This window comes from Leptospira paudalimensis (assembly GCF_026151345.1).
Lineage (GTDB): Bacteria > Spirochaetota > Leptospiria > Leptospirales > Leptospiraceae > Leptospira_A > Leptospira_A paudalimensis.
Genome location: NZ_JAMQPR010000001.1, coordinates 708,244 through 765,914, shown reverse-complemented (window position 1 = coordinate 765,914; position 57,671 = coordinate 708,244). Strand labels below are relative to the sequence as shown.

The following is a 57,671-nucleotide window of genomic DNA, read 5'->3' as shown; positions in this document are numbered from 1 at the left end:
GAAGAAATCCTTACCTACTTTCGCAATAACCTGCATGGAAATGAAAAAGGTGTCTACATTGAAAATACCTTTGGTGAACTTTCAGAACATGGGTACATTAAAATTGATGGTTTCCCTTGCCATGTATTACACGTGGAAGTGACAGAAGGGGAAATCTCCTTTATCACCGATGATGGACGGAGTTATCTCTTTGGTGAGTTTGAAATTTATGAAACTAAGGACGGTGGAATTTTGGGACTCAGGTCCAATGAAGAAAGGATCAAATACCGTTTCACTTGGAATGCCGCCAAAGAATTGTCTGATTTGTTAATAGAGGAAGATGGTTTGACCTATTTGGATTGGAAAGGGGTTAAAATGCAAATTCCAATGTATGAGGGAGAGGTAACGGTTCCCCTCCCCACTGACTACAGTTAATTGGAAGGAGCTTCTTCGTCCGCTTTTAATTCACGCCAAAGTTCATTTGCTTCTAAAAAATCTTTTTTTAAGGAAAGAGCTTTGTGTAAGTACTGTAAGGATCTTTCTGGACGGTTCCAAAGTTTATACAAAGTTGCAAGGTTAAAATAGGAAATGTGAGGTGCATCGTTTCGTTCACATCGTACTGATTTTTTTAACCAATACACGGCTTCTTTGTCATTACCCATACGTAGGAGTAAAACACCGATTTCATTGCATGGATTTCCATATTCATGGTCCAAACTCACGGCTTTGTAATAAGAAGCCAATGCATCACTCCAGGATCCAAGAGCGTTTTGGACAAGTCCCAAGTAAAAATAGGCTTCCTCTGATTCTTCCAATTCTAAACTGGAACGAAGGTGGAATTCGGCACGGTCTAAATCACCGATTTTAAAATGGTCTTTTGCTAAATCTAAAGAAAGTTGGAAAGAACTTGAAGACAAAGAGATCCTCACCTGTTTTCTTTCATTCTCGGAAACCTTAAAAATCTCCTTGAAAACTTATTTTTTATTTTTGCAAACTTTGCAATAAATCATCAGCAATTTGAGACGCAGTCAATCGGTAATGCTTTAAAATTTGGTTTCTTTCCCCGTGGTGGATTGGTTCCAAAGGAAGGGCAAATGTTTTCAAGAACTTACCAATAAGATGATTTGGAATTTCGTTCAAAAGATAACCAGATGCGCCCGCGTGGAGGTAACTTTCGTCCAAAATTACAAATTGTTTGGTCGATTCGATGCATTTGTGGACCAAGTCCGAGTCATAAGGGCGTAACCAAAAAAGATCGACAACTGTAGTTGTGATCCCTTTTGATTTAAGGATCTCTGCTACTTGTTTGGCAATGGGTAACATAAATCCAAGAGATAATATAAGCAAATCTTTACCTTCAGATACAAGCCTTGCTTTCCCTTTGTTGACTTGGTTTGGTGACTCAAACTTTAACTCACGTAAGTCGCCATTGTCTTTAGGGAAACGAATCGCAATTGGATGTTCCGTATAATCTTTCATAAAATGAAGGCTATCTATGATGTCCTGTGCTGAACTTGGAACCATGATGTCCATATTAGGAAGCCCAGCTAAGTAACCTAAGTCAGACAAACCTTGGTGGGTTTCGCCGTCAGGTCCTACGATACCAGCACGATCGATGACAAAACGGACAGGTAAGTTCATAAGTGATACATCTTCCACCAATTGGTCCATCGCTCTCGTTAAAAACGTAGAATAAATGCACATAAAAGGAATCGCACCACCGTTTGTCATCGCTCCCGCGAAGGCGACTGAGTGTTGTTCGGCGATACCTACGTCAAAAGTATGGTTGGGATAGGTTTCCTGATAATCACGTAACCCGGAACCTTCGATCATTGCAGGTGTAATCACTGCAATCCGTTTGTCCTTGTTTGTTAAATCAATGAGAGTTTTTCCTACGATTTTGGAGAGTCCAATTTTATTGGCATCTGCAGATGCCATTTTACCAGACTCTTTGTTAAATGGTGTCACACCATGGTATTTGATCGGATCGGCTTCAGCAGGTTTGTATCCTTTTCCTTTTTGTGTGAGAACATGGAGAAGGATTGGCCCTTGGATTTTGGATAGGTTTTGTAACATTTGAACCACTCGGTTCACATCATGACCATCGATGGGACCAAAGTAAGTGAACCCAAGGTCTTCAAAAAGTCCACCTGGACGCATCATAAAATGTTTAAACGATGTTTCCATATTATGGGCTAATGCTTGTAAGGCTGGACCAATCAAAGGGATCCATTTTAAAAAACCATAAAATGCAGTTTTGCCCTTATTATAAACCTGAGACGATATGATACGATTGAGATAATTGGAAATAGAACCAACATTTTTGGAAATGGACATATAATTGTCATTTAGGATGACAAGCATATTCGGTTTGATATGACCACCATGGTTCATGGCTTCGAGTGCCATACCTGTTGCAATTGATGCATCACCGATGACTGCGGCAACTTTGTAATTCTCACCCATGAGATCACGTGCACATGCTTCTCCTAAGGCTTGGGAAATGGATGTACCTGCATGTCCAGTGTTGTATAAATCGTATTCGGATTCTTCACGTTTCGGAAATCCAGAGAGACCTAACCATTTGCGGACAGTAGGCAGTTCTTTTTTTCGTCCAGTCAGGATTTTATGAGGGTAAGTTTGGTGGCCAACATCCCAGATGATTTTGTCTTTGGGGGTTTGGAAGACGTAGTGGAGAGCGACTGTGAGTTCCACTACCCCGAGGTTACTAGCAAAATGCCCTCCCACGTCCGAGAGGGTGTCGATGATGTATTCCCTGACGTCATGGCAGACGGCAGGGAGGTCTGTTTCCTTTAGGTTTCTAAGGTCTTCTGGGAAATTGATTTTGTCGAGATATGGGTACGATGGCATTGAAACTTCATGTTGCCGCCTTTTGGAGAGGCCGCTTCATTTTCTCCATATCTTCTGGGTTTGTGATTCCAAGCAATTCGTAAATCCGAACAGGTTGGGTTTTTCCTTTTACACGCACCAAATCAAGTTCTCTTGTCACAACTCGGTCTTTCACTTTTTCATAGGTGTATTCCGAGATGATGATATTTGTGGTGTACATTTTATTGGAACCTTCCAAACGGGATCCTAAGTTGATTGTATCACCCATACAAGTGTATTCCATCCTATGAGATGATCCCATGTTTCCCACAACAGCAGGGCCAGAATTGAGACCACAACCAATGTCGATCACAGGGACATTTCGTTCTGCCCATTTTTGTTGCAGCACCTTTAAATGGTCGAGCTGTGCAAGGGCTGCCACACAAGCATAATAAGCATGGTCTTCCAATGGAACGGGAGCACCCCAGAATGCCATGATCGCATCCCCCATGTATTTATCGATGGTTCCCTTGTATTCAATGATGATGTCCGTCATGGCAGAAAGATACTCATTGAGTAACTTCACCAAATCTTCTGGTCCCAATTGTTCAGAGATGGTTGTGAACCCACGTACGTCTGAGAAAAAAATAGTGATTTCTCGTTTGGATCCACCAAGAGCTAAATTGTCAGGGTGTTTAAGGAGTTCATCCACAACGTCTTTGGATACGAATTTGGAGAAGGTTTGACGAATGTATTTTACGTTTTCTTCTTCCGTTAAAATTCTAAATCCAATGATGGCAACAAAGACAACTATCTGTTCAATAGTAACAGATGGCAATACTGTGATGAGATTGAAAGTTTGGAAAATATAAAGAGCAGCGATTACATACAATAACAACTGCGTTAACATAATGGCAAAACCAATGTGTGTTTTAACACGTGGTTGCAAAAATCCAATCATCACACCAAGGCCAACATAAATCAAAAAGATTACCCAGTTTGGCATTGTGGACAAAAAATCCTGGTTTAAGATTGTGTTCACTGCATGAGCGTGGTGTTCAATTCCCGACATATCACCAAACGGAGATAAGTGGGAGTCCTTAGAAGCTCCACGACCAGTCGCATAGTACATTGCTACGAGAAAAATTTTATTGTTAATCTGGTTTGCTTCGAGTAATTCTGGATTCCAATCATTTGTGACTTCAAAGATTTCATTTTGTTTGAATGAATACCTTCCTCCCACATAATTGATTTCCATTTGCCCTTCCCAATCAATGGGAATCACCACTTCTCTTTTTTCGTTTGGAATGTGCATCACATCACGTTCTTCAAACTTACGAGCTTTCACATTGAATTCGCGAATGATTTTGTTTGGGATATTTTTCAATTTTACATAATGTCCCATGTTCACTTCTACATCATTTTGAACATTGATACCATAGTATTGGCAAACAATGAGTAAGTCAATGGATGGGAAGTATTCTGTTTCTCTATCTCGTCCTGAATTATAAACTTTCACCACAAGAGGCATTTTGCGGTTCAATCCTGACTCATCTTTTTTGACATTCGCAAAACCGAGACCAGCCGATAATTCACCGATTGGTTCGATTGGAGGTTGCGGAAATTTTACCCAGGATATTCCACCATCATTTTCATCGATGACATTCTTTAATTGAAACTTACGTAAGATATCAATCCGTTTTTCAAGATTGAGGACAGCTTCCTTGGATTCCGCACTGACTTCCATAGGGTAGTCAAATAAAACATTGCGATTCTTTTGCAATGCAGTGACCATCTCTTCTGTTTGGCCGGGTTTGTAATCCACGAAGAAAATATCGAACATGAGAATGTTGTTTGAGTCTTTAAATGTTTCTATGATATCAGCATAATAACTCCAAGGAAGTGGCCAAGTACCTTGTAACTTTTCAAGTGATTCAGTTGTGATACCAATGATGTTGATATCCTTTCTTGCTTTTGCTGGAGGGTTATACTGAATGTATTCGATACGGCCAGTATCTCCCTCACTTTCTGTTTTTGTATTGGATCCACGTAAAAACTGGAAACGAAATGAAATAGAATTTTCTTCTAACTCTTTGAGAGGTTGGAATGTATTTACCATCGTATACATAAAGATCGCAATTACATAGGATAACCAAATGGCACCTGACTTTTGTTTGTCTTTGGAAACCTTTTCAATGATTTTGTAAACAAAATAGGAAGAAGTGAGGAGTAAAAGCATCCCACCAATCAGGAAGGAATATTCATATACCCATCCTGTCATGACAACAGATACGATCACACCGAGTGACCCAAGGGTGGCAACAGCAATGCTGAGGTAATCCAAAATCGAAAGCGATTTTGATTCTTTGTCGGACATAGAGCCTCTTTATTCGTTTAGGAATTTCCGACCATTTTCTCGGATTTTTTAAAGAGACTCAAATGTTTTTGAGTGATTTGGGAAAAAAATTTAGGGAATGGCAACCCGGATCTTGGCTATGTAGTCTGCCAAAGCTTGTTTTGCTTTGGGAAATTCATGTCCATTTTCTTCAATGATCCTTTGGATGGCAGATCCGATGATGATTCCATCCGCATAGCCAGAAATTTGCCCTGCTTGGTCTGGCGTGGAAATACCAAACCCTGCACAAATTGGCAATTGGATGGTTTCTTTCAGAAACCGAATCCTTTCTTTCAAATCAACAGAGAACTCGCGGCGTTCGCCAGTCACACCGAAGGATGTAACATAGTAAATAAAACCTGTAGAGGTTTTTTTCAATGCTTCAATTCGTTTTTTAGTCGAAGCTGGTGTGACCAAATGGATGAGATCCATATCTCTTTTTCTTAGTTCTTGGAATAAAACTTCACTTTCTTTGGTATCAAACGGTAAATCAGGGATCACAAGGCCGACTACCCCAGAATCTTTTGCTTGGTTTAGAAAATCTTCAATCCCGCAGTGAAAGATTGGATTGAAGTAAGTTAGGTAAACAAGTGGTACATCTTTTTTGTGTAAGTGAATTTCTTTCGTCACTCGAAAGATTTCAGAAAAAGAAAATTTATTTTTCAAAGATCTTGCGACTGCTCTTTGGATCACAGGACCATCTGCGACTGGATCAGAAAACGGAATCCCTAATTCTAAGATATCAGCACCATTGTCTAAAATCGTTTTTCCAAATTCGATGGAATCATTATAATTTGGGTCTCCAAGCGTAAAGTAAGGAATAAACGCAGATTTAATTTTTCCACTTTCAAAAAGATCTTTTATTTTACTCATTTACTCTTTTCACCTAACAAACGTAGTACTTCCGTAACATCTTTATCACCACGACCAGATAAACAAATGATCAGATCTTTCTTTTTCCCTAAATCTTTGGCAACATCCCTTGCTACATGGAACGCATGTGCTGTTTCGAGAGCGGGAATGATTCCTTCAATCCTTGTCACCTCTAAAAAGCAATCTAGCGCTTGTTCGTCTGTAACCATTCGATAATCTACTCGTTTCGATTGAGACAAAAAAGCATGTTCTGGACCAACACCAGGATAGTCTAAACCGGCGGAAACAGAATGTGCAGGTACAATTTGACCAGCTTCATCTTGGATGATGAGAGTTTTTGTTCCATGCAAAAACCCAGTTTTACCATAAGTTAAAGTGGCAGAATGTTCACCAGGTTTTGGACCAAGGCCACCTGCTTCTGCACCATAAATGGCAACATGTTTGTCCTTTAAAAATGCTGTGAACATCCCAATCGCATTTGATCCACCTCCCACACAGGCAACGATTGCATGAGGGAGTTTATGGTTTTGTTTTTTAAACTGAGACCTTGCTTCTTTCCCAATCACAGCTTGTAAATCACGTACGATTGTTGGGAATGGATGAGGTCCGATGGCAGATCCAACAATATAATGAGTTGTTGAAACATTTAGAGCCCAATCACGCATGGCTTCACTTGTTGCTTCTTTGAGAGTGGCTTCCCCAGCAGTCACTGGTAATATTTTAGCACCTAACATCTCAATTTTTTTGGCATTCAGGTTTTGTCTTTCGACATCAACTGCTCCCATATACACAACAGTTTCCATACCAAACATAGCACCAACTGTAGCTGTAGCAAGGCCATGTTGGCCTGCACCAGTTTCTGCTATGATTCGTTTTTTGCCCATGAATTTTGCAATTAACGCTTGTCCGATGGCATTATTAATTTTATGAGCACCAGTATGATTAAGATCTTCTCTTTTTAACCAGATACGTGCACCTCCCCAATGTTTGGTGAGACGTTCTGCAAAAGTTAAAGGACTAGGTCTTCCGACATAATTACTTAAGTAAAACTCCAATTCTTTTTTGAATTTTTTACTTTTCTTTAACTTGTGATAGGTGGATTCAAGCTCTTCAAGAGCTTCTGTTAGAATTTCTGGTGCGTATCGACCGCCAAATTCTCCAAAATATCCAGGTTGGTTTTTGCCCATATATCCTAAGATAGATGCCTAGGTGAATATGAAAACTGCTTCTTTTGGGGGAGGAGGGGGATTTTTTGGTAGAGATCCCCGCCCGTATCGAACTGGGTGGGGTTATCCACCCGCCACCCAATGGCCTCTGTTTATCACAAAAGCCGCTTTTGATCGATAAAATTCCTAATTCCTTAAAAAATTCTTGGGAAATGTTCATGTTCCCGCAAGAGAGACATCCTTTTCGATGGCTTCTTCAAGGTTTGCGATTTTTTTCTGTAGGTTCTTGACGAGATCTTCGTTTGTTGTGAAGGGAATGGTCTCTTCCGCCATGGACTTACGATCAAGAATGGTGATCTCATTTTTTTCCAAAAACCCTTTTCCTAATGTGATTCGAATAGGGAATCCGATGAGTTCAGAATCTTTAAATTTGAATCCAGGTCCAAGGTCACGGTCATCCCACAACACTTCAATCCCGGCGACAACAAGTGCCTTGTAGATGGACTCAATTTTTGCGATATCATCCGGATTTTTGGCTATACTCACCAAACAAACTGTAAACGGTGCGATGGAGACTGGCCAAAAAATTCCTTTGTCATCATTACATTGTTCGATGACAGTTGCCATACAACGGTTCACACCAATTCCATAACAACCCATGGTTGTGGTGGTGGCTTTCCCTTTGTCATTGAGAACCGTGATGTCAAACGCTTTGGAATACTTTTGGCCTAATTTGAAGATGTGACCCACTTCGATCCCCTTCTCTGCGGTTAATCCAGTTCCACAAGAGGGACAAGGGTCACCCACTTTGGCTTGAGAAACATCGATCTTTGTCACTTCCTCTTCTTTGAAAAAAGAAGAGAGCTGAACACCCGCTATGTGGTGATCAATTTCATTTGCACCAGCAATATAGGCAAAATTCCAATCGATTAAGGCATCAATGTAAATTTTAAGTGAATCGGATTTTGGAAACCCTGGTCCGATAAAACCTGGAACAAGGCCTAGCTTTTCCATTTCGGCTGGTCCCATTGGTCTTAGTTCATTACAACCCAAGTGGTTTTTTAATTTATTTTCGTTTAGCTCACGATCTCCTTCCAAGAAGACGAGGACATTCTGTCCATCGGCAACGAGTGCCACTGCTTTCAAAAGATTCTCTTCTTTTGTGTTTAAAAACTCTGCAACTTCTGTGATGGATTTTTTTGCTGGAGTAGAAAGTTTCCCTTTACCATCAAATGCTTGTTTGGTTGTATTTTTTTTAGCAATCACAGGAGTTTTTTCAATGTTTCCTGAATAGTGGCAAGAAGGACAAATTGTGAGTGTCTCTTCACCAATCGGTGACACGACCATAAATTCTTCCGAAGCGGAACCACCCATATTCCCTGAGTCTGCCTGCACAGGAATGGTCGAAAGTCCCATGCCTGCAAAAATCCTACGATAGGTTTTACGCATCCTTTGGTAAGTTTTGTCCAACGATTCATCATCTAAATGAAACGAGTACGCATCCTTCATGGTAAACTCACGAGAACGAATCACACCAAACCTTGGGCGGATTTCATCCCGGAATTTTGTATGGATTTGGTAGACATTGATCGGAAGGTCTTTGTAAGAACGAACCATTGGTTTTACAAGCACACAAAACGATTCTTCGTGTGTGGGCCCAAGGCAACTTTCGTTGTCATGGCGGTCTTTCAAACGAAACATCTCTTTTCCCATTTTGTCCCAACGACCTGATTCTTTCCAAATTTCACTCGGAGTTAAGATGGGAAGTTGGAATTCCAAAGCTCCTGCCCCGTCCATTTCTTTTCTCACGATGCCTTCGATTTTACGAAGTACACGTAAACCAAGTGGTAAATAGGAATACAGGCCTGCTGCAGACTTACGAATGAGGCCTGCTCGCATCATCAATTTATGAGAAGCGACCACTGCATCTTGCGGGTCTTCTTTGGCAGTTGGAATTAAATAGGAACTAGCTTTCATTTCTTTTTCTCTTTTTGATTAACAATCTAACAATACAAAGTTTAGTTTAAAAAATACGCATCACATCATTGAAGGAAACATAAAGGCCAAGCCCGATGAGAAAGAAAAATCCCAATCGGAAGATTGCTTCAATTGCCTTTCTTGGAAGTGGTCTACCTGTGATCGCTTCATAAGCATAGAGTACAATGTGTCCGCCATCCGCCATGGGTATGGGAAGTAAGTTCATCACCATAAGCGCTAATGAAATTTTAGCAACAAAATCAAGATACGTGACCCATCCATATTCCAAACTGATCCCAGCAATCTGCACAATTCCAATTGGACCCGATAGATTTTCTTTTGGCGATAACAGACCCGAAAACAACATGCCAATTCCTTTTAAGGTAGTGGAGACGTTTTCGTATACTTTATTCCCAGCACCGACAAGCGATGAATAAATGGTTGATTCTTTCTGTAATTTTTCGGCCTCAAATTTCATGGAAGCGCGAAATCCAAGAAGGCCAATTGGTTTCAAATTGACATCAGCAAAGTATTTCATATTGCCGATCCAAATTTCTTTTTTACCACCATTGGCTTTTAAATAAGAGGTAAAGGCATCCGCTGTTTCAAAAGATTGGTTTTCAATTTTTAAATTCGAAAGTCGATTTTCGATTTCTGCATCATAACTATCCAAACGGAAATAAGGGATCCCTAATTCAGGGAATTTTGGATGTTGGATATTCCAAAACTCAAACACATTCGCACCTAACACAGGAATTTGAATGGTTACTTTTTCTGTTGCCCAAGGTGTCAGAAGTGGATAGGTTTTTCGTTCCACTTCGACAGGGATGGTTTTTCCCTGGTGTTTTCCAAGTTCCGTCTGTAATTCAGGAACGGTATGAACATCTACTCCCGCCACGGTTAAAATCATATCTCCATCTTTCAAAAAAGAGAGAGCTCGACGTCTGAGTGATTTTTCCCGTTCTGCAATTTCGTGTTGTTTGAGGAGTTCTTCTGGAATTTCTTCCTTTCGCTCTTCTATCTTTTCTTGGAAGTAAACGGAAGATTTATCTTCTTTATCTAAAACATTTGCCATAAAGTGGCTGATCTGTTCCCCATAAGTAAAGGTAGCCACCACTCTTCTTTCTCCATACGGCATCACACCAATCGTAGGATGCCCACCAGCAGAGTATAAATTGGGAACAATTTCGACTGTCTTTGTTTCGTTATCCCGTTTGTACGTCACTTGGATGGGATCACCCGAAGTTAAACTTACATTGGTAAAAATATCTTCAAAACTTTCTGTGGGTTTTCCATTGATGGATAGAATCTTATCTCCAGTACGAAGACCTGCATTGTAAGCAGGACTTGATACTTTGTTTGCATCTTCTATGAAAATGCGGTTGGAAGAAGGGCTATCTCCTGAAAGTTCCAATACAAATAACAACAAAAAACCTAACACTAAATTGGCGAATGGACCTCCAAGCACAGGAACCATACGACGAAGTGGTGGAGTGGCAAGTAAATCCCCTTGTTTTGGCTTTTTAGTTTTGCTATAATCATCTCCACGAAATAAAACATAACCGCCGATGGGAATGGCGGTGATTTGGTAGATGGTTTTCCCAATCCGTTTTTTCCAAATCCCTTTTCCATAACCTAACGAAAAGATACGTGCTTCCACACCTACCAATTTCCCACACAAGAGGTGCCCCAATTCATGGATAAAAATCGATACAGCTAACATGAATACAGCGCCGAGTATTAATACGATCATGTAGTCACTCCCCCTTTTAAAAATTCAGATTGGATCAAATTACGTGTTTCCTTGTCTTTTTCCAGATACCCTTCCAGGGTCTCTGGAAATTCATTTTTGACTTGGTTTAAGGCAGACTCAATGAGCCTTGGAATGGCGGTAAAAGAAATTTTTTCTTCTAAAAATAGTGCCACAGCTTCTTCGTTCGCTGCATTAAAGATACAAGGTGCCACTCCCCCTGCTTTCCCCGCTTGATAGGCGAGTGTGAGTCCTGGGTAACGTTTTGTATCAGGTGGAAAAAATTCCAAGGTTTTCCAAGTGGAGGGTTTGCGTTCAATGAGCATTTGAGGAGTTGGACTTGGGTAAAATAAAGAATGAGCAATGGGATACACCATATCTGGGTGGCTTGTGTATTGCAAACAAGCACCATCTATGGTTTCAATGATCCCGTGTGTGAGAGACTGCGGGTGGATCACCACCTCAATCTCGTCATACGAAAACCCAAAGAGAAAATGTGCTTCGATGACTTCGAGACCTTTGTTGATTAGGCCCGCTGAGTCCACAGTGATTTTCGGGCCCATGGACCAAGTTGGATGGTTTAGCGCCTGTTTTACGGAAACATGTTCTAACTCATCAATAGGAAAATTCCGAAAACTCCCGCCTGAAGCAGTGAGAGTAATCGCTCTGATATTGGAACGAGTTTCCCTTTCAATGAGTTGGAAGAGTGCATTGTGTTCGGAATCCACTGGCACCATGAGTGTTTTGTGTTTTGCCACCAAACGATTGATCAGTGGCCCAAAGGTAACAAGTGTTTCTTTATTGGCAATGGCAATTTTTTTGCCAGCCTCAATGGCTGCAATGGTAGGTAGGACTCCCCTTGCCCCAACCACAGCTGTTACCACCACATCCACGGAAGGCAATTTGACTAAGTCCGATAAGTGTTGGTCCCCATACAAAATCTTGGTGGATCCAAAAACATCCCCAAACTGACCCACTAACTTGGGATCGGTGATACACACCACTTCAGGAGAAAATTCAGCAATAAGGACCTTCGCCGTTTCCCAATTGGAATGAACCGAAAAACTACGTAGCGAAAACTGGTCTCGGAATTGCCTTAGCACCTTCACCGTGGAAGAACCAACGGAACCTGAAATTCCTAATACCGAGACACCTACCATATATGATTTAGACAGATCCTTAGTCGAATGATCAGACAGGGAATCCGAGGAAACCTTTGAAAAGAAAATAATAATAGATCGCAGGCACCGTAAAAAGAAGTGCATCCGCCAAGTCCAACACACCACCATGACCAGGGATGAGACTTCCGGAATCTTTGATTTTGGCATCACGTTTCATCGCAGACTCAGCCAAATCTCCCATCACAGAAATCACGGAAATCACAAATGACAGGATGATGGTTTCCACAATCCCAACTGGCAATTTCACACCACTAAAATGTTCCCAAGCCACATTGAGAACTTGTGCTCCGATGACAGCCGTTAGGTTACCTGTTACGTAACCTTCCCAAGTTTTTTTCGGAGAAATTTTTAAACCTGCTGGGTGTTTTCCAAACCAACGACCACCAAAATAGGCTCCTGCATCACTCATAAAGGTGATCACCGAAACAAGGAAAATATAGTAAGTTCCAAATGGCAGGGCAAGGAGGAGTAAAAAATGACCGATCGGTATCGCGATATAGATGGGACCGAGCATGGTTCCACCGACAGAAAATAATGCCCCATCTAACGGGCGTTTTAGAATTTGCAAAATCCAAACCGTGATGGAAAGTGCCACGAGTAAAAAAGGAATGGGATGGAATCCTTCTCGGAAAAGTTTCGAAAGTTCCAAAACAAATCCAGGAGGTGTCACTTCAAATTGTAATCCCAAAAATTGGATGTAATACACAGTAAAAATCAATAGGGAAAATAGTAATCCCGTTCCAAAAAATGGTTTTGATTCTTCCGTTTTGCAAAAGGCATACAACTCTTTGAGTCCCAGGTAAATCAATACGACACCGAAGAGATAAAATTCTATGAAATACCATGAGCTATGAAAGATCATAAACACGTAGATAAATGACAAAACAATTGCGGACAGAATACGGAGTGTCGTTTCACTCATAACAAACCACCAAATTTTCGTTTTCGGGAATCAAAAAACTGAAGAGCTTCCTCAAGTGAGGTCCTTCCAAAGTCCGGCCAAAGTGTACTCGTAAAATACATTTCCGCATATGCACTTTGCCATAATAGAAAGTTAGAAATCCTTTGTTCTCCTGCAGTTCTGATCAATAAATCTACAGGTGGTAAAGGTGATGTATACAAATATTTTTCAAATTCTTTGGGGGAAATGGCTTTGTCCAAAGGTTCTTTTTTGGCCTTGCGTGCCGCCATTACACGTGAAAAATTACTTAAAATTTCTTCATGACCACCGTAGTTCAAACAAAAGTTAGCTGTTAGTTTTTTATTTTTTTTAGTCACTGCCATGGCGTGGTCGATTTTGGATAAAACTGTTTTAGACAGTTTGTTCCTTGCCCCACTGTGGTGGATGCGAATTCCTTTTGCATGAATGGTATCGAGGCGAGTCTCTATAAACTCAACTAACAGACCAAAGATGGCCTGGATTTCAGTGATAGGACGTTTCCAATTTTCTGTGGAGAAAGCGTAAAGGGAGATGTTTGGGATTTTGTATTCCAAAGCCACGTCCAAAAGGCGATCAATTGCATTTGCCCCTTCTCTGTGGCCTTCGGTTCTTTTTTTCCCTTGGTTTTCCGCCCACCTGCCATTTCCGTCCATGATGACAGCAATGTGGGAAGGGATTGTATTCAACTTCATAGGAAATTAAAGAGTAGTGATCTCTTTTTCTTTTTCCTTTTCTAAATCTCCCAATTTTGCAATATAAGAATCCGTAATTTTTTGGATTTTATCTTGGTGGCCTTTGACTTCATCTTGGGACATTTCAGATTGGTGTTTTTTTAATTCATCATTGGCATCACGGCGGATGTTACGAATCGCAACTTTTTTTTCTTCCGCTTTTTGTTTCACCACTTTCGCAAGTTCTTTTCGTCTTTCCCCTGTTAGTTCAGGGATATTGATACGAATGCTAGAACCGTCGTTATTTGGTGTGAGACCAAGACTTGCAGCAAAAATTGCTTTTTCAATGTCTTTTAACATTCCTTTTTCAAAAGGAGTGATGAGAATCACACGTGGTTCAGGGCAGGCAATTTTCCCAAGTTGGTTGAGAGGTGTAAGTGTTCCATAGTAGTCCACTCGCACATCTTCCACCATCATCGGATTTGCTTTTCCCGTTCGAATGGTTCCAAAGTCTTTTTTTAGAGCTTCAACAGTTTTGTCCATTTTGGACTGCATGGATTTTATAATTTCATCTACCATCTAGAATCACTTCCTCTGAATTAGAAATCAATGTACCAATTGGTTCCCCATCGATTAATTTTCTTAAATTACCAGCTTTAAAAATATCAAACACTATGATTGGCATATTATTATCCATACATAGACTGAGTGCTGTTGAATCCATTACCTTTAACCGGTGTTTGATGGATTCCATAAAAGAAACTTGTAAATACCTTTGTGCGTTTGGATCTTTTTTTGGATCCGCAGTGTACACACCGTCCACTTTGGTTGCCTTAAGAATCACTTCGCAACCCACTTCCACAGCCCGTAACGATGCAGTTGTGTCTGTAGTAAAGTAAGGATTCCCTGTTCCCCCAGCAAAAATAATCACACGATTTTTTTCTAAATGGCGAACGGCACGTCTTCGAATATATGGTTCTGCAACGGATTTCATTTCGATGGCGGAAAGAACTCGGGTAAACATCCCTTGTTTTTCGCATGCATCTTGTAAGGCGAGACCATTCATGATGGTACCAAGCATACCCATATAATCGGCAGTGGCACGGTCCATTCCAGACTTTGCTAAGGTTTCGCCGCGGATCATATTCCCACCGCCAACAACCACAGCCACTTCTAGACCTAAGTCATGAACTTCTTTGATTTGTCCGGCTAGTGAGAATGTTTTGTTGGTATCAATACCAAGTTCACCCTCACCGGCGAGAGCCTCGCCGGAGATTTTAATTAGGATGCGTTTGAAACGCGGACTAGTTCCCACCTACTTGGAACCTCGAGAACCTACCAACAGTAATGTTCTCTCCAAATTTTGCAATGGCTTCTTGGAGAAGGTCATTGATGGTTTTGGAGTTGTCACGAATTGATTTTTGGTGGATGAGACAAATCTCTTCGTAGAACTTTTTCATTTTACCAGGAAGGATTTTTTCGATTTGATCCGCTTTTTTCCCTTCTTTTTCTAGAAGAGCTTTTTGTACGTTCATTTCGTTCTCAATTTCAGATTTTGGAATGGATTCTTCGTTTACATACAAAGGATTCATCGCAGTGATTTGAAGAGCGATCTCTTTTCCAAGAGCTTCAAACGCTTCGTTGTTTGCTACGAAATCAGTTTCACAGTTGAGTTCTACAAGAACTCCTGTTTTTCCTGTTCCGTGAACATATGCGATGATTTTTCCTTCACCAGTTTCGCGACCTGCACGTTTTGCAGCTTTCGCTAAACCTTTTTCTCTGAGATATGTGACTGCTTTTTCAATGTCGCCACCCTTTTCTTCGAGTGCTTTTTTGCAGTCCATCATCCCCGCGCCCGTACGTTCGCGGAGGTCTTTGATTTGTTCGGAGCTAACTGCCATTACTCTTTACCTTCTGTAGCTTCAACTTTTACTTCTGCTTTTTTTGCTGCATCAGCATCCACAGGGATGTCTTTTGCGACTGGAGGAAGTTCATCGTCCATGATGAATTTTCCGGACTCATCGTACTCACCTTGGTATTCAAGTGCAAGTTGTTCTGCGTCCATATCTTCAGCAAAATTTGTTTGGATGACTTCGCCACCAGTTCCTTCCAGAACTGCATTTGCCATAGTATCAAGGAATAAGGAAATCGCGCGGATCGCATCATCGTTACCTGGAATTGGGTAATCGATTGGCTCTGGATCACAGTTAGTATCAATCACAGCAAATACTTTTAAACCAAGTTTTTTTGCTTCTTTGACTGCGATTTCTTCTTTTTTCGGATCAATTACAAACAGGATTTCAGGCACAACTGCCATATCCTTAATCCCACCAAGTGTTTGGCGGAGTTTTTCTAATTCGCGTTTGAGAGAAAGTGCTTCTTTTTTTGTACGAGCTTCTTGTTCGAAAGAGTTGTTCTCTTCCATTTGCTCAAGTCGTTTCAAACGAGCAATTGACTTCTTAACTGTGTTCCAGTTTGTGAGAAGTCCACCTAACCAACGGTTAGATACATAGTACATACTGCACGCTTGTGCTGCTCTTTCGATGGCACCGCGAGCTTGTTTTTTTGTTCCCACAAAGAGAACTTTTTTTCCTTGGCCAGTTAACTTTTTCAAAGCATCATAAGCTTCTTTTGTTTTTTGAACTGTCTTTTGGAGGTCGATGATGTGAATCCCGTTACGAGCCGTATAAACATAAGGACTCATTTTTGGGTTCCAACGACGTGTTTGGTGACCGAAGTGTACGCCTGCTTCTAGCAGACTTTTCATGGAAATTACTGACATACTTACCCCTTTTTTAGTGCGAGATATCCAGACGCTACAAGACCAATGATACTTGCAGGGGTTAGCTGGAACTCGACTTTAATTATATAAAGCTCAAACGATACTGGTGAATCGAACAAAAACCGTGAGAGAGTGTTTGTGCCAAAGAGTCGGTCAAGGACCACTCCAGCCACAGCTCCCGCCATCAGTCCCAAAAAAAGCACCAAAAGCAGGTTCCCCATCTGGGTTTTGTTCATCCAAAAGCACCTTTATCAAGCTTTCCTGTCAGAATTTGGAATTTGGGCAGATTGTCAAGGGGAAAGGAATTCCAGGGCCTCGAAAAGAGGTTCCCATTAGATTTCCAATGGGTTCGTCAGTAATTTCCAAAAAACTTAGGCTAAAACATTTTTTCGGGCGCACATTTCCGGCTCTCCCTCGGCGAGGGCGCTCAATCGATCCGGGGCGCTTTTGGGATCCACTGCCCTTTTTTGTTTCCAACCTGGTAGATTAGAAAGTCTGATTCATTCCAATTCCAAACCAAAATAAATTTCGTGGAATCATTTGACTTTGGATCCTGTTTAAGGCCCAAACTTGAACCAAATCTGTTGTATCCGTTTGGTTGATCACACTTCTGACAAGTTCATTGCGAATTCCAAATAATTGGGAAGGATCGGCAGTCATTCCATCCCGTTCCGAAAGATTGGTGGGCATTCGATTCGTTTCAGAATTCACAAAGTAAATTTTATCATTATCGTATAATTGAATCTCTGGTCTATGCGCATGATTGAAGGAAAGGAAAATTTGGTTCCAGAAAAACTTGATCGATGAAGTTATATCGTTTAAACCTGATTTTTGTGAATCGGGATTGTTCACCCAAACATAACCGAAACTAGTTGTCCATTCAAAGGAAACTTCCTTTTCTTTCATAAAATGATGACCCAAGGAAAACGAGGAATAATGGCTTGAATAACCCGCTTGCGTATTTGCAGAAGTTTGTTTAAAAGATTGTATCGTTGGATTCAATGATTGTTTTAACCATGGCATCTCCCACCAAATAAAATATTCATTCCAAGTATTTTTAGATGAGCGATCTTTTTTAAAATACCACCAAGACCCTACTGTGAATGTTCCAAATCTTCTAGTTTCCATTTCATAGGCAAAGGTAGTAAAGAGTCCATCGGTTCTACCAAGTCCGTTTCGTTCGGAATAAGTTTTGATTTGTGTTGGAGTGATTGCACAAGGATTTGCAAAAGGATCATTTGCCAAAGAAGGATCGCAGTTTTCCGAATAAACTGCGTTAGAAGGATCATAATAATTGGTGTTGTCATTTGGATTTGTTAAAAATTTACCAGTCCACCGATTTAAATCGATTTGATTTCCACCAGGATAGGTTTGTATCCTTTGGTCCGAATCTCGATCTCCTCTACCTTTTAATGCAATGTTTGCTTCTAATTCAAAAAAAAATCCGCTCTGATGTGAGATTCGAGCAACAGGAACATACGTATAGGCTTCTGAAATACTTTTATATGGTAGATTGTCTCGACGAGAAATATAATCTCCTGAAAAACTTTGCCCTCTCCAAACAAAGTCATTAGTAATCTCATGAGTGACTTCTATAGTAACCGAGTCCTCTTTTTTCTCCACATCATCCAATTCTTCCCTTAACATTTCATTTTTGTTTTGAGAATCCCTTCCCTTTCCTTCAGCATAGATCGTATTCGAAAAAAGAACGAGAAGGCAGATTAATTGACAAACTCGAACAATTCTATCTGTAAGTAAAAAATGATTCATAAGAATATGAGATCGATATCGAAACAGACTAAAACTTCACTTTTTAGACATATACGAAGTTTTCTTCGTTCATTTTATTTCTAAAAATTCATTACTTTTTTCCCTTCTAAATTGTATTTCCAGAGGACCCACCTGGTCCAAATAACCCACGACAGACGGGGAAGTTCAATTGGAAAATTGTAGGTTTGTTTCGATCAAACTGTTCACAAGGGAAAAATAGCACCTCACCGATGCAAACATCCAAAGATTTTTTTTCCACATAATCCGATAAAGAAGCGCAACTCTGTAATGTTTTTTGAGACTTATCGGTCGTTTTAGAACTAGTACAACTAACTGCACGTCTTGTTGTCAAATAGCCAGCAGACAAAAGATAAAAATCTGATGCATCCGGACAAATTGACTTTTTGAAGAGGAGTGCCACACTGAACTTTCGAAAGGCTTCGTCTCTTGGAATTTTCGATGTATCTAGTTCATTTTTTGTATCAAAGAATAAATCCCCAACACAATTTCCAAATAAAAGCATCACAACAGAAAGGACCAGCGTTTGTTTCATCATTTGTTTCTTCTTATTTACAAAAGTAAAATTACCTTTATCGAAAAACACGAACACACAAATACATTTTCAAAATGGATAGAATTTTGTTTTATACTTTTTTCTTACTGAAGACAATTCTGTGACACTTGTTATATGAAACTCTTACAAAAAGAATCATCGTATCAAAATACAAATAGGCAATTGTACCAATCTCACCAAATCACTAAAAATCAAACACACAATTGGCCTTGGTACATTCAAGTTTCAACATTTACCTGGACATGAACAACGTCATTGAAATCTATAACTTTATCGTGAAACAATCATTTCAATTCCAAAATATGATTTAAAATTCGATACACCATCAAATTGATATTCCATAAATAATAAAAACCAAATTTATTGCGAACATTTTTATAATTCAATAGTCTAATATGATTATAATCATTTTACATCGAATTGTTTTGTTATTTTTTTTATAGAAAAACCCTTGCCTTCAATTTTTATCCTGATCCTATAGATTCCATGAGACTGATCCTCGTATCCAACAGGTTACCAGTCCAGTGGGATGGGACTCCCAATGTAGGCGGACTGGCCACTGGACTTTCTAGTTTTCTTTCTCACTGGAAATCACAAGGCAATGAAATTCTTTGGGTAGGCTGGCCTGGCAAATCTATACCCGAAAAAGAACAAAATCATTATGCAAATCAAATGCATAATGAACACGGAACCATACCTGTTTTTCTGAAACAAAAGTTAGCTGATTCTTTTTATAATGGTTTTTGTAATAAAACCATTTGGCCATTATTTCATTATTTCACAGCACACTGTGAATTTTCTGATTCAACCTTTAACTCCTATGAAGAAGCAAATGAAGAGTTTGCAAAGAAGATTCGCGAAATTTACCAACCTGGGGATTGGGTTTGGGTTCACGACTACCATTTGTTTTTATTACCCGGGATACTAAGAAACGAATTTCCGAATATCCTAATGTCATTTTTCTTACATATCCCCTTCCCTACATTTGAAATCTTTCGTTTGTTACCAGAAAGGTTTCGAACTAAGATATTAAAGGGATTACTTGGTGCCGATCTCATCGGATTCCATACACAAAGTTATACCCAATACTTTCTTAGAACACTCCTGCGGTGTTTAGGAATTGAAAACGAACGAGGGATCATTTATTTCCAAAACCACCTTACAAAAACTGGTGCATTCCCCATGGGAATCAATGTGGAACAATTCTCTAAGTATGCGAATTCAAAAGAATGTGATACGATTGCAAATCAAATCAATATTAACCACAAAAACTTAAAACAAATCCTTTCTGTAGATCGACTTGATTACACAAAAGGTGTTTTACAACGGTTAAATGCATTTGAATTATTTTTAAAACAAAATCCAGATTGGATCAAACGATGTAAACTCGTATTGGTTTTAGTTCCTTCCCGTACCGATGTATCCTCTTACCAATCCATGAAACGAGCAATTGATGAAAAGGTGGGTGCTATTAATGGAAGTTTTGGAACTTTAGACTGGACACCGATTTTATACCAGTACAAAGGATTCCCATTTGAAGAATTGGTCCCTTTGTATAAGAATACACATGTGATGCTTGTCACTCCCTTCCGAGATGGGATGAATTTAGTGGCGAAAGAATTTTTGGTCTCTCAAAAAAACGGGATGTTAGTTTTAAGTGAAATGGCTGGTGCTTCGGCAGAATTACCAGAAGCCATTCTCGTCAATCCAAATGATGTAAGTGGTATGGCAAATGCGATTAAAGAAGCCATTGAAATTGAAGAATCAGAAATTTTAAAAAGAAACGAAGTGATGATATCTCGCTTAAAGGAAAATTCGGTCATGGATTGGGCGAATAAAATTTATATCGAGACTGAAGAGACGGCCAAACGAAATCTCAATTTCCAAACCAAATCTATATCTCCAAAATCAGATGTTCTATTACCAAAGTCGAATCGTCCCATATTCATTTTCTTTGATTATGATGGTACTTTGGTCCCATTCCAATCCTTACCCCATTTAGCAATACCGTCAAAAGAACTTATAGAATCCTTATTACAACTTTCGAAATTTTCAAACGTCTCGATCGCCATTATTAGCGGCAGGGATCGAAAATTCCTAGAATCAATTTTCACTGATTTGCCCTTACATCTGATCGCCGAACATGGAGCATGGCATAAACCTCCGGATTTAACCGAGTGGAATTCTTTATTTCATTCCAATGTGGATTGGAAAAAAGAAATAAAATCACATTTAGATGAATTTACCAAACGTGTTCCAGGATCTTTTACCGAAGAAAAAGAATATTCTTTGGTATGGCATTTTAGAAATGCAGATCCAGACATCGGACTCAATGCCGCAAGAGAGATGTTAGATGAACTCTCGCAAATCTCATCTAACAGTGGCTTTTTTGTACAAAGAGGCAATAAAATCATCGAAGTGAGAGAATACGGAACTGGGAAGGGAAAAGCTGCGAGAAAAATTCTTCCTGACATAGAACAAGAAACTTTTGTTTTTGGTGATGATACGACGGATGAAGATATGTTTCGCGAAATACCAGAAAATGCAATTACAGTCAAAATCGGTAAATCAGAAACAATAGCTAAATACAGGTTTCATAACACAGAAGATGTCCATTCTTGGATAGGAAGTTTAATCAATCACTTAGAAGCTGTAGGATCAAATGCAACATAAATATAATACAGGTATCATTGGGAACGGTAGTTTTATCTCACATATCAATTCGTCTGCTGAAATTGTTTGGATGTGTTGGCCTTACTTTGATAGCTCACCCATTTTTGGGAATTTGATGGATGAAAAATGTGGGAATTTTCAAATTCTGCCAAACACTAAAGTAACCAAGAACTCTCAAGTTTATTTAGAAAATACAAATATACTAAAAACAGAAATCCATACTGAATCGGGATCATTTGCAGTGATCGATTTTGCACCAAGATACTATCAAAATGGAACCCTCCGATGCCCGCGAAATTTATATCGAAAAATAGTTCCGCTGACGGGTGATGTTAAGATAAAAATTCTATTAAACCCTACATACGATTTCGGAAATCAAACATTAGAACCAAAAATAGTCGCTGAACAAATTGTTTACGAAACAAAAGAATTCCAGGTTTATATTCAATCCAATGTTTCCTTAAATCAAATATTGAAAGAAAAAGAATTTATTCTCAATCAACCTATTTACGTATCTCTTTTAGAATCAGGAGAAATCAAAAGTTCCCTTTCCGAATTTGTCGAAGCAGAATTCACAAAAACCAAACATTATTGGCAAAACTGGGTGAAACATTGTACCATTCCCAACTTCGCCCAAAAACAGCAAATTCGTTCAGCTCTCTGTTTAAAACTTCACCAGTTCCAAGAAACAGGTGCCATCATTGCCGCATCAACTACGAGTTTACCAGAATCGCCGAATTCAGGAAGAAATTGGGATTATCGATTTTGTTGGTTACGAGACGGTTTTTACACTTTATTAGCGTTAACTAATCTTGGCCAATTCGAAGAATTAGAAAAGTATTCACAATATATCAGCAACCTAACACCAACAGAAGATGGCCGATTCCAGCCATTGTATAGTATATTTGGCGAATATTTATTAGAAGAGAAAATTTTAGATTTACACGGGTATTTAGGAAACAAACCAGTTCGGATTGGTAATTCAGCATATACACATAAACAAAATGATGCTTATGGACAAATCCTCTTATCACTACTGCCTTTGTATTTAGATGAAAGGATTCCTGAAAAAAATAGATTTCATAATTTAAACTTGATTCAAAATATTTTAGATCAAATTGAAATCACAATGCAAGAACCAGATGCAGGTCTATGGGAATTTCGAAATTTCTCACAAAAACATTGTTATACATTTTTGTTTCACTGGATTGGTGCCAAAGCAGCAAAAGAAATCGCCCTCAAACTAGAAAAACAAAACTTATTGGAAAAAGCTGAACGATTGATGAAAGACGCTGAATTCAATATCGAATTGTGTTTTAATGAAGAACTTGGATGTTATACTCAGGCACAAGGGAAAAAGGACTTAGATGCCAGTTTATTACAACTCATCACTTTAGGTTATTTGGATCCACATTCGGAGAAAGCGAAATCACATATCAAAGCAATAGAATCACAATTAAAAACCAAAGAAGGATTTATCTACCGTTATCTCCATAAAGATGATTTCGGAAAACCAGAAACTACTTTTTTAGTTTGCACGTTTTGGTACATCGAAGCATTGGCTTGTATGGATCGACTGGAAGAAGCAATTCAGCTATTTGAATTTGTATGTGAACATTCCAATCATGTTGGTTTGTTTAGCGAAGACATTGAATCAAATTCGGGAAACCAATGGGGAAATTTTCCACAAACCTATAGCCATGTGGGTCTTGTAAATGCAGCACATAAAATTGCTTCAAAACGGACTAAAAGTTTATTTTGGTAATTTTTTCGGAAAATGAAAAACATATTTTTCTGATCAGACTCGATCATACCTAAATTCAAATTCATATTTTTCAGTTGAATTTTTTTTATTTCATTTAATACTAATGTTCCCGGCTTCCCAATGAAAGAAAACGAAGACATCACTTTAGAGGAGGCAAAAGAAAAAATAGCCTACTTAGAAAATCTTCTAAAAGAAAAAGACCAAACCACATATAAAACTTTTTTTGACCAAGATGAAGATGCCGTTGTTGTTTTTGATTTGGAAAGCCAATTATTCATCGATTGTAATGCAAAGTTAACAGATATATTAGGTTTTACTAAAAAAGATTTGTTAAGTTTATCCGTGATAGAAATTAGTCCCAAGTTCCAACCAAATGGACAACCTTCTCCAATATTAGCAGAATTTTATATAGAAGAAGGATTCAAAAAAGGAAATGTAAAATTTGATTGGGTACATTTAAATCGCGATGGTGAAGAAGTTTACTGCGAAGTCAAACTCTACAATTACATTTCAGAAGATGGGAAACGGATTGCACGAGGAGTCATTCAAAAAAAAGACCAACTCATTGAACTACAAAAAAAGTTAGGAGAAAAAGAAAAACTACTCACCAAAGTTACCAAAACTCTTCCCGCCATCATTTACATCCAAAACTTAGCAACGGATGAATTTTTATACCTAAACAATAGCATAGAAAGTTTTTTAGGATTTGAAGTTGAACCTATCCTCAACTATGAATACCTAATCCAAAATATTCTACACCCTGACGATCTTCACCTCATAGACGCGCATTCAAAAAGAATGTTAGAAGAAAAAAATACCGATATATACGTGTTAGACTTTCGAGTTTTCCATAAAAATGGAAACATCCATTGGTTTCGTGTTTGGGAAACCAATTTTTCATTTAATAAAGAAGGAATTCCGACGGAAGTATTGGGTATTGCCCAAGACATCACTTCTACGAAAAAAATTGAATTACAACTAAAAAAACAAAACGAATTAGGTGAAGAGATACGAAGGATTTCAAAATCTGGTGTTTGGGAATGGACAATTGAGTCAAATCAAATGTTTTGGACCCCTGATTTGTATTATTTACTAAACGTAAATCCAAATCATTTTTCACCCACCATACATTCGTTAATCGAATTTTTTGCAATTGAAAGCCAAGAGACATTAAACCAAGCTTTAACAAAGGCAAGGATCGAACATTCTCCCTTTGATTTAGAATTAGAAATCAAAGGGAATCCCAAAATATGGGTAAAGGTGCAGGGAAAATTCATTTTGTCAGAAAGAAACGGTCCCATCATCATTGGAAGCATTGAAAACATAGATGAAACGAGAAAAAAAAGAATCGCTCTTTTGGAAAATGAAGCAAGGTTCCATAAAGTTGCCGATCAAACAGGACTCATCATTTATGATTACGATATCAATGAAGATAAAATCACATGGGATGGAGCAATCAAATCAGTACTTGGGTATGAAATCGAAGAATTCAATCATTTGGATATTAATGGATGGCTAAATCTCATTCATCCAGATGACAGAATGTTCACCAAAGAATTACTAGCTGATGCAATCGGAACCAAAAGTCCATACCATGCTTTTTATCGTCTTAGGAGAAAAGACAATACCTACATCCCAATAGAGGATAGAGGTACATTCATCGGAACTGATCTTACAAAATCAACAAGACAGGTAGGTGTTTTAGAAAATGTATCTGCAAAAATTGAGTTTGAATCAAAACTAGAAAGTAAAGAAGAAAGATTCCGCAATTTTTATAACTTTGCAAGCGAAGCTATTATCATCACGGAAGGAGATAAGATAGTAGATGCAAATCTTGCTTTTAAAAAATTATTTGGATATGATTCATTCCAAAAAGTTTCCATTAAAGATATCATTGCAGATCCTCTTTGGGATGGTTTGGGAAAAAAAGAAAAAAGTTTTTCATTAGAAGGCATCAAAAAGGACGGAACCTTAATCCCAATCCAAGTAAATAAAAAAGAAATAGAAGAAGGCAAATGGATTCTTTCTTTTATCGACCTAACATTGATCAATGAAGCAGAATCAATCAAAAAGGCACTTAGAGAAATCCAAGCAAAAAATAATCTGATTATCACACAAAAACTTGAATTAGAAAAAACATTAGAAGAACTAAAAATCACACAATCACAATTGATCTTAAATGAAAAAATGGCATCACTTGGCCAACTCATTGCAGGAATCGCACACGAAATCAACAATCCAATGGGAGCCATACAAGCATCAAGCCAATTGATCTTAGAAAACATTAAAAATCAGATCATCAACCAAGAAAATATCATTCAATTGTTATCATCCAAACCAAAAGGAAAACGTGAAATTTATTTTAATTGGATGGTTGATTCTTTTTTGAAACGAAACCATTTACATGGATCAGAAGCGAGAAAACAAAAAAAGTTGATCCGAGAAAAATTGGAATCATTGGGTTGTAAAGATCCTGATTTTGTAGCAGAGGAAATTGTTGATTTAGGAGTTCAAAACTGTTTATACATGATAGAACACTTATGCCATGAGGAAGATTTTTTAGATTTTTTTAATTATGGGATGGATTACATTCATACAACACAAAATCTAAATTCAATCCTTGAATCAATCCAACGAGTTTCAAAAATTCTTTATGCTCTAAAAAACTTTTCACATTTTGATAAACAAGGGGAAAAAATTGAAACCGACCTGGTGTCAAATATTGAGACTGTTTTAATCCTTTATAATAGCCAAATCAAAACAGGTATCGAAGTGATTCGCAATTACCCTGATTCTCCAATATGGATCCGCTGTTTTCCAGATGACTTAATCCAAGTTTGGACAAATTTAATCTTTAATGCCATCCAAGCAATGTCATACAAAGGAACTCTTACCATCACAATCAAAAACGAATCAGCAAACCAAGAAGGAACCAAATGGATCGATGTAATGATCCAAGATACAGGTTGTGGGATCAAAGAAGAAATTAAAGATAGGATATTCGAACCATTTTTCACCACAAAAGAGTTAGGTGAAGGAAGTGGATTGGGCTTAGACATTGTAAGACGAGTGATCTTCAAACACAATGGAAAAGTTTCTGTTGATTCCATACCTGGCAAAACAACTTTTAAAGTTTCTCTCCCTCTATAAAATTTGATAATTCATTCAAAATTAAGATTGAAATCGAACGAAATCTCATAAACTCCTTTGCACAATGTTGCATTTTCTTCTCAGCTTACTCCCTTGGACTAAAAAAGAATGGTCTGATTTTTGTGCCGATCTGGCTCCTCTTCTGGGTTTATTTATTTTTTCATCAGAACCTAGAAATATCATGATCGCACTGTATCCCGAACTTTATTTTGTTTTTGGTTTTGGAATGTTAAGACTCATATCCTGTGCTATTTTTGCTGCCATCCAACAGGGTAAAGAAGCTGGTTTACAAGATTTGGAAATTCCAAAACCAGTCATTGGAAAAATATTTTATTTTATCTTTGTACCTTTTTTTGGTGTCATCCTATTCATTGCACTACTTTGCATCATAAGTTTACTCATTGGTTTTAATTTTTTCTTTTATATGATGATTGAACTCTTCTTGAGCGTTGCAACCACAGGTGTATTGGAAACTAATTTTAATTTTTTAACTCTTTACCAATCACTCAACACCAAAGAGCAGTATTATATTTGGGGGATCTTTTTATTTACATTGTATCGTTATTTACCAAAACTTTTTGATTTTTTTGAATCAAAAGCATATAAAAAATACAATGAATCTTGGGCTTGGGTGGCGATGGGTACACCAAAAATCCCAAAACATAACCAATTCCAACGGATGTTACAATCATTCAGAGCACTAATAGGTGCAGATAATAATCCATCTGAGCTTTGGGAATATACACCTTTGTTCTATTTTGGATTCTTATTTTTTTATTTCGGTGCACTCATACTAATGATCAAACTTCCAGTATCAGGACCTATTATCACACTCGTAATCAAAGCATTTGTTGAGATGTACTTTTTCCGTTTATTTAAAGAAATTCCCAATCAGGAAATGGAAACAAAATCATAATGAAGGCAATCCACTACTTTTACTTATTCCCAAAAACCATTTTTAACCAATTCATACGCAAAATCTTTTCCGATGCCAATACTTGCTTCTGTTATCAAAGCTAAACGATTATACTCTAGATAGGGATTCATTTTGAATCCTTATGATTCAACCTGATTTGGATGACTAGTTTTGATTTTACATTCAATACCGCCTCATCGAAGGTAGGTGGTCCGAATGTATGTATAGGTGGATTCCTTGAAACTCCCCAAGGTTCTTTTGGCAAACCAATGAATGTTGTGTCCATTTTTCCGTTTCGATTTAAGTCTTCTAACACAGAAACTGCATACTGTTTATCCGGGATCCCTTTAAATTGGCAGGTAGTTTTCTGATGATTAGTTTCCACTCCCACAATTTTATAACTTGCAAGTTTTTCATCTGAAAGAAATCCATTTTCCGTTTCATACAATGCACACAAAATCACTGATTGATTGGATTTACGATTCAGTATCTCCACTTCCAAATCACCTGCGAATAACGAAAAAAAAGGGAAAAAGAAAATTATCCCAAATAATCCTATGACCAACTGCATTCCAAGACTCCTTTGTTGCCAGTGACAACATTGTTTACATTGTCAACATTTAGGGCGTATCCATAACCCCGTCAAACTTTTTTTATATTTTTTTTCAAACCGAGGGAATGGATTTCCAGAGATATGGGTGAAGAGAGTCTTCTTAGGCACGAAAATACCAACCACTAAAATGTTTTCACTTCACATTTAAGAGGTTGGCATTGTCATTCATAGATTCTTATTTTCTAGAAGCCAAAAGATAGGAAGCACTGTCTTCATAAAAATGATAGGAAATAATTTTTCCATCTTTTAATTCAACCTTGAGTGCCCAATCACTTTGGAATGGTTTGCCTGTGTCTTTGATGATATGGAGGAAAGATCCACTAGCATAAGCGACATTCCCTTTCCCAACGATGTTTTCTACTTGGAATTGTTTTGTATCAAATTCTTTTCCCATATTGGAAAGAAAATCTTCCACACCTTTGAGTCCTTGGTAAGATCCATATAACTGACCTTCGTTTCGACTTCCAGTACGAACTGCTGTGATGACAGTTTTCTCATGAAAACAACTGATAACTCCTGCCATATTTCCTTTCCCAAATTCGTTAAAAAACGTTTCCAATACCTTATCACTGGAAATTCGGCTTGTTTTAGCGAATACCCCTACACTTCCCAACACCAATGTTGCCAACAACAATACAGGCCTCATACTAACTCCTTTAATTACGATACTATTGGTATCGAATATCAACACTGATAGTATCGAAATATAATTGACGTCAATCCATTTTTTATAAAGATTCCCCTATGGTTCAGAAAAAAAATACATTCAAAACACAAGGAAGACCCAGATCGGAAGATTTGGAACCAATCGTATTAAAAGTTACCTATGAAATGTTAGCAAAAAAAGGGTATTATGGTTTTTCATTGGATGAAATTGTCTCCAAAACTGGCATTGCAAAAACTACCATTTATAGAAGATGGCCCAATAAGGCAAAATTAGCAATGAGTTCCGTTTCTCATTTAATCTCACCTTTTTTGGAGTTCCCAACTAACGAACCATTTAACAAAGCCCTAATCAATCAAATGGAATCCTTATCAAATTTATTTAATGGAAAATTTGGAAAAGTAATCGCAACTTTGATAGGTGCAGGCCAACAAGATCAGGAACTTTCTGAGTCCGTCCTGAAAGAATATTTATTACCAAGAAGATTGGCCGCAAAAGTTTTTTTTGAAAATGCAATCAAAACTAAACAAATCAAACCATTAAGTGACGATGACATAGAAGTTTGTATGGACATTCTTTATGGAACTTTGTACTTCCGGCTATTGCTGAAACACAAAAAACCTATTTTTTCTGATCTTAAACCTTGGTTAGAGTTATTTTTAGAAACACTTAAGAAATAACACTGATTCAATGATTTTCTTCTTTTTAATTTAGAATCTTTCAGGTATCATCGTTTGCATGAAACGAACTCAGTTTATCTCAATACTCTCTTTCATTGTCTTCCAATCATGTGTTGTTTTCCAAGCAACCAAGGTACCTTCTAATAATTTAAAAGGAACATTAGAAGGAGATGTTTCTAAATCACCCAAAATTGTATTTTTAGGTGATAGTATTACTCATGGTCGAGTGAGTTATGATTATGTCGAATCAATCAGGAAAAATCCAAAGTTGGCAAATGCATTAGTTGTTAATGAAGGGATCAACAGTCGATTGACAGTACAAATCCTAGAACAACTCGATTCTGTAATCAAACTACAACCAGATTATGTTTTTATCATGATAGGAACCAATGATTTAAAAGCAACATTATCAAAAGAGGAATATGATCAATATGCAAGTTTATGGGATTTAAAAGAACCAGTTACTGAAGATAGTTTTGTTCAGAATCTAACAACAATTGTGAGGAGAATCCAAAATGTAACCAAATCAAAGATCATTCTTTTTTCTCCTCCAATTTTAGGCGAAGATCCGAATTCCATTCCATTTTTAAGATCCAAACGTTTTGCAGAACTTACAAAAGAAGTCGCTACAAAACAAAAAGTAATGTACAAACCACTCCATGAAACTTTAACAAAAGGTTTGTTATCGGTACAAAATCTCAAGAAAACACCTTATGTCAAAAGTACTTGGAACATGTATTGGACAATTTTAAAGTATTATTCCACTACATCCTCTTGGAATGATTTAGGAGAGGCTAACGGATATTATTATCTAACTGACGCAATCCATTTGAATGAACGTGGTGGCCAAGTAGTTGAAACAATGGTTTTAGAAACTTTGATTTCAGAAAGAATATAAAATTCTACTAATACATTCAATTCCAACATCCAGGAGATTTATGTCGGAAATCCCTGGATTCATTTTTGAATCTGCTAAAAAACGAAAGCCTTCTCTCCAAATTTAAGGAGTACTACGAAGCATTTTAGGCATCGTAATCTTTTCTTTCTAGACAAAATTTCGTTTCCACCCGTACAAACAAAGGAATCTCAGAATTCTACGATAATTTTCGTCTCTTACATTGAGGAAGAAACATGGCTATAGAAACAGATGAAATACAGAAATTTGAAAGAACGTTATTCCGAAAAGGTGTTTCTCTCATCGTTTTTACTAAGTATGGGTTAGGAATTATTTTCCTTTTAGGTGTTGCCTCCAATTATGCGACTAAAAGTTTTTTACCCAATTTGATAGGTTCCCTGATTTATTTAGTCAATGCCATCATACCAGGTTATTTACTCAAAAAAGAAAAAGAAATTTCGAAACGAATGGCGGCATCCATAGTCTTTATCGATTTGATGATCATCGTGTGTTTTTTCTATTTAGATATTTATAATAATTATACAAAAGCAGATGCTAGTAACACATTAAGTACGGGAATATTTTACATCATCTTCATCTTTATCGCTATCTATTCCAGTTTTTTATTTGATACTAAATTGGTGATGACGATCGGTATAGTATCAACTTTTTTGTATATCGGTGGGATTTATTTGTCCCATTCATTAGGTTCTGTTTTTATTCCAAAACCATTCCCAGAAATGTTAAGAGCCAATCATATCATTGTCACCACAGAAGTTCAGAAGATTATCTTCTATTTTGGCGTTATTTTTAGTTTACGATTCGTAGTTTCTTTGATGAGAGAAATGCAAAATGACCTAAAAACTAAGTTAAAAGAAAGTTTAGATAAACAATCAATTATCACAAACAAATCACATCAGTTAGAAAAATCAGCAAACACTCTCGCCTTATCTGTAGACAAATTACAGTCCATGTCTGACGAACTCCACAACCAATCGCAAAACCAAGCAGCATCGGTCGAAGAAATTTCCGCATCCGTTGAAGAACTTTCTTCATCTGCGATTAGTTCTGCAAACTTGGTAGAAGACCAAGTCACACGGGTCAAAATTGTAGATCAAAACTTTTTATCTCTCCAAAATATAAGTGAGAGTGTGAAAACTAAAACAATGCAAATTGCAAAGGATGTCAGTATTTCTGCTGATTATAGTAAAAAAGTAAAAATTTCTTCAGAAGAATTAAACGGCATCTATTCAGAACTCAACCAAGCATTTTCGAAAGTCGAAGAAATCAACCAAATGATGTCAGAAATTGCCGACCAAACCAACTTACTCGCGTTAAATGCCTCAATCGAAGCTGCACGTGCAGGTGAACACGGTAGAGGTTTCGCAGTTGTTGCTCAAGAAGTAGCTAAATTGGCGGAACGTTCGCAGTCCAATGCAGGAACAATTGCAAAAATTGTAAAGGACGCTGGACTAAAAATTAACGAGGGCACTCGATTCTCCAAAGAAGTGAAATCGCAAGTAGAAAATCAAAATAACGAATTGTTACGGATTGAAAGCGAAATTTTAGGTTTAGAGGGACATGTGACAGAACAAGAAGTCCTGAACCTAAAACTCAGAAATACGTTCTCAGAACTCCATGTCCTTTCCGAACAAATTGGAATCATCGCACAGGAACAAATGACAGGTAGTAAGGAGATCAACCGTGCGATTTCTGTCATCGACGAAACTACGCAAAAACTCGCGGATTCAGTTGAACTCCTCTACGAAGAGATCAATGAAATCCACTCACAGGCAAAACAATTGAATATCGTTTAGGGATTTAGATGAGATGAATTCAGTTCGTAACTAAAACCTGTCTTTACAACTTCGAATCCTTCTAGATTTTTGGGATATTGGCAATAAATTTCTCGCAGAAGTGAAATCGGAAATGATCAAATCCCATACATCTCATAGGCCTAGGAATGGCCAACGTATCGAAGATACGATAATGGACCTTCTCGAAGAAGATCCATACAATGAAGAATTACTCATTCAAAAATTACAAAAAAACCAATTTCAAAACCAAGACCATTCCCAGATTTACTCTGCTGTTTTGAAGGTGTTAACCTCGCTCGACATTCCAGAATCGGATTCTAAAGAGATTTGGAACGAAGTTTTAGAAAACAAAAACAAACTCTCAAACTGTTTAAAACGTCCTGTTGGTTTTCGTGTTGCACTGCTTGATTATTTTATCAATCAAACCCATAAAATTAAAAATCCTAAAATCATCGAACTACGTTTATTTGCTGAAACTGAAAAACTTATCTTGGTGGATGAACTGACTAGGTTATACAATCGTAGGCATTTTGAAACAGCACTGGTTCGAGAATTTAAACAATCCACACGGTACAATCAGAATCTTTCGTTACTCGTGATCGATATTGACGATTTTAAAAAAATTAATGATACATATGGTCATTTGATGGGAGATGAAATCCTAAAACAAGTTGCCAATAAAATCGCAACGAGTTTAAGAATGGAAGACACTGCATGTCGTATTGGTGGTGAAGAATTCGCAATCATATTCCCTCAATCAAATGAATCACAAGCACTCATCGCTTCCGAAAAATTATTAGAAGCATGCAGAACCATTCAAATCAGCGGTAAACCTGTTACAATTAGTGGTGGGCTTGTTTCTTTTCCTGAAAAAGTAAAACGATGTGAAGATATGTATGATTTTGCTGATAGAGCTTTATATACAGCAAAAGATTCAGGTAAAAATCAAATCGTTGTGTATTCCAACGAAAAAAGAAGTAGTTTACGATTTGAAGCAAACTTAGAATTGTTTTGTGTTTTACCAAATAGAACCATTCGTTCTATTTCAAAAAATATTTCAATTACTGGAATTGCATTTGAGACAGAAGATGATTTACTGGTGAACGAACCCATATCTGTGTTATTACGCGAATCCGACTCCAAACATGAAATCAGTGCAAAAATCAAAGTTGTTCGTAAACAAAAGATAGGTGAAAACAATTACAGATTAGGTGCGGAATTTGTCGATTTATCAAACGAATCGCAAAACAAATTAGCAGATCTTTATTCACTACACCAATTTAAAGCGAAGAGCCCGATTGGTGTAGGTTCTTAAACTAGTTAACGTGAGTTAGGCATATCTGATAATCCACCTGCATTGATGACGGAAGAAAATCCACTCGCCGATAATATTTGTTTTGCCCTTTCACTTCTTGCACCAGATCGACAATAAACAACAATTTTAGATTGTTTGTTTTTGAATGTACCTAATTCCATAGGTAATACATCAACAGGAATGTTGATGGCTCCTGGAAAATGACCTTCCGCAAATTCAGACTTAGTCCTTACATCAACAACAACTGCCCCTTCCTGAATCCATTCTTGAACCATTTGTTTATCTCCTTTTGATTGAATTTTTTTTACAAAAACGAAGAGGAATCCAATGATCACTCCCACTATTACAAATGTTTTCATAATTACCTCTTTTTTCCATTTTTTAGTTGCCATGGAATGAGTCAAGAAAAACTATATACCATAGGGGGTATGGTATTATCCCTTACGGGACCTCGCCTACATTAAATTGGAGTTGAATGAATGATCGGACTAAGGATAATCAAACCATGGTGACTACTGACGTGAACAATGAAATCGAAATCAAACCACTTTATGATATAGAATCAGGGACTTGGACTTATTTATTACTCGAAAAATCTGCAAAGCAGGCAGTCCTGATTGACCCAGTTCTTGAGAAGTTAGAAAGAGATTTAGACTATTTAGTTTCGATGGGATTTCAATTGGTTGCGACCATCGAAACTCATATGCATGCAGACCATATAACGGCTGCAGGTGAGTTACGAGATCAAACCGGATGTGAAGCTTATGCACCTCATTTATCTGGAGCTGAATGTGCGACTCATTTTTTAAAAGACAAAGATGTGTTACAAATTGGGAAACTCTATCTAGAAGTAATCCACACACCAGGTCACACCCCTTGTTCGATTTCTTTACTTCTCAATGGAAAATATGTTTTTACCGGAGATGCTCTTTTTGTTAGAGGTTGTGGCAGAACAGATTTCCAAGGTGGAAGTGCCGAAGAATTATACAATTCAATTACCAATAAATTATTCCAACTACCAAACGATACAGTTGTATTTCCTGGACATGATTATAAAGGGTTTGTTTCTACAACGATTGGTGAGGAAAAAAATTGGAATCCGAGAATCGCAAAAAAATCGTTGGAGGAATTTAAATCAATTATGGACAATTTAAATTTACCAGAACCAAAAAAAATACACGAAGCAGTGCCTGCGAATCGTGCTTGTGGGAAAGTTGTATGAGTATCGGAATTTTATTTTTACTATTAGGAATTGGAGCGGGAGTTCTCGGAGGACTCGTTGGGATTGGTGGTGGTATTTTATTAGTTCCTGCTCTTGTGTATTTTTTTGACTTCAATCAAAAATTAGCACAAGGTACAACATTAGCTGCGATGGTACCACCAATTGGAATCGTGGCAGCTTACATATATTATACGAGAGGAGAAACAAATTTATTTGCTGCAGCTCTCATTAGTGTAGGATTTATATTAGGGAGTATCTTTGGTGCAGGGGCAGCTTCAAAAATCGATACGAGTGTACTTTCTCGATTTTTTGGAATCTTCACGGTGATCGTTGGGCTTAAAATGGTATTTTTCCCGAAATAAAATTGATAAAAATATCGTTGCACGAACATCTGAATCAATTTTTCATTCAATGGTGTTCGGATTTTATATTGCACTTTTTTGGTTCTTAATTCGATTTCTTTTTTATGGAATTAGTTTTCCTGAAGTGTTCATCCCACCCATCACATTTCTTTTTTGGTGGAATTTGGTATTCACTTCCCTTTGGCTCATATTAATTCTAATTGTAGTGATTGGATTTTTGGGAGTTTTACTTCGGATTCCCATTTTAGGCATCCTCGTACAAGGGATTCGAAACCAAGTTGCAGAAATTGGATGGATTTCTTTTTTAAAAAACCGAACATTCATTTGGCTTCTAAGCCAAACATTCGTTTTAGTTGGTTCCTTTTATTTTCTCCATTCCAAAGACAATAACCAAACGATTCTTTTCTTCTGTTTAAGTCTCATTCTTTTCGGTTATTATTTAAAACAAAAATTCCACAAACCCTTGGCACAGTTTTCGGGAAACAATCGAATTTTCATTTACCAAAATGGGATGGAAACGCCAAATTCGAGAGATCATTTCCCATATGAAAAAGATGTCACACCTCCATAGGACTCATTCAGCTTCCTTTTGAAAAGATTTTACGACTAAAATGCGATGGGAACTATCTAACCAATATGACCTTCCTTCCCAAGCGATCTATGTACCCTCTTCCTTACTTTCCAATTTTGGCAATGGCTGTTTTTTATTTGTTTTGCGGTCCTGTTACGGAAACTTCGAAGGTGGAGTCAGTGCCACTGACCACAAAACCAGGTCAAAAAATTGCAGTATTTGCCGAAGGTTGTTTTTGGTGTTCCGAACATATTTTTGAATCCATTCCTGGTGTAGTCAATGTGACTTCTGGTTATGCAGGTGGACACACAGATAACCCAACTTACGAATCAGTAAATACAGAAACAACTGGTCATGCGGAATCAGTATTCATCATATACGATCCATCTAAAGTGAGTTATGCGGAATTATGTAGAGTATTTTTTCTCTCACATGACCCAACAACAAAAGACAGGCAAGGACCAGATGTTGGGTCTTCCTACCGTTCCATACTCTTTTATTCCAATGATGAAGAATTTAAAACAGCAAAGGAAATCCAAAAAGAAATCCAATCAAAGAACATTTGGAAAGGAAATTTTGTAACAGAATTTCAAAAGTTAAAACATTTTTATCGAGCTGAAGGATATCACCAAGATTTTATTCAAAACAATCCCAATCAATCGTATGTTTTAGCTGTATCCATTACGAGATATAATGAATTTGAAAAACGATACCAAGCTTATCAAAAAACTTTGAGGTTCAATTCTCTACCATAAGAATGGCAAATGATAGATTCTGTATAGAATGAAACTTTTTAGTCTGCTGAGTATTGTTCTTTAATTTTTGTACGAAACGAATCAAACTCTGATTTAGATTGGAACTTACATACCTTGAGAATCTCCGCAGGAATTTCAGAGGACTTAGCTTCCTTTGCATTGATGGCAATCATCATATCACTTAGATAAATAGGATAAATAATATCAATATACACATCATCTACCAGTAGTGGTCGATGGTGGTATTCCATTGCCTTTGTATAAAGGATAGGGAAACCCCATTTTTCACCTACCATTGCTCCTAATTTAGAATGAGTGATTCCTATCGCAGACTCTTCCATACTAATTGTTGAGGCAATTTCACGCGAAGTTGAAAACGTTTTGATTTTGTTCATGTGGTGTTTGTCAAATGATAACAACAATATTTCGCCAATGTCATGTAAGAGTGATGCCGCAATTAAGTTACTGAGGTCTGATTTGTTTAACTCCATCCTTTGGCCAATTGACTTACAATAAAATGCCGATTCATTTGATTTTTCCCAAATTGCTGTAAACGCAGGGAACTTATCTTCTAACATTTGTTTGGTTGCCAAACTATACAAAAGAGTTTGTAATTCTTTTAGACCAATTAACTGAATGGCACGATCTAAACTTTCTACCCTACCTCCTCTTCTAAATGCAGCTGAATTAGAGAGTTTTAAGATATTAGCTGATAATGCAATATCACGTTTGATCATTTCAGCAATGGTTCCAATACTGGAATTTGGTTTGTCGATTGCGTCCTGAATATCTTTGATCGATTTAGGGAACGTAGGGAGATTGTCGATTTGAGAAACTATATGATCTATTTTCTCTAACTGTTGATTTTCCTTAGAAACTTTTGCAGGAATATCAATCATAAATACTGTCTTGTTTTCGCCAGATTCAAACTTAAAAGCTGATTCACCAAGACCATCATTTTTTAACATCATGAGAGTCATGATAAGACCAAGGCCTGCACCTTCCTGATCGTTTGACATATCCATAAAAGCATCCGCTAAATCATTGTATGTTTTAGCCTTAGATATTCTTTCTTTGATTCTCTCAGCTTCGATAGGTGTCAACTGGACATTATTCATAATTCGAATTCGCATTAAACTTCTATTATGGATAAAGGATACGAAAACACCGTAGTTATTTTTTTGAAGAGATTCTTCTATCTCATCTCTGTTTTCAATATAAGTAGATTTGAATTCATTAATTATAGATTCGTATTCTTTTTCATCGGTAATGTCTGTTGAATTATTTTTAAAAAATACACGTTTGGCATTGGCTTTGATTGCATTCGTAACAGTTTCTTTCATTGCTGCGAGAACCGAATCTCTAACAATAATTAGGTCCAATTGTAATAAAAATCGATCAAGAGTTTGGTATAATGTATTTTCTACTTCATCAGTGATTTGAAAAAATTTAAAATGGAAAGGAGTATTTTCAACAATAGGATGATTGATATCTTCAATATTGGTATGAAGGCCCAATTCACGTTTGAACTCTAATGAAACAGCTTTTGGACTAGCCATAAAACCTCTTGAAACAGGGATGTGGGGAATCCCCTAATCCTCTCAGAACTGTATACGTTCCCTCTCCATCGAATGCAATGATTTTAGAAAAGCAAGCGTTTAACAGGAAAAAGATGGGGTTCGCATTTTTGTGGTAAGTACTGAAAAAAAGATTCGTTCCTTCACTAAAATTGCTACATTTTTGGGCAGGGATTCAAAAAATTTTAATCTTAGGTAATCCTAAATTATATTTCACTGCGATGATTCGAATGATGACAACTACACTTGCAGAAAGACTTAAGTTTAGATTACCATCTAATTGGAATGAATGTAAAACAAGATACAAGATGGATCCCGCCAAACAAGCAGTAGCGTATATTTCTTTTCGGAAAATAAATGGCACTTCGTTCATGAGTGTGTCTCGTATCACACCACCAAAGATTGCAGATATCATTCCTAGTAATGCTGAAGCAAAAAAATTCACACCATGGTCGAGAGCAATTCTTGTTCCAAGCACAGTATAGATTCCAATTCCTAAGGTATCAAATAAAAAGAGTTCACTTCGGAGTTTGGTCAAACTTTTTGGAAAAAAAATGACGAGTAAAAAACCTAGAAAAATTGCCCACAAAATGTTTTCATCTTTAACCCAAGAAACGGGATAGTTTCCAAGTGTGATATCTCGTAATGTCCCACCCCCGATCGCTGTGATAAAACCAGTAAAAAAAACACTAAAAACATCATGATGGTGTTCTTTGTGTTCCAAAGCGGCAACAGCTCCAGAGATCGCAAAAACCATGATACCCGCAAGTCCAATGTAATAAGAAAAGCTAAAATCCATAAAAATAATCTAATTTTCTCATTTTAGACGGAAATAAAATGACAATCATTTACCCTCTCAATTGTTATCATTAATAGAGTGTTCTTTTTATGATCAGCAAATCCTTTAGGAAACATGTTTTCATTGTATTTTTTCTTTTCCAAGCTTGTATCCCCACTATTTCCAAAAGTATCATGCAGTCAGTATCTGACTATTTGCAACTCAAAAGCATTTTAAACACTGGGCCCTACACCATTTCTGTCAAAGTCTCGGGACTCCTTGGTTCGGGGCTTAAACTTTCACTAAATTCAGGACAAGCAACCATCACTGTCAATTCGGATGGTGATTACCAGTTTGCATCTAAATTACTCACTGGCGAAAATTTTAATGTTTCGATCACAAACCAACCAATCTTACCAAACCAAACTTGTACCGTGAATGGTGGAACAGGTGTTGTTGGTTTCGGAAACATCGCAACTATCATCGTTAATTGTGATCCACTTCGGTACAGTATAGGTGGAACCATCTCTGGTCTTGATGGAGCCACAGGTTTAGTTCTCACCAATTCATTTGATGGATCCACTTTGTCTGTTGCAGTTGCTTCTGGAACATTTGCATTTACTCAAACCTACGTTAGCGGAAGCACCTATAATATATCAGTCACAACACAACCTAACCATCCAGTGCAAAATTGTGTTGTGACAAATGCTTCTGGAACCATTGCTTCTGCAAATATCACAAATATTGCCATCAGTTGTACTTCGACAGCTTACCCAATCGAGATTACTTCCTTTGGAATTGGTTCTGGAACATTAATATTAAGTAATAATGGAAGTGAGACAATTTCCATTACAACCAATGGCTTAAATCGATTTGCAACGGATTTACCACCAACAAGTACATACAACGTACAAATTGTATCAGTTCCGACAAACCACCAATGTGTATTATCTTCAACATCAGGAACAGTTGCAGGCACTGTTTCCATACAAGCAAATTGTTTTAGTGTATTGGATTATACTCCGAGGAATGGTGGTATCTTACAGACAACTGAATCATTACGATTGGTCTTTTCAGCAGAAGTGAATACGGGAAGTTGTGCGGGCTCTTCTGGAACTTTAAACACCAACCTGTCACTTCCCATCAATTTTGCATTGGCAACCACCAATTTTACAAATGATACTCTCATAGTGTCTCCAGCCCCAACAGATAGTTGGGTGACAGGCAATCGTTCATTAGCCCTAAGTTGCCTTTCCAATATTGGCTCCCATCCACTTTCAACAAGTGTAACCCTAACGTATTTAGTTCCATCTACATTACGATATGTTTCTGATGCTACCGGAAATGATTTAAACGACGGATTAACAACAGCAACTCCCAAAAGGAATATCCAACCTGCAATTGATAGTTTTGGAGGTTGTCCTACAAATGATTGCGCCGTACTTGTCACACAAGGATCCTATGACCCCGCTGCAGTAGGAGCAAGAATCCAATTAGTCTCAGGAATTTCCCTTTTTGGAAGTTATGAACCTGGATTTACACAATGGAAACCAACTGACAAAGATTCAACGATCCTTATGGATATGGTTCCAGCTTTTTGTTCTACAGCAAATAGCATCAATCCTTGTGCTTCGATCGCTGCAGATTCTTCGGTGACAGGGGCAGTGACCATATCTGGTTTTAAGATATTATCGGGAGACAATGCTCCCTATATGACAGGAGTGTTCCTGGATTCGACAAACAGTGTCCGAATCATTGATAATACTATTAATGGTGGTACTGGCACGAGTGTATCCAGTGGTATCTATGCGATCAATAGTTCACCAATTTTGGTTCGCAATCAAATTGAGGGTGGAATTTGTACGACAATCAATTGTAACACCGCGGGTGTTTATATGACTTCTGCTGCCTTAATCACTCCATTCATTGTGGGGAATACAATTGATAGTGGAAATGGTACAGGCACTCAAGTCATTTCACGTGGGATTTTTTATAATGGAAGTGTAGGTTTAGATGTCACAAATATCCGCCTCAACCAAATTACATCCCTACCTTTGGATAATACCACTGCAGGAACTTCGACACTATCCATTGCATTTGACATTTCTTCATTAAGTAATTCGTCCACAGGAGTTCTATCTGGGAATCAATTGGTAGCTGGCACTGCCAATACATCAATTGGAATTCGAATCCAATCTCCCACAGGAATTCAGATTGGCTCTGCTCTCCAGGGGAATAGCATCACAACAGGTACTGCAGCTTCCTTTAAGTCTGCTGGTATGTATCTAACGGCAGGTCATACCATTCGAAATAACTATATCTTCCTTGGTTCCACAATCAATGCAAGTTTTGCAACGTATACTTATGGAATCGAAATTTCTTCTGGTGGTGCCACAGCAATCATTGAAAGAAATACAATCCAAGGTGGGAGTGCAACAAGTGTATCTTCCGCGATTCTTGTCGGTATCAATGCGACTTCCTTTAATGCAACTTCATCCATTTCTGGTAATTATATTCGAATGGGAAATGCCAATGGAACAGCATCAACAATGGTTTCCGGAATCAACCTTCAATCACCTTCTGGATTTTTAGTTGCGAATAATTGGATCCAAAATGGTTCAAGCAATGTGTATGCAAGAGGGATCAATATCTCAGGAGTATTTAGTCCACTCAAGATTTACCATAACACTGTGAGCAGCGGAACATCTTCTGTTTCTGGGAATGAAGCTGTATTACAAATTAACTCTAACTCATCTACGTTAGTCGAAAACAATATATTTTTGTTAAATGATAATGCGGGAAATAATGCATGTATCGTAGACCTTATTGGTCCACAAACTTCAATCCGATTCAATGTATTTCATAATTGTTCAAACCTTGTCTACAAAGCTCCGTTGTATTATACAGATTTGTGTGCAGGAGGAGTACCTGGAAGTTTGGGTTGTATCACCCCACTAGGACTGAGTTCTAATTTTGGGAATAATTTGAACTTGGACCCAAATTTAGGATTAAATTTTGGTGTCGTGGCGAATTATATCCCAACAACTGCTACTTCCTGCTTCATCACGAAGTCTACTAACAACATTATCGCTGATAGTTATAATGGAGTTGGGACAAGGCCTGGTGGAGACGGATTTGTCTCCTTAGGTGCAATCGAATACAATTTAGCGTGTACACCTTAGTTTTCACTAAGGTAGTACATATATTCCCACTCGATCATTGTACAAACTTCCAATGTACAATTGGCGTTTCTTTTCAATGACACTAGTTACATCTTTCAAATGTTCCCCAGTAGGGTCTTGTACTGTCATTAAAACTTTACCATTCCCATCGATCTTCATTGCGTAACCATAAGGTTGAGCTTTAGGCCATAAAAACTTTGGTAAAAAATAGATCATTTTTTTCACTACGGGAGATGGGTGCATATTGTCCATTCTGTCATTTCTTACCGTAAACAATGCTACCCAGAACTCTCCGTTTTCATTTCGAGTGATGTTGTCTGGAAAACCCGGTAAATTCTCAATTAAAACTTCCGAAGTTCCTTTTTTGGGTCCCTTTAACCAAAGTTTAGTGATCCGATATCGATATGTTTCATTCACCAAAAGGAAATCTTCATTTTTTGACAAACTGATCCCATTTGCAAAATACAAATCTTGGAGTAATAACTGAGTTTCCTTTGTTTTTGGATCGTAAACAAAAACACGACCATAAGGTCTTGCTTCTAATAAATCATATAGATATTCTTTTTGTTCGTAAATAGATGCATCTGTAAAATAAATTTTTCCATCTTGTGCAATATCCAAATCGTCTGTGAACTTGAATGGTACTCCTTTGTATTCAGAAACTAAAGTAGTAATTTTACCGGACTTATCCATAGATAATAATCCTTTATAGGCATCAGCAATGATTAAGTTACCTACTTTATCAAATTGAATTCCAAGTGGTCTACCAGAAGTTTTAGCAATTGTTTTGATTTCCCCTTTGAGAGTAATTCTGATGATGCGACCATCTTTATCTCCACCATAAATATTTCCATCAGAGTCAACATCAAGTGACTCAAGACCTTTTACTTTTCCGATGGCTAGGAGGATTGCCTTTTGTAATTCCGTATTTGGCTCATAAATCCCAACTGGTTCTGGTTTGAGGGGAGGTTCATATGCAACAGGAGAAAAAGTACGACAGGAAATAAATCCTATCAAAAATAAAATTTTGATTTGTAATAGTTTCATTTAGTACTCATCTCCTTTTCAATCAAAGCATCCTTTAATGCCCAACGTTCATCCACCCAACGTTTCATTTTCTTTGACATTGGAGCAAATTGTTCGTTTTCTTCGATGGGCACTTGTTCTCTTGGAATCACATCAATAAAAACTTTTAACTTTCGAATTTTACCAGACATCAAATCCAAAAAACTTGGGTTTTCAGTAGGATAAACAATAGTTAGATCAATAAAAGCATCAAGCGAATTTCTTAATGAAGTGGAAACCACAGAAATCCCGCCGCTATGTGGACGAAGTAAATGTTTGTAAGGATTTTTCTTTAATAACTTTGCCATTCGCTCAGGTGTCCGTCTATGGCCTTCCAAAAAGTTCAAAATTGAAAAAGGCATTCCATTGAACTTTTCACAAACTTTTTTAACATTCTCCAAATCTTTTGTGGCAAGTTCTGGATTTTTTTTCAGTTGTTCGCGACTACTACGTTTTACAAAAGGAAAATCTAATGCGAGCCAAGCATGTCCGAGAACAGGTACATATTTTAAAGAATCTTTGATGAAAAAACGAATGAGAGGAATTTTTCTGTTTAAAACTGATTGGATGATATAAATATCCGACCATGATTGGTGGTTACAAATAATCATATAACTTCCATTTGTATTCAGATTCTTAAAATTTTCACCCACTACTTCAAATTGGACACCATATAAAAAACGAGAGATTCGATAATTATTTTCGATCCAAGCCTCTCCTACTTTCACGAGCAAACGATCACCAAATCTTCTTACGGAACCAGTCGTCAATAGTTTCCAAATATAAAGAGGATACATTGTAGGAATGATCCAAAGTAAATTTAATAAAAACAAAATGTATGCTATGATTAATCCCAATTTAAACTCCTAAATCATACGAGGTGCCGATTCCCAAAATGGTAACATCATCCATCATAGAGATTTTTCCCCTAAAGTTATGAAACTGTTCCATTAGCAAATTTACAGTGTCAGCTAAACTTAATCCCAAACTCCTAGCAGACAAAAAACTGGAAAGCAATTTGGATTCCCCTAGAAAATTTCCATCTTCATTTTCTTGTTCCAAATAACCATCAGATATCATAAACAATCGATCTCCAAGCCGAAATGGGACCGTATTATCTGTATATTCTACATCCTTTTCGAGACCTAACATTAATCCAGATTCACTTAATGCCAATATCTCTGATTGATTGAGAACATATGGTTCATTATGACCGGCTGAGGAATAAACGAGTTTATTTTCTTCCAAATTCAAATCAACAATGACAGCAGTAAATTGATTCGATTTTTTTCCATAACGATCGATGAAAATCTGGTTCAATGCATACAACACATCCGATGGATTGGTAACACTGTGTTTGATATGATCATACTCAGCTTTGATTGCCATAGTGATGAGTGCTGCTTGCACTCCATGCCCAATTGCATCAGCCAAAAACAATCGAATTTTGGATTTTTCTAATCGAATGACATCAAATATATCACCACCTACCTCAGCCATCGGCTCAAACTTGGAGGCAAAATCTAAATGAGCAATGTGTTTTAAGCCAAGTGGTAAGATATTTCTCTGTATAGTTTTGGCAGTTTCCAAATCTTCTTGGATGATTTTTAATGATTGGGTGAGCTTTGCAGTTCTTTCCTTAACCATCATTTCCAATGTTTCATTTTGCAAACGTAACTCTTTATTTTTCTGTATGAGGACTTGGTTTTCCCTTTGTTCCGCATTGCGTATCCTTGCAGTTAATAACTTTAAGAGAGTTAAAGTCAATTCTGGACTTGTTTGGATCAGTCGGTGAAAATCAACACGAGTTAATGTGTATAAAGTAGATTTTTCTTTTGTTGTTATATTGACTGTCCTTGGAGCAGAATCGATTAGTGAAATCTCTCCAAAATAATCGCCTGCGATTAAATCACCTATTACTAAAATCTCTTGTTTTGTTTCGTCTAAGTATTTCCAAACTTCTACTCGACCAGATTCAATAAAATAAAATGAATCACCTAACGAATACTGTTCAATCACCAAAGTATCAGGACCAAACTCTACTTTTTTCATTTCCTTTTTTAGGAAACTTAAATCGACGTTTGGTTTTTCTTCAGGACTCATACAATTAGAGTTTTATTCTTCTTCTCGATTGACTGCTTCTATCGTAAAAGCAGGTTTACAAAGAGACCAATACTCAGCGTCCTCCGAGAATGGATTCGAATAACGAACTTTTGATCCTTTTTGGATTAAGATAGATTCCCCTGCAGATAAAACTAAAACTTCGCCATCAACTTCAATCTGTTTTTTGCCCCTAACCATAAGTGTCCACTCATCAAAGTTAGGTGTCTGAAAAGGTTCACCCCAACCTGGAGGTGCAATCATATGTGCAATTGATACTTCCTTTGTACTTGTCGATGGGATTCCAAAATGTTCCTCAATTGTTTTATTCCCAGGGACTGGAATGATCGTTGGATTTTTTTGATGAAAATATCCCATACTAATTTCCAGGGAACCTAAAAGAAAATTTATGTTTCAGCAGGTCTTCTGTATAGGTCCATAAATTCCTTCTGACTGTTTTATCATAGGAAACGGGAGAACTATTCTTTGTTTTCTTTTTTACAAAGTATTTCCCAGAAACAGTGCTTAAGCTAGGTTCTGTTGCAAGGTAAATGGAAGTTTCAGCACCTTTCTCTTCCGAAATAGCAAAAATATTCTGTGCAAACGTGATTAATACTTTTGCAAGCCCATCATTATTCTGTCCAAATTTGGTTTTCACAAATCCTGGATGCAAACAGTTCACAGTAATTTTTGTTTGGTTTAGTCTTTCAGCCAATTCATACGTGAAATAAATATTCATCAATTTGGATCTTTGGTATTGTTTCCACCCAGAATAATTTGATTCACCAAATATATCTTTAAAATCCAAAGATACACCTTCATGAGCACGTGACGCAACATTGATAATACGTGCTTGGTTTGCATTCTTAAGTGAGGGCAATAATCCAAGAGCCATAATAAAATAGTTTAAATGGTTTAAAGCAAAAGTAGATTCTAATCCTTCGTTAGTGAGAGTTCGTTTATCAAAATACGCACCCGCATTGTTGAGCAAAACATCTATTTTAGGATGATTATTCCGTATTTTTTCCGTTAATGCAAACGTTTCTTTTGCAAGCGACAAATCACAAACATAGGAATGAACCTTCACACCATGTACTTGTAGACTATATACTAGTGCAGATAATTTTTCTGGATTTCGTCCAACCAAAATCAATTCATTCTGAGATTTTGCAAATGAATGTGCACAAACTCTTCCAATGCCATCAGTTGCACCTGTTACTAAAATAATTTGACTCATACTAGAATTTCCTCGTTTTCCTTTTTTGGGAGACTAAATTGAAAAATAGACCCTGACATTCCATCACTATCAGCTGTTAATGTACCACCATTAACCGTTACAAATTCAGAACACAAGAGAAGTCCAATTCCATTCCCAGTTTCCCCTTGGGTACCAACTGATTTGATCACTTCGCCTGGTTTAAATAATTTATCGATCGTAGTTTTAGACATTCCAACACCAAAATCTTTAACAGAAACCATCCAATGGTAACCGGTATCAATTGCAGAAATTTCAATATTGCCATTTTGATGGCTAAACTTCAATGCATTGGAGATTAAATTTCGCATCACAGTAATGATCATTCGATCATCACAATACACCATCGCATGATTTGGAATTTTGGTCTCAAAATGAATGTCTTTATTTTTTGCACTTAAAGCAAATAAATCAAGGCATTCCAAAACAATAGAATCCAATCGGTAAAAATTTGGTCTAAATTCCTCTTGCCCTCTTTGTAACTTAGACCATTCTAAAAGATTTTCCAAAAGAGAAAAAACAGATTCTGTTGCATCAAGTAAAGATTGTGTCATTCCTGCTAATGCATCTTCTTTTTTCTTCATGTCCTCGTTTAAAACTTTGAGCAACATTTTTATGCCTGCCAGAGGACCACGTAAATCATGTGAGATGATCGATAAAAATCGATCTTTGGTTCCATTTGCAACAAGAAGCTCACGGTTCACGTTTGCCATTTGTTTTTCTAAATTTCTTTGTTCAGTATTATCACGGAAAACAAGCACCATCCCAATTTTTTTCCGATTTGAATCTCGAATCTGCTTTGCAGTGACTTCCCAATACTTCGAATCTTTTTCCCATATCCACTTGGTGATTGTCTTTTTAATGGACAAATTGTCCAATTTTGAAATGAGTTCTGGAGTATGTTGGAAAAAAACTTGGTGAGGGAGCAAGGCTACATTCTTATCTTTTACACAAAATAAGTTTTCTGCCGAACTATTCCAATCTACGACTCGATGATTAAAATCTAAAATGACTACAGCCTCATCAAGTTCATCTACAATTTCACTTCTTACAAGTGGTACCAAATCAAACATTCGATAATATCCAATTGCAAAAAATATCATGATTGCCTGCATAGTACACATAACAGCAGTTATATTCATTCCAGGCAATGGACGAATACCCATTTTATGCAAAATTGCAGTTACCCAAATAAACAAAAATGAAATCAGGATTAATAGATAACGGTTACGTTCTGTCGATTTTGAGATAAAAATTCCTCTAATGAGGAGTAAGGCAACAAATACTGACCAAAAAAAAGAGAGTAAGTAAGAGGCGATAAAACCACCTAAATTTGTTTCTTGGATCCACTGGATACGCCCATCTACATTAATGAGATATGTATCAAGTGTTAAAGTTTTAAAGATAGGATCGAGTACACACACAGCTACAGTAAATAAAGGCTGAAGTAATAAAAGTACCCAGAATCGTTTTGTGAGTAAATGTTGGTTGTTTGTAAACTCTATTGAGACTAATACCATACCAACATTGGCAATGGCAACACCTACATACAACAAACTAATGAATGTTCGGTGTAAGTTCGTACTTATGTAAACAAAATCAAGTCCATAGAATCCAGTCCAAACCATGGAACCAAAAACTAAGATTAATAAATATTTAACTAAATTGAGTCGAAAGGATTTTAATACAAATAGCCCCAATCCAAGATTGAAGCTAAATGCTAGGAATAGAAGTACACTATATGGATGGAATTGCCACAAACTAAGTCTCGTCGTTACTCAACATTTCGCAGTTACCATCAAAAATAACTCCATCTGCTATTTGTAATTTTGCAGTGCGAATGTTGCCTTGGACTTTTCCTGTTGATAACATCTCTAATCTTTGAGTTGCAGTCACGTTTCCAATGATGGTACCACCAACGACAACGGTTCCCGCTTTGATATTTGCTTTTACACGAGCACCTTCGCTGATCACTAAATAACCATCTGATATGATTTCACCAGTGAAATCACCAGAGATTTGAAGTGGTTTTTTAAAAGCTAAGGTTCCGCTAAAAGCAGTTTCCTTTCCTAAGATGGTGGCAATGACTCCGTGTTCTGTGATGGTAGGTTGCATTTCTTTTTTTGACATAGTTCCTATTTCGTTTTCATGTTATATACTCCATCCCAATCTTCAGGAGGAGGATCTGCGATGTAATCATCGCAACGTTCAATATAAAGTTTGGAAGGACCGTCTCCAGGATGGATCGCTAATGCTTTTTTGAATTCTTCTTTTGCTTCTGCAAATTTACGAGATTTGTACAAAGTAAGTCCTTGGTTATAATGCACAAGCACTGACTTCATTTTATCACTAACGATCATTTGAGCTCCTTATAGAATACGACAACGGCGGTTGAATAGTGGTCAGCATGGCTAATGGACACCGAACTACCCGTAAATCCTTTCTCACGGAAAAACTTCTCAGTTTTCCCATGGATGACTAGCGTTTTTTTCCCAAAATTGGTTCCAGCTAGCTCAATCTCGCGCATATCGGCAACCTCACCAGGTTCCAAGTTCAGGGCTTTGATGACCGCTTCTTTACAGGCAAATCTTCCAGCCAAAAAAGGCACTGGGTCTTTGTGTTTGTGACAGTATTCAACCTCATCATCGGTGAAAACTCGTTTCAAAAACCGATCCCCATGTTTTTGTAATAATTCTCGAATTCGTTCGTTTTCGACAATGTCGTTCCCGACTGATAACATAAGTAGATTTATTTACGCCGAAGTTCCATGAGTCGAGCAAATAATCGATTGTTTTCCTTGTGGTATGGCCGTCTCAACTTCACTCGTTCCGAATAATCAAAAGCAGCCCCAAAATCTCCATTGGCAAACAAGGCTTCAGCAATATAAAACAAAGTCAAACTATCAGATGGATTTTTTTGGATGTAGGTAACTGCAAACTGTAATGGGAAAACAGACATCCTATGCTCAGTGTAGAGATAAATTTTTTGAAAGGAGAGCGGAGCTTCGTGGATATTTGGATAATGAGATGATATCATTTTTTCAACATCGACCCATAGTTTTTGTTTGTACAAAGTAAGTGCTCGTAAATAAACAATGTGTTTTGGATGTGATTTAGGAATATTAATTTCCGAACCTATACCAGTATATTCAACACGTATCAAGGAAAGGTCGTCGATTAACTCTCCTTGTTTTTTGATCGCATCTCGAATTAAATTTAAATCTCCCAAGCCTTCTTTGGCAGTTTTTAAAAACAACTCATCATCTTCATTCACTTCCATCTCCTGTTCAGAGCCAATGAGAATATCATCCCGTCCGTCTGAGCCAATGAGTAGGATGTCTCCCTTTTCCATTTGGAATGTATTAATTTGAAGATTTTTCTTTGAAGCAAGTAAGCCAAGTTTCGCACATACATAGTTATGTGGAAGGAAAAATGTTTTATGATTTCTATAGATCACAGGTCGAGGATGTTCCGCATTCAAAAAATAGAAAAATCCTGTTTCATCATCTATCAAACAAAGAAACATTGAGATTAACATGGAACCGTCAAACGTTACCAAGGTGTTGTGCAATTCGGAATACGCACTACTCACCCACTTTTCAGGAGTCATATCCTTTGATTCTTCAGATTGTCCATTTCGTTTGATGATTGCTTCAAATACCGATCCAATGACAAGGGCACCACTTGCACCTTGCATAGACTTGCCCATTGCATCTCCGTTCAATACTACAATGTATTTTTTATTTTGCAATTGGATGGAAGAAGAGACACACAAATCACCACCAATTTCAGAATTCCATTGTTTATAGCTAAACTTTTTCTTTTGTTCTGTTAAGAACTGAATATTCATATTCGATGATTCGGCATGATTTTGTGTTAACGGCTCAATCAATAAGGAAGCAAGAAAATAATCACCATCCTGCTGTTCTTTTAACCCTTTAACTTCTGTTAATGCAGAATTTAATTCTTTTGTCCTTTCATCAACTTTTTGTTCCAAGTTAGTATAAAGTAAAGAATTCTCAATCGAAACTGCGATTTGAGAAGAAAGAATTTTTAGAATTTCAACTCTTCCTGGTGTAAATGCATCCGTGGTTAAATTATTTTCTAGATAAACAATTCCGACTACAGTGCCATGGCTCAAAATTGGATAACATAATAAAGATTTTGGTAAATATGATTTCACATATGGATCGTTCTTAAACTCACCTTCTCTTGCTGCATCACCACAAATGACAACAACTCCAGTTCGGACCACATACCCAATAATTTGTGTTGGAATTTTATTTTGGTGAATTGTTGTTATCGCTTGAGAAAAATCCAATTCAAATGGAGAATCCGAATAAACTGAAACAGATTCAGTCTCTAAGTTGGATTCGGCAATCACTTGCCATTTTGTATCAAAATTCAGAATAAAATACCCTCGTTCAGCGCCAGCGTTTTCAAGGATAATCTTCATCATCTTTTCTAATAAACGATTGAGTTGTATTTCACCTGAAATCGTTTGAGATGCTTTGATAACAGTATTGATGTCTAAATTCGATCCAACGTCTCCAAAAATATCTTTTGTCGTACTAAATAGGGAAACATTATCAGTAGAATCTGTTCTAAAATTCCTTCCAATGTATTTCTTTAAAGAGATATGATCTGCTTCCAATTGTTTTACCTTGGAGATAAAACCGTATTTGCCATAACGATAATGTGCTTCCACAAGGTGTAGATTGCTATATTGATCAAAACCTGTTTCTCTCCACATTCTGACCAAGATTTCATTGGCAATTGCTTCTTCTAAAATATATGCAGACTCTCTTGCTGAAGTAATTGCTGCCTTACAAGCCACCACGGCTTCCGATTTTTTGTTACTTAAATATAACTCAATTGCAGAAATAATTTCGTATTTATGACCAAAGTTATCAGGAGAATTTTTTGCCCAAACTTTCAAACGTTTTGAAAATGATTTCAATCGTTTTAATAAATCTTTTCGATCGATTGAATTTGTGTATTTTGGATTTGATAACAATTCGTAAACGACGAGTGCTCCAAAAAAAACATGTTCAGGAACAAACATCATAGCAAACACTCCACCCTCTAAACCATCCAATTTGAGAGAAAATTGATACGCCTTTTCTATATCTCCTAAAAAGTATTCTAACCTCAGTTTACATAAATAATAATCAAATAACGCATTTGCATTCCCATATGTTTCCCATTCTTTGACATTTTCTGATTCTAGGAAATATCGACCTTCCAAACTCAATGGATCAGAAGTCTCACCTCGCATATTCTCAACAATTTGCATATTCAAACGGTGAACTTGGTAAGCATGGTGTTGCCTCAAACTTAAGAGTGAAGCATCATAACGAAGTTGGCTTTTGTATAAATCATCCAAGTTTTCTCGATACAATAATCCTTGGAAATGAATGTTATTTAAGGAATAGGATGCATATTGTAAATCACCTGTTTCCATACCAGCGAGGAAACTATCCCAAAAAATATTTTTACCTTCCTTAGCATGATTTTTCCAAGGAAGAATCATACAAGCATACATAAATAAGGTTCTACATTTGAATGATTTGGCATCCAAAACATCAATTAATTTGATTCCCAACTTACCAAACTTGTATCCGGAATCATAATCTCCGAGGCCAGAACCTTGGATCATACCCATTGCTGAAAAACCAAATGCACTTAGCTCACAAAGACCATATAACAAAGTATAATTGACCATTTTGAGGACGATTACTGGAAATAGGTTTGGATCTGCTAAAAACGATGGTGCGATACAAGCATTGAGTAACCGCATAATTGCCAAATACTTTGGGTCCGTTGCAATTGGCAAAAATTCCAATTCTTCAATTGGTTTCCTTCCCAATCGAATTTTAAATTTCACAATTTCTTTTAAAGGAGAGAGAGCAGATGCATTTTTAGGCAACCTAACACCGAGTAACCGAAGCGCTTGTTTTAAGGTAACCAAAACTTCTTTCATTTTATTTTGAGTCACAAGCATTGAAGTTTGTAACTCATAAACTAAAATTTTATCTAAATCTGTTTTTGCATGTTTTAGAATATGATTAAAACTTTTTTCAGCCTTTTCGAAATTTTTAGACAGGTAAGCTGATCTTGCGTAAGCTAAGTGAAGTTTGAGAGTGTTTTCATATTGATGATTCCACTCGTCTTCTAACATCAATCCAACCATACGTTCAAAGAAACTGAATGCTGCATCGTATGCAGATGAATTGAGTGCCTTAAAACCTGCCCTTTCATTTAAGGTGCGCAATTGGACCAATTCCTGGTCTTTTGTAATCTGTGAGGCACCTAAATTGAGTTGGTTTACAATTGTGAATAAATGATCATCTAATTTGTATTTATAAAGAATTGATAGATACGTTTTTCCAATTTTATAATGTAACTTCGATTTTTCTTCAGGAGAAATGATTTTATAAATCGCTTCTCGAATTTTATCATGAGTAAAATTGGCATCATCCAATCCTAAGATCAGGAATTCCTCGTTTGCCAACGCAACCAAATCCATAGATGCCAAATGAAAAGGTCTCTCAGCAATCGTCGCATAAATATCGTGACGAAACCAGTTTCCTATACATGCAGTTAATTTTAGTGCTTCGATTAATTCTGGGGGTTGCAGGTAAATTTTATCGATGATCAAATCAATTACATTTTCAGAAATATTGACTGTATTGATTTTTTCCTTATCCCAAACCCATCGATTTTCAGAAAATTGGATGTAAGATCTCTCATAAAGATTCTTAAACATTTCATTTACGTGGAAAGGATTTCCCTTTGTTTTTTTCCAAATGATTTCCGAAATCCCCTTAATTTCTGATTCAGGTAATGATAATGTATCAGAGACAAGTATCGAAATATCAGATTCCGTTAGTGGTTCCAATCGAATTTCAGTGATGGAAGTTTTTGTTTCCCTAAGTTCTTCCAACATCCGAAAAAATGGATCCGTTGGACTTACTTCATTGTCTCTGTAAGATAGGATGATAAAAAAATAGGAAATTTCTGGATCGGTAATCGCTTCTTTTAACAAAAGAATACTAGAAGAATCAGCCCACTGTAAATCATCTAAAAACATCACAACAGGATGTTCTTTGGTACACACTGTTCGCAAAAATTTTCTAAAAACTAAATGAAAACGATTTTCTGTTTCTACCGTATCCAATTCTGGAGGTGTTTCTACATCTCCCAATAACTTAGCAAGCTCAGGCACTACGTCGATGATGAGCTTAGCGTTTGCCCCTAAGGTTTGGGTTAGTATTTTTTTCCACTCTTTGACAGAAGTCTCGTTTTCAGATAACAACTGTTTCACTAGACCTTGTAAGGCAAGGTTAATCGCACGGTATGGAATTGATTTTTTATATAAATCAAACTTACCTGTTGTAAAGTAAGCTCTTTCGATTGTAACTGGTTTTTGAATTTCGTTAATTAAAGCTGACTTCCCAATACCAGAACGTCCAGAGATTAGGAAGGTTTCAATTTTTCCTTCTGTTGCATTTAGAAATTTTTCTTCAAAAGTTTTAAGTTGTAACTCTCTACCGTATAACTTTTTCGGTATTTGAAAACGAGATGATTTATCGTTTTTTGCCAATTCCATTTGAAAGGAATCTAATTCTTCTTTTCCATTCTCTAATAAGACGGATTGAATGGTGATTAAATCAGAAAGTAATCCAGTCGCAGTTTGGTATCTATCCTCTGGATTTTTTTCCAAAAGTTTCATGATTAAATCTGATAAGATTTTCGGAGCATTACTTCTTTCCTGTGGAGGCAATGGGATTCTAGCTAAATGTGCGTGAACCATTTCCAAACTATCAGTGTATAAAAAGGGAAGCTCTCCTGTAATGAGTTGGTATAAGGTTACTCCTAACGAATAAAAGTCTGTACGGTAATCTACAGTGCGATTCATTCTACCAGTTTGTTCTGGAGAAATATGTGCCAATGTCCCTGTTAAATTTTGGTTCATCGGAAGATAAAAACTTCTATGGGTTAACATAGTTGCGGAACCAAAATCAATTATCTTTAATTCACCTGTTTCAGGATGATAAATGATATTCTGTGCTTTGATATCGTTATGGACTACTTTCGCTTTATGGATGTCCGAAAGTGCCCTACAAATTTCAATTGAGATATTTAAAAAAGTCTGGAGATTACTATATTTCCCACTTAATTGAAGTTTAGCGAGATCGGTATATTCGATATGAGGAAAAACAATCGCAACTGTGTTTTGATAAGATTCAAAACTTAATGGTTTTAATGTGTAGCTTGAATCTATCGATTTAAGAATTTCAAATTCATTTTTAAACTTTGTAATTTCGTGATTATCAGGATAATCTCTGTTTAATAGTTTTACAACAACTGGAGATTTTTTATCATCTTCTCCAATGTAGACAGAACTCCTTTTTCCCAAATGGAGTTCTTTTGTGACTTTGTATTTTCCTATCGTAAACAAATAGAATCCTTATCTAGCCGTTTTTCCGCCATCCACTGGGATGACAGCACCAGTGATAAAAGCAGCTCCATCACCAGACAACCATACACAAGTTTTGGCTACTTCTTCAGGAGTTGCCATCCGACCTAAGGCATAAGATTTCATTCTTTCTTTTTTAACTTCTTCTGGATTTGGTACATTTGCATAAAATACATCGTCCATTTCAGTTTGTATTCCTCCCGGACAAAGTGCAATGACTCGAATCCCTTGTGCACCATACTCTAAAGCAGCAGATTTAGTCAGTCCTATGATTCCATGTTTTGACATTGAATAAGGGCCTGCTTTTTCTTTTCCACGTAAACCTAATGCAGACGAAACATTGATGATCACACCACCGTTTGTTTGTTTGATAAATTGCTTTAATTCAAACTGCATTGATAAAAAAGTACCTTTTAGATTTACATCCATTACAGAATCAAAAATATCTAATGGATAATCAGCTGTCGTTTTAAGGACTCCTGAAATCCCAGCATTATTAACTGCTACATCTATTTGGCCATATTTATCTACAATGGTTTCTACAAAATTACGAACTGCTTCCGATTGTGTGACATCACATTTGAAAAATATACCTTCACCGCCTTGTTTTGCAAGTAAAGCGAGAGTATCTTCCCCTTCCTGTTTCCTACGACCACAAAAACCAACCACATAACCAGCGTTTGCATATTCTAACACAATCGCTCTACCTAATCCGGAAGTTCCACCAGTGACTAAGGCTACTTTTTTCTTTTTCATTGGATTTCCCTATCTTCTATCAATCTTCCATACCGATTGATTGCTTCCTTTACATTTGCCCTGTCTAGATCAGATATTTCTTCAAAACGAAATCCAGCAAAAAACATATCTTCATTATTATCGTCTTCTTTTACCCATAATAAAATACAAGTTCCGTGTACGAAACCAACAATATCAAAATGCATAAAAAATTCTAGTTGTTGCTCAGTGGACAATGTTCCCGGATGGATTCCTGAGCAGCGCACCATAAATCCAGAATTTGATATATTTTCGATTGTTGAGACAATATTCCTTCCATTTTCTCGAATGGAAATATTGTTCTTAAAACGATCCAAAATCCGAAACCTTGGATCAATTTCATACACTTCTTCCTGCGTGCTTTTTAAGCGTTTGTATACCTTTAAAGGCAAAATACTCGCGGCCATTTCAATTTTCGTAATTTCTTGGTTCTCTTGGTAGGCAGTAATGGCGAGTTTTGAGTAGTTCCAATATCCGGATTTACTGTATTTAACTTCTTTTGCTTTGACCCTAAGTTTAATGGGCATATTCATTTTTGCATATTGCAAAAATTCAGAATTTAAATATAACAATAAGAAGGTGACATCTTCAAAAGGGACTTTCCCAAACATGTGATTACATGCAATTCCCAATTGCCTTGCCGCTTCCACAATTTGCATACCTGAAATGTGTTTTAAATTGGGAGGAGAATAGTATTTATGAGTTGGAGGGACATACAAATTTGCAAAAAAAGTGTCCCGTTTTGGAATCTCAGGGAATCTTTCAAAGATTGCAGAGATCATCGATTTTTCTACATTGCCTACATAATAATCTCTACGTTTGACAAGTTGTAAAATTTTAATCTCATCAGCTTCTGTCACTTGGTCATTGAGTACATATTGTTCGATTTCAGTATCAAAATTATAAAATTGGCTTAAGAATTCTCTACCAGAATCATCTATATTCGCTTCATTTAGTATACGATCTGCTGATTCTTTACGTATCCGAGAAGGAATTGTTTTTAATTGATAATAACTCCCCGACGCATCAGTTCTTTTAATATAATAGAATAAAAGAAATTCCTTTTCTTCTTCGTTCAGTTTTGGTAAAACATCACTTTCCATGAGGTCTGCCAAAATCATCCGAGGCAGAGCCCTTCTTATATTGGAAACAAAACTATCTTCTTGGAAATAAGTGCGTGTGTAACGTTTATCGAGAGCTAAAACAGTGGGGAGCTCTTCTTTTTCGGGAACCTTCATTTGTATCAACCAGGAATCTACTTTAGGATTAACCCGTAGATTCCAATGGGATACCTTTCAAGGCAAGTAATTTAACATTGATTTGTCAAAATTATGGTAAATTCACCTAACGACAGTTACAGAACATGGTGCATAATGTACAACTCTATCGGAGACACTTCCCATGATGAATCTGCCTAAAATTCCATGGCCACGACTTCCAATCACAATCAAATCGACTTTTTCTTTTTCCGCTAGTTTACAAATTTCTTCAGCAGGGTATCCTTCCAATACCACACGATTCCATTTTACGGTTGTCTCCTCTAAGATCGGATGGATTTTTTCAAATCGTTGTTCCGAGATCCATTTGACTCGATCCTTTCCAGGAGGAGCTGCATCATAATACCCAGGGAGTGGTCCAAAGTCCTCTATCACTTCTACAACATAACAAATTGCATTACTTGCCTTGGCTAATGCCAATCCAAATTCCAAGGCCTTTGCCGAACTTGGTGAACCATCAATGGGGATGATCAGTTTTTGTATTAATTTTTCCATACGCTAATCCTAACACGATCCTGGAAGATAAGAAAGTGAATTTCCTTTGATAATTATCATATTGGTAGATGAGGTTTCGTTAGAAACTGAAAATCATATCGTATTGACCATCCACTACAAAAGGATGGAATTTATTTTTTGCGACCATCATCTTCTTTTGTGAGATAATAAGCGACAAGGATTGGAATGGTTGTGACTAAAATCACAAAAACAGCTACCACATTGGTTACTGGCCTTTGCCTTGGACGAATAAACTCTGTTAACATCCAGATAGGCACGGTTGATTGTTGACCAGCTGTAAACGTTGTTACAATCACTTCATCAAATGACAAAGCAAAGGATAACATTCCTCCTGCAAGTAATGCAGTTGCAATATTTGGTAGTATCACAAAACGAAATGTT

Annotated in this window: 50 protein-coding genes (2 of these 50 only partly in view); 14 read left to right on the top strand and 36 right to left on the bottom strand. The window is 37.1% G+C overall.

Going from position 1 to position 57,671, the window contains the following annotated elements; genetic code table 11:
• Nucleotides 1-414 carry the 3' portion of a hypothetical protein gene (locus ND855_RS03540; RefSeq protein ID WP_265357217.1) on the top strand. It extends 102 nt beyond the left edge of the window, so only the last 414 of its 516 coding nucleotides appear in the window; its start codon lies beyond the left edge, outside the window; the stop codon is at nucleotides 412-414.
• On the opposite strand, the gene ND855_RS03535 is transcribed toward ND855_RS03540, so the two are convergent.
• From ND855_RS03535 to ND855_RS03455, 17 genes are all read right to left on the bottom strand, one after another.
• On the bottom strand, nucleotides 411-896 hold the full coding sequence (locus ND855_RS03535) for a tetratricopeptide repeat protein (protein WP_100717701.1): 486 nt from the start codon (nucleotides 894-896) through the stop codon (nucleotides 411-413). The genes ND855_RS03540 and ND855_RS03535 overlap by 4 nt on opposite strands.
• A 64-nt stretch (nucleotides 897-960) precedes the next feature.
• Complete coding sequence (dxs, locus tag ND855_RS03530) at nucleotides 961-2,850, bottom strand: 1-deoxy-D-xylulose-5-phosphate synthase (protein ID WP_265357216.1); 1,890 nt, start codon at nucleotides 2,848-2,850, stop codon at nucleotides 961-963.
• Between the two features lie 7 nt (nucleotides 2,851-2,857).
• Nucleotides 2,858-5,185 carry an adenylate/guanylate cyclase domain-containing protein gene (locus ND855_RS03525; RefSeq protein WP_265357215.1) on the bottom strand — a complete coding sequence of 776 codons (2,328 nt, stop codon included), beginning with the start codon at nucleotides 5,183-5,185 and terminating at the stop codon, nucleotides 2,858-2,860.
• Nucleotides 5,186-5,275: 90 nt separating this feature from the next.
• Entirely contained in the window at nucleotides 5,276-6,076 is an 801-nt protein-coding gene (gene trpA / locus ND855_RS03520) for a tryptophan synthase subunit alpha (protein ID WP_265357214.1), read from the bottom strand.
• Nucleotides 6,073-7,263: a tryptophan synthase subunit beta gene (gene trpB / locus ND855_RS03515; RefSeq protein WP_265357213.1), complete on the bottom strand. Its 1,191-nt coding sequence runs from the start codon at nucleotides 7,261-7,263 to the stop codon at nucleotides 6,073-6,075. The genes trpA and trpB overlap by 4 nt, the downstream gene beginning before the upstream one ends.
• A gap of 195 nt (nucleotides 7,264-7,458) precedes the next feature.
• Nucleotides 7,459-9,219: a proline--tRNA ligase gene (locus tag ND855_RS03510; RefSeq protein WP_265357212.1), complete on the bottom strand. Its 1,761-nt coding sequence runs from the start codon at nucleotides 9,217-9,219 to the stop codon at nucleotides 7,459-7,461.
• Nucleotides 9,220-9,265: 46 nt separating this feature from the next.
• Nucleotides 9,266-10,972, bottom strand: coding sequence for a site-2 protease family protein (locus ND855_RS03505; RefSeq protein ID WP_265357211.1), 1,707 nt, complete (start codon nucleotides 10,970-10,972; stop codon nucleotides 9,266-9,268).
• The gene (dxr, locus tag ND855_RS03500; protein ID WP_265357210.1) at nucleotides 10,969-12,129 is read right to left on the bottom strand and encodes a 1-deoxy-D-xylulose-5-phosphate reductoisomerase; all 1,161 of its coding nucleotides are present in this window, start codon (nucleotides 12,127-12,129) and stop codon (nucleotides 10,969-10,971) included. Before dxr ends, ND855_RS03505 begins: the two co-directional genes overlap by 4 nt.
• A gap of 31 nt (nucleotides 12,130-12,160) precedes the next feature.
• A complete protein-coding gene (locus ND855_RS03495; protein WP_265357209.1) occupies nucleotides 12,161-13,072 on the bottom strand; it encodes a phosphatidate cytidylyltransferase in 912 nt (303 codons plus the stop codon).
• On the bottom strand, nucleotides 13,069-13,782 hold the full coding sequence (locus tag ND855_RS03490; RefSeq protein ID WP_265357208.1) for an isoprenyl transferase: 714 nt from the start codon (nucleotides 13,780-13,782) through the stop codon (nucleotides 13,069-13,071). The genes ND855_RS03495 and ND855_RS03490 overlap by 4 nt, the downstream gene beginning before the upstream one ends.
• A 6-nt stretch (nucleotides 13,783-13,788) precedes the next feature.
• Nucleotides 13,789-14,340 carry a ribosome recycling factor gene (frr, locus tag ND855_RS03485; RefSeq protein WP_135618518.1) on the bottom strand — a complete coding sequence of 184 codons (552 nt, stop codon included), beginning with the start codon at nucleotides 14,338-14,340 and terminating at the stop codon, nucleotides 13,789-13,791.
• Nucleotides 14,330-15,076: a UMP kinase gene (pyrH, locus tag ND855_RS03480; protein WP_265357207.1), complete on the bottom strand. Its 747-nt coding sequence runs from the start codon at nucleotides 15,074-15,076 to the stop codon at nucleotides 14,330-14,332. Before pyrH ends, frr begins: the two co-directional genes overlap by 11 nt.
• Nucleotides 15,066-15,662, bottom strand: a complete 597-nt coding sequence (gene tsf / locus ND855_RS03475) for a translation elongation factor Ts (protein ID WP_100717690.1) — start codon at nucleotides 15,660-15,662, stop codon at nucleotides 15,066-15,068. The genes pyrH and tsf overlap by 11 nt, the downstream gene beginning before the upstream one ends.
• Nucleotides 15,662-16,543: a 30S ribosomal protein S2 gene (rpsB, locus tag ND855_RS03470; protein WP_100717689.1), complete on the bottom strand. Its 882-nt coding sequence runs from the start codon at nucleotides 16,541-16,543 to the stop codon at nucleotides 15,662-15,664. Before rpsB ends, tsf begins: the two co-directional genes overlap by 1 nt.
• 2 nt (nucleotides 16,544-16,545) lie before the next feature.
• On the bottom strand, nucleotides 16,546-16,779 hold the full coding sequence (locus ND855_RS03465) for a hypothetical protein (RefSeq protein ID WP_265357206.1): 234 nt from the start codon (nucleotides 16,777-16,779) through the stop codon (nucleotides 16,546-16,548).
• Between the two features lie 250 nt (nucleotides 16,780-17,029).
• Nucleotides 17,030-18,313: a hypothetical protein gene (locus ND855_RS03460; protein ID WP_265357205.1), complete on the bottom strand. Its 1,284-nt coding sequence runs from the start codon at nucleotides 18,311-18,313 to the stop codon at nucleotides 17,030-17,032.
• A 106-nt stretch (nucleotides 18,314-18,419) separates the two neighbouring features.
• Nucleotides 18,420-18,869 (bottom strand): hypothetical protein, encoded by a 450-nt coding sequence (locus ND855_RS03455; RefSeq protein WP_265357204.1) that lies wholly within the window; start codon nucleotides 18,867-18,869, stop codon nucleotides 18,420-18,422.
• 504 nt (nucleotides 18,870-19,373) lie between these two features.
• Here ND855_RS03455 and ND855_RS03450 point away from each other — a divergent pair.
• The 4 genes from ND855_RS03450 (at nucleotide 19,374) to ND855_RS03435 (ending at nucleotide 27,391) form a co-directional block, all read left to right on the top strand.
• Nucleotides 19,374-21,560: a bifunctional alpha,alpha-trehalose-phosphate synthase (UDP-forming)/trehalose-phosphatase gene (locus tag ND855_RS03450; RefSeq protein ID WP_265357203.1), complete on the top strand. Its 2,187-nt coding sequence runs from the start codon at nucleotides 19,374-19,376 to the stop codon at nucleotides 21,558-21,560.
• Nucleotides 21,550-23,325, top strand: a complete 1,776-nt coding sequence (locus ND855_RS03445) for a glycoside hydrolase family 15 protein (protein ID WP_265357202.1) — start codon at nucleotides 21,550-21,552, stop codon at nucleotides 23,323-23,325. Before ND855_RS03450 ends, ND855_RS03445 begins: the two co-directional genes overlap by 11 nt.
• 120 nt (nucleotides 23,326-23,445) lie before the next feature.
• Nucleotides 23,446-26,475, top strand: a complete 3,030-nt coding sequence (locus ND855_RS03440; protein WP_265357201.1) for a PAS domain S-box protein — start codon at nucleotides 23,446-23,448, stop codon at nucleotides 26,473-26,475.
• Between the two features lie 181 nt (nucleotides 26,476-26,656).
• The gene (locus ND855_RS03435; RefSeq protein WP_265357200.1) at nucleotides 26,657-27,391 is read left to right on the top strand and encodes a hypothetical protein; all 735 of its coding nucleotides are present in this window, start codon (nucleotides 26,657-26,659) and stop codon (nucleotides 27,389-27,391) included.
• A gap of 127 nt (nucleotides 27,392-27,518) precedes the next feature.
• On the opposite strand, the gene ND855_RS03430 is transcribed toward ND855_RS03435, so the two are convergent.
• Nucleotides 27,519-27,962, bottom strand: a complete 444-nt coding sequence (locus tag ND855_RS03430) for a DUF2141 domain-containing protein (RefSeq protein WP_265357199.1) — start codon at nucleotides 27,960-27,962, stop codon at nucleotides 27,519-27,521.
• Nucleotides 27,963-28,179: 217 nt separating this feature from the next.
• Complete coding sequence (locus ND855_RS03425) at nucleotides 28,180-28,650, bottom strand: nuclear transport factor 2 family protein (RefSeq protein ID WP_265357198.1); 471 nt, start codon at nucleotides 28,648-28,650, stop codon at nucleotides 28,180-28,182.
• 98 nt (nucleotides 28,651-28,748) lie between these two features.
• Here ND855_RS03425 and ND855_RS03420 point away from each other — a divergent pair, with 98 nt between their 5' ends.
• The 4 genes from ND855_RS03420 (at nucleotide 28,749) to ND855_RS03405 (ending at nucleotide 33,375) form a co-directional block, all read left to right on the top strand.
• Nucleotides 28,749-29,348, top strand: a complete 600-nt coding sequence (locus ND855_RS03420; protein WP_265357197.1) for a TetR/AcrR family transcriptional regulator — start codon at nucleotides 28,749-28,751, stop codon at nucleotides 29,346-29,348.
• Between the two features lie 58 nt (nucleotides 29,349-29,406).
• Nucleotides 29,407-30,246, top strand: a complete 840-nt coding sequence (locus ND855_RS03415; protein ID WP_265357196.1) for an SGNH/GDSL hydrolase family protein — start codon at nucleotides 29,407-29,409, stop codon at nucleotides 30,244-30,246.
• A gap of 233 nt (nucleotides 30,247-30,479) precedes the next feature.
• On the top strand, nucleotides 30,480-32,060 hold the full coding sequence (locus ND855_RS03410) for a methyl-accepting chemotaxis protein (protein WP_265357195.1): 1,581 nt from the start codon (nucleotides 30,480-30,482) through the stop codon (nucleotides 32,058-32,060).
• A 112-nt stretch (nucleotides 32,061-32,172) separates the two neighbouring features.
• Nucleotides 32,173-33,375: a diguanylate cyclase gene (locus ND855_RS03405; RefSeq protein WP_265357194.1), complete on the top strand. Its 1,203-nt coding sequence runs from the start codon at nucleotides 32,173-32,175 to the stop codon at nucleotides 33,373-33,375.
• Between the two features lie 5 nt (nucleotides 33,376-33,380).
• Here ND855_RS03405 and ND855_RS03400 read toward each other — a convergent pair whose 3' ends face one another.
• A complete protein-coding gene (locus ND855_RS03400; RefSeq protein ID WP_265357193.1) occupies nucleotides 33,381-33,734 on the bottom strand; it encodes a rhodanese-like domain-containing protein in 354 nt (117 codons plus the stop codon).
• Nucleotides 33,735-33,850: 116 nt separating this feature from the next.
• Here ND855_RS03400 and ND855_RS03395 point away from each other — a divergent pair, with 116 nt between their 5' ends.
• The 4 genes from ND855_RS03395 (at nucleotide 33,851) to msrA (ending at nucleotide 36,285) form a co-directional block, all read left to right on the top strand.
• Nucleotides 33,851-34,597, top strand: coding sequence for an MBL fold metallo-hydrolase (locus tag ND855_RS03395; protein WP_265357192.1), 747 nt, complete (start codon nucleotides 33,851-33,853; stop codon nucleotides 34,595-34,597).
• Entirely contained in the window at nucleotides 34,594-34,959 is a 366-nt protein-coding gene (locus tag ND855_RS03390) for a TSUP family transporter (RefSeq protein WP_100717674.1), read from the top strand. The genes ND855_RS03395 and ND855_RS03390 overlap by 4 nt, the downstream gene beginning before the upstream one ends.
• Nucleotides 34,928-35,530, top strand: a complete 603-nt coding sequence (locus tag ND855_RS03385) for a hypothetical protein (protein ID WP_322113518.1) — start codon at nucleotides 34,928-34,930, stop codon at nucleotides 35,528-35,530. The genes ND855_RS03390 and ND855_RS03385 overlap by 32 nt, the downstream gene beginning before the upstream one ends.
• An 89-nt stretch (nucleotides 35,531-35,619) precedes the next feature.
• Nucleotides 35,620-36,285, top strand: a complete 666-nt coding sequence (gene msrA / locus ND855_RS03380; protein ID WP_407658697.1) for a peptide-methionine (S)-S-oxide reductase MsrA — start codon at nucleotides 35,620-35,622, stop codon at nucleotides 36,283-36,285.
• 38 nt (nucleotides 36,286-36,323) lie between these two features.
• On the opposite strand, the gene ND855_RS03375 is transcribed toward msrA, so the two are convergent.
• Both ND855_RS03375 and ND855_RS03370 read right to left on the bottom strand, forming a co-directional pair.
• Nucleotides 36,324-37,844 (bottom strand): HDOD domain-containing protein, encoded by a 1,521-nt coding sequence (locus ND855_RS03375; RefSeq protein ID WP_265357191.1) that lies wholly within the window; start codon nucleotides 37,842-37,844, stop codon nucleotides 36,324-36,326.
• A 193-nt stretch (nucleotides 37,845-38,037) separates the two neighbouring features.
• Nucleotides 38,038-38,661 carry a trimeric intracellular cation channel family protein gene (locus ND855_RS03370; protein ID WP_265357190.1) on the bottom strand — a complete coding sequence of 208 codons (624 nt, stop codon included), beginning with the start codon at nucleotides 38,659-38,661 and terminating at the stop codon, nucleotides 38,038-38,040.
• 89 nt (nucleotides 38,662-38,750) lie between these two features.
• On the opposite strand from ND855_RS03370, the gene ND855_RS03365 reads away from it, so the two are divergent.
• Nucleotides 38,751-41,822: a hypothetical protein gene (locus ND855_RS03365; protein ID WP_265357189.1), complete on the top strand. Its 3,072-nt coding sequence runs from the start codon at nucleotides 38,751-38,753 to the stop codon at nucleotides 41,820-41,822.
• Between the two features lie 6 nt (nucleotides 41,823-41,828).
• On the opposite strand, the gene ND855_RS03360 is transcribed toward ND855_RS03365, so the two are convergent.
• The 14 genes from ND855_RS03360 to ND855_RS03295 all read right to left on the bottom strand — a co-directional run.
• Nucleotides 41,829-42,869, bottom strand: coding sequence for an SMP-30/gluconolactonase/LRE family protein (locus ND855_RS03360; RefSeq protein WP_265357188.1), 1,041 nt, complete (start codon nucleotides 42,867-42,869; stop codon nucleotides 41,829-41,831).
• Nucleotides 42,866-43,744, bottom strand: a complete 879-nt coding sequence (locus ND855_RS03355; RefSeq protein ID WP_265357187.1) for an acyltransferase — start codon at nucleotides 43,742-43,744, stop codon at nucleotides 42,866-42,868. Before ND855_RS03355 ends, ND855_RS03360 begins: the two co-directional genes overlap by 4 nt.
• Before the next feature lies 1 nt (nucleotide 43,745).
• Complete coding sequence (locus ND855_RS03350) at nucleotides 43,746-44,990, bottom strand: PP2C family protein-serine/threonine phosphatase (RefSeq protein WP_265357186.1); 1,245 nt, start codon at nucleotides 44,988-44,990, stop codon at nucleotides 43,746-43,748.
• Between the two features lie 12 nt (nucleotides 44,991-45,002).
• Nucleotides 45,003-45,365, bottom strand: coding sequence for a cupin domain-containing protein (locus ND855_RS03345; protein ID WP_265357185.1), 363 nt, complete (start codon nucleotides 45,363-45,365; stop codon nucleotides 45,003-45,005).
• A gap of 1 nt (nucleotide 45,366) precedes the next feature.
• Nucleotides 45,367-46,224, bottom strand: coding sequence for an SDR family NAD(P)-dependent oxidoreductase (locus ND855_RS03340; protein ID WP_265357184.1), 858 nt, complete (start codon nucleotides 46,222-46,224; stop codon nucleotides 45,367-45,369).
• Complete coding sequence (locus ND855_RS03335; RefSeq protein WP_265357183.1) at nucleotides 46,221-48,002, bottom strand: sensor histidine kinase; 1,782 nt, start codon at nucleotides 48,000-48,002, stop codon at nucleotides 46,221-46,223. Before ND855_RS03335 ends, ND855_RS03340 begins: the two co-directional genes overlap by 4 nt.
• A 1-nt stretch (nucleotide 48,003) precedes the next feature.
• Nucleotides 48,004-48,372 (bottom strand): bactofilin family protein, encoded by a 369-nt coding sequence (locus tag ND855_RS03330; protein WP_100717662.1) that lies wholly within the window; start codon nucleotides 48,370-48,372, stop codon nucleotides 48,004-48,006.
• A 5-nt stretch (nucleotides 48,373-48,377) separates the two neighbouring features.
• A complete protein-coding gene (locus ND855_RS03325; protein ID WP_207762691.1) occupies nucleotides 48,378-48,599 on the bottom strand; it encodes a tetratricopeptide repeat protein in 222 nt (73 codons plus the stop codon).
• On the bottom strand, nucleotides 48,599-48,982 hold the full coding sequence (gene acpS, locus ND855_RS03320; RefSeq protein WP_100717660.1) for a holo-ACP synthase: 384 nt from the start codon (nucleotides 48,980-48,982) through the stop codon (nucleotides 48,599-48,601). Before acpS ends, ND855_RS03325 begins: the two co-directional genes overlap by 1 nt.
• 8 nt (nucleotides 48,983-48,990) lie before the next feature.
• Entirely contained in the window at nucleotides 48,991-54,705 is a 5,715-nt protein-coding gene (locus ND855_RS03315; RefSeq protein ID WP_265357182.1) for a protein kinase domain-containing protein, read from the bottom strand.
• Nucleotides 54,706-54,714: 9 nt separating this feature from the next.
• Nucleotides 54,715-55,479, bottom strand: a complete 765-nt coding sequence (locus tag ND855_RS03310; RefSeq protein WP_265357181.1) for an SDR family NAD(P)-dependent oxidoreductase — start codon at nucleotides 55,477-55,479, stop codon at nucleotides 54,715-54,717.
• Nucleotides 55,476-56,735 carry an AfsA-related hotdog domain-containing protein gene (locus ND855_RS03305; RefSeq protein ID WP_265357180.1) on the bottom strand — a complete coding sequence of 420 codons (1,260 nt, stop codon included), beginning with the start codon at nucleotides 56,733-56,735 and terminating at the stop codon, nucleotides 55,476-55,478. Before ND855_RS03305 ends, ND855_RS03310 begins: the two co-directional genes overlap by 4 nt.
• Nucleotides 56,736-56,837: 102 nt before the next feature.
• The gene (locus ND855_RS03300) at nucleotides 56,838-57,269 is read right to left on the bottom strand and encodes a universal stress protein (RefSeq protein ID WP_265357179.1); all 432 of its coding nucleotides are present in this window, start codon (nucleotides 57,267-57,269) and stop codon (nucleotides 56,838-56,840) included.
• A 131-nt stretch (nucleotides 57,270-57,400) separates the two neighbouring features.
• A protein-coding gene (locus ND855_RS03295) for an ABC transporter permease (RefSeq protein ID WP_265357178.1) crosses the window boundary here: on the bottom strand, nucleotides 57,401-57,671 show its 3' end. Its footprint extends 533 nt past the window's final position; the window shows 271 of its 804 coding nt (coding positions 534-804); its start codon lies off the right edge, out of view; its stop codon occupies nucleotides 57,401-57,403.

Coding starts and splice junctions, on each gene's coding strand:
- dxs (WP_265357216.1), bottom strand. CDS start 2,850: ATGCCATCGTACCCATATCTCGACAAAATCAATTTCCCAGAAGACCTT.
- ND855_RS03525 (WP_265357215.1), bottom strand. CDS start 5,185: ATGTCCGACAAAGAATCAAAATCGCTTTCGATTTTGGATTACCTCAGC.
- trpA (WP_265357214.1), bottom strand. CDS start 6,076: ATGAGTAAAATAAAAGATCTTTTTGAAAGTGGAAAAATTAAATCTGCG.
- trpB (WP_265357213.1), bottom strand. CDS start 7,263: ATGGGCAAAAACCAACCTGGATATTTTGGAGAATTTGGCGGTCGATAC.
- ND855_RS03510 (WP_265357212.1), bottom strand. CDS start 9,219: ATGAAAGCTAGTTCCTATTTAATTCCAACTGCCAAAGAAGACCCGCAA.
- ND855_RS03505 (WP_265357211.1), bottom strand. CDS start 10,972: ATGATCGTATTAATACTCGGCGCTGTATTCATGTTAGCTGTATCGATT.
- dxr (WP_265357210.1), bottom strand. CDS start 12,129: ATGGTAGGTGTCTCGGTATTAGGAATTTCAGGTTCCGTTGGTTCTTCC.
- ND855_RS03495 (WP_265357209.1), bottom strand. CDS start 13,072: ATGAGTGAAACGACACTCCGTATTCTGTCCGCAATTGTTTTGTCATTT.
- ND855_RS03490 (WP_265357208.1), bottom strand. CDS start 13,782: ATGAAGTTGAATACAATCCCTTCCCACATTGCTGTCATCATGGACGGA.
- frr (WP_135618518.1), bottom strand. CDS start 14,340: ATGGTAGATGAAATTATAAAATCCATGCAGTCCAAAATGGACAAAACT.
- tsf (WP_100717690.1), bottom strand. CDS start 15,662: ATGGCAGTTAGCTCCGAACAAATCAAAGACCTCCGCGAACGTACGGGC.
- rpsB (WP_100717689.1), bottom strand. CDS start 16,543: ATGTCAGTAATTTCCATGAAAAGTCTGCTAGAAGCAGGCGTACACTTC.
- ND855_RS03465 (WP_265357206.1), bottom strand. CDS start 16,779: ATGAACAAAACCCAGATGGGGAACCTGCTTTTGGTGCTTTTTTTGGGA.
- ND855_RS03460 (WP_265357205.1), bottom strand. CDS start 18,313: ATGAATCATTTTTTACTTACAGATAGAATTGTTCGAGTTTGTCAATTA.
- ND855_RS03455 (WP_265357204.1), bottom strand. CDS start 18,869: ATGATGAAACAAACGCTGGTCCTTTCTGTTGTGATGCTTTTATTTGGA.
- ND855_RS03450 (WP_265357203.1), top strand. CDS start 19,374: ATGAGACTGATCCTCGTATCCAACAGGTTACCAGTCCAGTGGGATGGG.
- ND855_RS03445 (WP_265357202.1), top strand. CDS start 21,550: ATGCAACATAAATATAATACAGGTATCATTGGGAACGGTAGTTTTATC.
- ND855_RS03440 (WP_265357201.1), top strand. CDS start 23,446: ATGAAAGAAAACGAAGACATCACTTTAGAGGAGGCAAAAGAAAAAATA.
- ND855_RS03435 (WP_265357200.1), top strand. CDS start 26,657: ATGATCGCACTGTATCCCGAACTTTATTTTGTTTTTGGTTTTGGAATG.
- ND855_RS03430 (WP_265357199.1), bottom strand. CDS start 27,962: ATGCAGTTGGTCATAGGATTATTTGGGATAATTTTCTTTTTCCCTTTT.
- ND855_RS03425 (WP_265357198.1), bottom strand. CDS start 28,650: ATGAGGCCTGTATTGTTGTTGGCAACATTGGTGTTGGGAAGTGTAGGG.
- ND855_RS03420 (WP_265357197.1), top strand. CDS start 28,749: ATGGTTCAGAAAAAAAATACATTCAAAACACAAGGAAGACCCAGATCG.
- ND855_RS03415 (WP_265357196.1), top strand. CDS start 29,407: ATGAAACGAACTCAGTTTATCTCAATACTCTCTTTCATTGTCTTCCAA.
- ND855_RS03410 (WP_265357195.1), top strand. CDS start 30,480: ATGGCTATAGAAACAGATGAAATACAGAAATTTGAAAGAACGTTATTC.
- ND855_RS03405 (WP_265357194.1), top strand. CDS start 32,173: ATGATCAAATCCCATACATCTCATAGGCCTAGGAATGGCCAACGTATC.
- ND855_RS03400 (WP_265357193.1), bottom strand. CDS start 33,734: ATGAAAACATTTGTAATAGTGGGAGTGATCATTGGATTCCTCTTCGTT.
- ND855_RS03395 (WP_265357192.1), top strand. CDS start 33,851: ATGAATGATCGGACTAAGGATAATCAAACCATGGTGACTACTGACGTG.
- ND855_RS03390 (WP_100717674.1), top strand. CDS start 34,594: ATGAGTATCGGAATTTTATTTTTACTATTAGGAATTGGAGCGGGAGTT.
- msrA (WP_407658697.1), top strand. CDS start 35,620: ATGTACCCTCTTCCTTACTTTCCAATTTTGGCAATGGCTGTTTTTTAT.
- ND855_RS03375 (WP_265357191.1), bottom strand. CDS start 37,844: ATGGCTAGTCCAAAAGCTGTTTCATTAGAGTTCAAACGTGAATTGGGC.
- ND855_RS03370 (WP_265357190.1), bottom strand. CDS start 38,661: ATGGATTTTAGCTTTTCTTATTACATTGGACTTGCGGGTATCATGGTT.
- ND855_RS03365 (WP_265357189.1), top strand. CDS start 38,751: ATGATCAGCAAATCCTTTAGGAAACATGTTTTCATTGTATTTTTTCTT.
- ND855_RS03360 (WP_265357188.1), bottom strand. CDS start 42,869: ATGAAACTATTACAAATCAAAATTTTATTTTTGATAGGATTTATTTCC.
- ND855_RS03350 (WP_265357186.1), bottom strand. CDS start 44,990: ATGAGTCCTGAAGAAAAACCAAACGTCGATTTAAGTTTCCTAAAAAAG.
- ND855_RS03345 (WP_265357185.1), bottom strand. CDS start 45,365: ATGGGATATTTTCATCAAAAAAATCCAACGATCATTCCAGTCCCTGGG.
- ND855_RS03340 (WP_265357184.1), bottom strand. CDS start 46,224: ATGAGTCAAATTATTTTAGTAACAGGTGCAACTGATGGCATTGGAAGA.
- ND855_RS03330 (WP_100717662.1), bottom strand. CDS start 48,372: ATGTCAAAAAAAGAAATGCAACCTACCATCACAGAACACGGAGTCATT.
- acpS (WP_100717660.1), bottom strand. CDS start 48,982: ATGTTATCAGTCGGGAACGACATTGTCGAAAACGAACGAATTCGAGAA.
- ND855_RS03310 (WP_265357181.1), bottom strand. CDS start 55,479: ATGAAAAAGAAAAAAGTAGCCTTAGTCACTGGTGGAACTTCCGGATTA.
- ND855_RS03305 (WP_265357180.1), bottom strand. CDS start 56,735: ATGAAGGTTCCCGAAAAAGAAGAGCTCCCCACTGTTTTAGCTCTCGAT.
- ND855_RS03300 (WP_265357179.1), bottom strand. CDS start 57,269: ATGGAAAAATTAATACAAAAACTGATCATCCCCATTGATGGTTCACCA.